Raw genomic sequence first — 57,515 nt, forward strand, 5'->3', positions numbered from 1 at the left:
CCGAGTTGGCGCCCGGCTTGTTCTCCACCACGAACGACTGCTTCAGCTTGTCCTGCAGCTTGATGGCGACCAACCGGGCGAGGATGTCGTTGGTGCCTCCCGGCGCGAACCCCACGACGATGCGGACCGGCCGCTCGGGGTAGGCCTGGGCCTGGGCCGACGCGGGGAACGCGAGGGACGCGCACGAAACGGCGGCGGATGCGGCGATCGCGTGCAGGAAGCGGCGGCGAAGGCCGGAAAGGGTGGCGGGCATGCTGAGCGTCTCCAAGAAATGACCATCGACTTGATCCGGTGCGTGTCCGCGCAACGGATTGCGAGTCCATTTTATGGACCGACCTTGATCGAAGTCAAATTTTTGAAACTACCTGTCCGCTATATGGACAAGCCTTGGCCCAGGCTCAGGCGCGCTGCTTGAGGGCGCTGTCGAACCCGAGCGCTTCGGACAGCCGGCCGCCCTCGTCCTTCAGCAGCTGGGCGGTCTCCTTCACGCGAGCGGGGTTCAGCCGCACCTGGGGCCCGAAGACGCCCAGCGAACCGGCCACCTGGCCTTCGCGGTCGAAGAAGGGAACGGCGACCGCCACTGCGCCGGAGATGAGCTCGCTGTGGCTGGTGGAATAGCCGCGCGCCCGGGTCGCGGCCAGTTCGGCCTCGAACTCCTTGGGATCGACGTCGGTCCCCTGCAGGTAGGCCCTCAACTGGTCGGGCGTGGAATTGGAGAAAGCCAGGATGGCCCGGCCGGTGGCCCCCCGGGCGATCCGCTCGGTGTAGCCCACGCCCCGCTTGAAGGCCAGCGGCTGCGGGCTGGCCAGCTCGGCGACGCACAGGCGCAGGTTGCCCTGGGGCACGAACAGCGCCACCGTCTCCTCGGTCGCCTCCCAGAGCCGGCGCAGGACGGGCTCGGCCAGGGTCTTCAGGTCCAGCGAGCCCTTCCACACATGCGCCAGCCGGGCCACGGACGGGCCCAGGCGAAAGCGCTGCGGATCGCCGACCGAGACCAGGAAGCCGTGCTCCTCCAGGGTGTAGAGCAGTCGGTACAGCGTCGGCCGGGACAGGTCGACCCGCTTGAGGAGTTCGCTCGCGGACAGGTCGGGGGCGTCCTCGCGGAAGGCCAGGAGGATCTCCAGGGCCCGCCCGACCGCCCGGACGTTGTCGCTTTTCTCTGCTGTCGTCATATCAGGAACCTCCACCGTGACGCCTCTATTGTCCACCATACGGACACGTTGACCGAAATCAAAGTCAGTCCGTATAATGGATCGCAAGTCCACTGCTCGGACACTGAACGAGGAAATCCGATGTCATCCCCCATTCCCGTGACCCTCCTTTTCGCCGACGGCGTCTCGCACCGGCTGTCCGTGCCTTGTGGCGGCAACCTGGTCGAATCGGCGAACGAAGCCGGCATCCACCTGCTGACCGACTGCTCCAACGGCCAGTGCGGCACCTGCACGGCACAACTGGTGTCGGGCAGCGTCGACCTGGACGACTACGACCGTGCGGTGCTGCCCGACGACGACCGCGCCTGCGGCACCGTGCTGCCCTGCGTCTGCCGCGTGAACAGCGCCTGCGCGATCGAGCTGCCCTACGACTCCAGCGAGGCGCTGAGCGAGGAGCCCGTTCCCATCGCCGCCGAAGTCACCGCCGTCGAACAGGTGGCCAGCGAGACGGTGCGGCTGGAGGTGAAGGTGCCGCAGGCGGTGGTGTTCGAGCCGGGCCAGTACGTGCGCATCACGCCGGCGGGCGCCGACTACCACCGCTCCTATTCGATGGCCAACGTTCCGGGCACCGACCGCCTGCAGTTCTTCATCCGGCTGGTGCCGGGCGGCGCGTTCTCGGAATGGCTGGCCGGTGCCAAGGCGGGTGATCCGGTCGAGCTCAGCTCGCCGCACGGCACCTTCTTCCTGCGCCACGAGGAGCGGCCACGCCTGTTCGTCGCGGGCGGCACCGGCGTGGCGCCCTTCCTGTCGATGCTGCGCGCGATGGCGGCCCACCCGCCCGCGCACCGCACCACCTTCCTGATCGGCGCGCGCACGCCCGGCCACCTGTTCGCCCTGGACGAACTCAAGCAACTGGGCGAACAGCTGGAAGGCGTGGACCTGCAGATCGCCGTCGAACAGGACGCGCAGCCCGGCTGCCACGCCGGCTACGCCACCGACCTGATCCCGCAGCTGGGCCTGGACCCTTCCACGCGCGTGTACCTGTGCGGCCCGCCGCCGATGGTGGAGGCCGGCCGCCGCGCCGCCGAAGCCGCCGGCCTCAAGCGCGCCGACGTCCTCTGCGAACGATTCGCCTGACCCCCTTCGAGAGAGAGCAAAGCATGATCCCCATCACCACCGAATCCCGCTACAACGCGATGGTCAAGCTCCGCGAGGGCAAGATCAGCCGCGAGATCTTCTCCGACAAGGAGATCTACGAGGAGGAGATCGAGAAGGTCTTCACCCGCGCCTGGCTGTTCGTCGGCCACGAGAGCCAGATCCCCAACCCGGGCGACTTCTTCACCTCGCGCATGGGCGCCGAGTCCGTGATCCTTGCGCGCGACAAGAAGAAGAAGGTCCACGTCTTCCTCAACTCCTGCCGCCACCGCGGCATGAAGGTCTGCCAGTACGACCACGGCAACACCACGCTCTTCACCTGCCCGTACCACAGCTGGAGCTACACCACCGACGGCAAGCTGTTCGGCGTGCCGCAGTTCAAGCAGCTTTACGAAGGCTGCATGGAAAAGGAGGAGTGGTCGCTGATCGAAGTGCCCAAGATGGAGGTCTACAAGGGCACCGTGTGGGCCAGCTGGGACAAGGACGCGCCCGACCTGCTCACCTACCTGGGCGACGCCAAGGTCCACCTCGACCTGGCGCTGGACTGCCGCGACGGCCGCGAGGGCGGCTCCGAGGTGCTGTTCGGCGTGCACAAGTGGATCATCCCGTGCAACTGGAAATTCGCGGCCGAGAACTTCCTGGGCGACACGTACCACAACGTGAGCCACCGCTCGGTCGACCTGATCGGCATCGGACCGAGCGCGGAAGCGGGCGTCAAGGGCCGGCGCGACAACGAGATGGACAAGGCGCAGCACGTCTGGGCCAACTTCCCCGCGGGCCACGGCGTGCACAGCGCGATCATGCCGGACGACTGGGAGTTCCTGAACACGTACCAGAACAACCCGATCGTGGCCGAGTACTTCCGCGAGGCGCATGCCAAACGCAAGGAGCGCCTGGGCGCCGAGAAGCACCGCCTGATCCCCTTCGTCGGCACGATCTACCCCAACGTCTCGTTCCACGGCAACCAGCCGCGCAACCTGTGCGTCTGGCACCCGCACGGCCCCGAGTCCACCGAAGCCTGGCGCTTCTTCTTGGTGGATGCGGACGCGCCGCAGGAAGTGAAGGACTTCCTTCGCACCTACTACATGCGCTACTCCGGCCCGGCGGGCATGACGGAGCAGGACGACATGGAGAACTGGAACTACGCCACCGCCGGCAGCCGCGGCGTGATCGCGCGGCGCTACCCGTTCAACTACCAGCAGTCGCTGGGCAAGGTGAGCACCGACGCCCCGGTGGCGGGCAACGTGAGCCTGCAGGTGAGCGAAGAGAACCCGCGGCAGTTCTACCGCCGCTGGCGCGACTACATGAACAGCGCCGACTGGGACACGCTGCTGGGCCGCAAGGACAAGGAGCCGGCGAGCTTCGCCGAGTGACGCCCATGTCCGTCGTCATCGTCACGGGCGGAACCTTCGGGCTGGGCCAGGCCATCACCGTCGAGCTCGCGCGCCGCGGCCACCAGGTGGTGGCGTTCGGGCTGGCGCAGGCCCAGGTCTCCAGCACCGCGCAGGGCATCGACTCCGTGCTGAAGGAACTCGAGCGCGCCGGCTGCAAGGCCGACGTGCTGGAGGCCGACGTCTCCAACGCGGCCGACGTGCAGCGCGTCGTCGACCACACCGTGTCGCGCTACGGCGCGATCCACGGCCTGGTCAACAACGCGGCCATCGGCCCGCTGGGCACGGTCCTCACGACCGAGGAGCCGGTCTTCCAGAAGATCCTCGACGTCAACGTCAAGGGCACGTACCTCATGAGCCGGGCCGCCCTGCCCCACATGGTGCGCGCGGGCGGCGGCGCCATCGTCAACATCGGCTCGGGCGCCGGCTACGGCAAGCCCAACATGGCCGCGTATGCCGCCAGCAAGGGCGCCATCGTGGCCCTGAGCATGGCGATGGCCTACGACCACTTCCACGACCGGGTGCGGGTGAACGTCGCCATCCCCGGCGGCGGCGGCATCGTCTCCGGCATGAGCGTCGGCCGCTTCGGCGGCAACGTCGACGCCTTCGTGCGCAAGCCCGCGCCAGGCACCGCCGCGGGGCGGCCCGCCACCGGCCGCGACCTCGCGAATGCCGTCGCCTTCCTCTTGTCGGACGAAGCGGCCGCGATCTCGGGCACCGTGATCGACGTCGGCTGCTTCGCGCACCAGGGCGGGCCGGTCCCGCCCAAGCCTTGAACACCCCTCCCAGGAGAAAGAACATGTCCGAAACCGCCGAAGCCACGGCCCCCGCCCCTGCCGCCGCAGCGCCCCGCCTGGCGCGCGATGCCCGCTACTACGACACCAGGCGCGAGATCGAGGAGTTCCTCTACGACGAGGCCAACCTGCTGGACGAGCGCCGCTTCACCGAATGGCTGGACACGCTCGCGGACGACCTGCGCTACTTCATGCCGATGGAATACAACGTGAAGTACGGCGAACACGCCAAGCACGAGTTCACCAGGCGGGAACAGCACATGAGCTGGTTCAACGAAGGCAAGTGGTCGATCGGCAAGCGCTGCGAGCAGATCCTCACCGGCGTGCACTGGGCCGAGGAGCCGCTGTCGCGCGTGTGCCGCCTGGTGAGCAACGTGCAGCTCAAGGCCATCGAGACCAGCGCCGCCGGCGAAGTGGAGGTGGACGTGTCCAGCCGCTTCCTGATCTACCAGAACCGCTGCGAGTACGAGGAGTACTTCTTCGTGGGCGACCGCTTCGACCGCATCCGCCGCACCGCCGACGGCTGGAAGCTCGCGCAGCGCGAGATTCGCATCCACCAGAACGTGCTGCTGGCCAAGAACCTCACCATCTTCTTCTAGGAGAGCATCCATGTTGAACCTGCTGGGCATCGAACCGGGCCAGGTGGTCCGGCTCAAGGACGGCACCTGCGCCGAGGTGCTGGAGAACATCGGCGACGGCATCTGGCTGAAGGCCCGCCTGTCGACCGGTGACGAGGACCTCGTGTTCTGCGAGGACGTCGCCGGGCTCGAGGAGAAGGCGGGAGCCTGAGATGGCCACGGGCGAACGCATGTCGGCACAGGTCCTCGTCGTGGGCGCGGGCCCGGTCGGGCTCACGCTCGCGATGGACCTGGCCCGGCGCGGCGTGCAGGTGCTGGTCGCCGAGCTGCGGCACCGCGGCGAGGCGCCGCCGGTCAAGTGCAACCACATCTCGGCGCGCTCGATGGAGGTGTTCCGCCAGCTCGGCGTGGCCTCCACGTTGCGCGACAGCGGGCTGCCGCCCGACTACCCGCACGACGTCGCATACCGCACGGCCTTCCGCGGCCAGGAGCTCTCGCGCATCCGCATCCCCTCGCGCGCCGAGCGGCTCGACTCCACCGTGGAAGGACCGGACACCTGGTGGCCGACCCCCGAGCCGCCGCACCGCATCAACCAGATCTACATCGAGCCCATCCTGTTCCGGCACGCCGAGGGCATGCCGAACCTGGAGATCCTCTGCCGCACGCGCGTGGTCTCGTTCACCCAGGACGAGACCGGCGTGACGGCGACGCTCGAAGACCTGGACTCGGGCGCGCAGTCCGAGGTGCGCAGCGACTACCTCATCGGCTGCGACGGCGGCCGCTCCATGGTGCGCAAGGCCATCGGCGCGAGCTTTACCGGCGTCGATGTCGTGGCCCGCGTGCAGTCGACGCTGATCGATGCGCCGGACCTGCTCTCGGCGCTTCCCAACCGCCCCGCCTGGGCCACGTTCTCGGTCAATCCGCGGCGCAGCGGCAACGTCTATGCGATCGACGGCCGGCGCCGCTGGCTGGTCCACAACTACCTGCGCTCGGACGAGCCCGACTTCGAGGCCGTGGACCGCGACTGGGCCCTGCGGCAGATCCTGGGCGTGGACCCGTCGTTCCGGTACGAGGTGGTGTCCAAGGAGGACTGGATCGGCCGGCGCCTGGTGGCCGAGCGCTTCCGCGACCGGCGCGCCTTCATCTGCGGCGACTCGGCGCACCTGTGGGTGCCGATGGCCGGCTACGGCATGAACGCCGGCATCGCCGACGCGATGAACCTGTCCTGGCAGCTGGCGGCGCGCCTGCAGGGCTGGGGCGGCGCAGGCGTGCTCGACGGCTACGAGGCCGAGCGCCAGCCCATCACCGAGCAGGTGTCGCAGTTCGCGATGAACCACTCGCTGGCCCTGCAGGCCAAGCGCGAGGCGATCCCGGCGGACATCGAGGCGCCGGGCGCGCAGGGCGATGCGGTGCGCGCGCGGTTCGGCCAGGAGCTCTACGACCTGAACGTGCAGCAGTACTGCTGCGCGGGGCTGAACTTCGGGTACTTCTACGCCGACTCGCCCCTCATCGCCTACGACGGCGTGGCCGCACCGGGCTACGGGATGGCTTCGTTCACGCCGTCCACCGTCCCCGGTTGCCGCACACCGCACGTCTGGCTGAAGGACGGCCGCTCGCTGTACGACGCGCTCGGCGACGGCTTCACGCTGCTGCGCACCGACCCGAAGAAGGACGTCGCGCCGCTGGTGCGGGCCGCAGCCGACCGGGGCGTGCCGCTGCAGGTGCTGGACCTGTCCGCCGACGAAGCCGGCGCGCTGTACGACCGCGACCTGGTGCTGTCGCGGCCGGACCGGCACGTCGCGTGGCGCGGCGACGAGCTGCCCGCCGATCCCCTTGCCCTGGTGGACCGCATCCGCGGCGCCGGTGGAGCCCGAACCCCATGACGATGACTTCCGAAGACCGATCGCGAGCCGACCTGGCCGCCTGCTACCGCCTGTTCGACTGGCTCGGATGGACCGAGCTGATCTTCAACCACATCACGGTGCGCCTGCCTTCGCCGCAGGGACGAAAGCCCGAGTACCTGATCAACCGCTTCGGCCTGCACTACTCGGAGGTCCGGCCCGAGAACCTGGTGCGCATCGACCTCGACGGCAACGGCCAGGACGGCAGCGACGCGCGCGTGAACCGGGCCGGCTTCGTGATCCACAGCGCGATCCATGCGGCGCGGGAGGATGCGCACTGCATCATGCACGTGCACACTACCGCCGGCTGCGCGGTCTCGTGCAAGGAAGAGGGCCTGCGCCACGACAACTTCTACAGCGCCATGCTGTACGGCGACGTGGCGTACCACGACTACGAGGGCGTGACCACCAACCTGGAGGAGCAGCCCCGGCTGGTCGCTTCGCTGGGCCGGCGCAACCACCTGGTCCTGCGCAACCACGGCCTGCTGGTGGTGGGCCCGGACATCCCCACCGCCTTCAACCGCCTGTGGACCCTGCAGCGGGCCTGCGAGATCCAGCTCGCGGCCGACGGCGGGCGGGGGCCCAACCGCGAGATCCCCGAAACGATCCTCAGGAACGTTCCGCAAACCCGCGTGGCGAGCAGCGGCGAGGTCCACCGCCTGATCTTCGACGCCATGCTCCGGCGCGCCGGCATCGCGTGAAAGGCCGTCTCCCGGCTGGGCTTGGCTGCAAGGTTCGTCTCGCTTAGCTGCAAGGTTCGTCTCGTTGTCCAGGGCGTCGGGTTGTCCAGGGTGATCGGCTGTCCAGGGAGAGGCCGCCGGTCCGGGTGGCCGTGCTCGCGCTCGCCCTCGCGATGAAGAGGCCATCGCCTTTTGAGCGACGCGGCTTCGAAGGACGCTCATACGGATCGGCTGAACNGGTCCGGGTGGCCGTGCTCGCGCTCGCCCTCGCGATGAAGAGGCCATCGCCTTTTGAGCGACGCGGCTTCGAAGGACGCTCATACGGATCGGCTGAACAGGGGGCGCGAATGGAGCCGATCCCGACCACCCGAACCGTCGACCTCAAAGGCGAAGTGCTTGATCAAGCGAGAACCCCCGCGCGGCCTGTGGGTCGGTGGTTCGGGTGCCCGATCGGAGGGACCATTCGCGGGCCCTGGACACTCCTGCGCGACGGAAGAACGTCCAAGCCAAGGCGCCCGAATGGCAACGGCCTCTTCATCGCGAGCGTGGCCCGGAGAACGGGTACCCGGGCCGCCGGCCCCGCCCTGGACAGCGGATCCCCTGGAGCCCTTTCCCCTTCTGGGCTTGCCTGCCACACGGTGTCTTGGTCCAGGGTGATCGGCTGTCCAGGGCGGGGCCGCCGGTCCGGGTGGCCGTGCTCGCGCTCGCCCTCGCGATGAAGAGGCCATCGCCTTTTGAGCGACGCGGCTTCGAAGGACGCTCATACGGATCGGCTGAACAGGGGGCGCGAATGGAGCCGATCCCGACCACCCGAACCGTCGACCTCAAAGGCGAAGTGCTTGATCAAGCGAGGAACCCCCGCGCTGCCTGTGGGTCGGTGGTTCGGGTGCCCGGTCGGAGGGACCATTCGCGGGCCCTCCAGGATGGCGTCGGCATCGGCGGTCTCGCTGATGAACANGGGCCGCCGGTCCGGGTGGCCGTGCTCGCGCTCGCCCTCGCGATGAAGAGGCCATCGCCTTTTGAGCGACGCGGCTTCGAAGGACGCTCATACGGATCGGCTGAACGGGGGGCGCGAATGGAGCCGATCCCGGCCACCCGAACCGTCGACCTCAAAGGCGAAGTGCTTGATCAAGCGAGAACCCCCGCGCTGCCTGTGGGTCGGTGGTTCGGGTGCCCGGACCGGCGGCCCACCTCGGACAGCCGATCGACCCGAATCAGCTGGCCGGCGCCGCGCGGCGGCGCAGCCACTCCTTCATCTGCGCCAGCTCGCGCTCCTGCTCCGCGATGATGTGCTCGGCCAGCTGATGGTTGGCAGGGTCCTTGCCGTACTGCAGCTGGATGCGCGCCATGTCCACCGCGCCCTGGTGGTGGGCGATCATGCCCTTGACGAAAGAGACATCGGCATCGCGGTCGTCGAGTGCGGCATCCATTCCCTTGTGCATCGCGGCCATGCTCGACGCGTAGGCGGCCCGGGCGCCGCCACCCGCAGCGGCAGGTTGTGCGGCGTGCGCATGGCCGCCCGTGGCTTGCGCCGTCGCCGGGCCATGGGGACGCTGCGGATCCGGCGAGTGCGTGCTGGGCTGCGAAATGCCGGTGCCCGGCTGTCCGGCCGGCCCGTACAGCAGGCCGTGCAGGCCCCAGTAGCTGCCCGCGAACAGGAGCATGAAGGCCACCAGCGACGTCGGGATGGTCCACAGCGGACGGCGGATCCGGAAGCGCACCTGGGGCGTGGGATCGGCCGCGATCGCCACGATCACCGCCATGATCAGCGCGTGGCCGACCAGGTCCAGGCGGCCGAACGGGTAGACCGCGGCGTTGAAGATCAGGAACAGCGTGATGGCGGAAAGACGCCGCACCAGGGCCGTCCAGAGCAGGCCGAAGCCCATGGTGAACTCCGCCACGCCGGCCATCGGGATGAAGACGTCGCGCGGCATGCCGAAGGTGAGGAACGGCTTTTCCTCGACCAGCGGATAGAACCACTCGGGATAGGCGAACTTCTCCAGGCTCGACCACATGAGGGCGATCGCGACGCCCCAGCGCAGCACCTCGAAGCGGTACTTGCGCCACTCGGGCCGGCTGGACGACTCCAGCACCAGGTAGGCCGCCACGGCCACGCCCAGCGCCAGGTAGTCCAGCAGGTGGAAGAACTGGTACTCGGTCAGGGCCAGCACCCACAGCAGGATGATGCCGGCCGCGGCCAGGGGCATCGTGCGGCGCGAGAAGACCAGGGCCGCGATGAGCAACTGCATCCACGACACCCACTCGTTGGGCGTCTTCAGGTCGGGCGTGAGGTACACGCCGCCGACGGCGAAGATCGCCACGAAGAAGGCGGCGATCACGAAGCGCAGGAAGTCGTCCAGGCGCCGCCACAGCGGATCGCTGACCTTGTCCATGCCGGCGAGGATGGCCTGCCCCACGCTCGTCTTCTCGATCCAGCGCGTCGCCAGGAAGAAGGCGACCACGAGCAGGATGCCCGTCCAGAACCAGGGGTCCGAGAGCGTCTGTCCGATCTTCTGCGGCGGCGCCTCCACGATGTAGGGCGCGAACCATTTCACGTGGGCCTGGGCCGGCAGCGCGAGGGTGCCGGCGGCCAGGGCGCCCCACGCGGCGCGCAGGGGCCTGCGCGGGCGGCGGGTGGGGTCCGGGGAGTGTTGTGGGTGGGTCATTCGTTGCGTCCGCGGGGCACGACCTGCGCCCCGCTCCTTGTGACCCTCACTGTTCCACGCGCGGCCCGCAGGCGACATCGGCGGGAGATGAAACCGGGCCTCGGCGGGCTCTGATCGGCGGGGTGCCGCACTCCGAGCCCGGCTAGGAATCGTCCGAGGCGGACGGGCGCCGCTTCAGGCGGCCGCAAGGTCTTCCAGCGGACCGAAGAACTCGTAGCGCAGCCGCTCGCGCGCCACGCCCAGCGCCAGCCCGCTGCGGTACACCGCCTGCATGAAGGGCTTGGGCCCCAGGAAGTAGACGTCCACGTCCCGGTCGGCCGGCAACTGCCGCGCCAGCAGCTCCTGGGTCAGCAGGCCGGTGGCGTGCGGCTGGTCCTGCGGCCGCGGCTGGTCGTACACGTACAGCACCTCCACGTTGCCGTGCTGGCGGGCCAGCGCGTCGACGCGGGCGCGGAAGGCGTGCACGCCGCCGTGCCGCGCCGCGTGGATGAAGCGGATCGGACGGCCGGTGGGCGCGGCGGCTTCCAGCATGCTCATGGCCGGAGTGATGCCCACGCCACCGGTCGCCAGCACCAGCGGACGCTGGCCGTCGTTGGCGGCCGCGTCCAGCCGGAACTCGCCGCAGGGCGCCTGCACGCGCAGCACGGTGCCGGGCTGCGCCTGCCCATGCAGCCAGCTGGACACCAGGCCACCGTCCTCGCGCTTGACGCTGATGCGGTACCAGGGCTTGCCCGGCGCGTCGGACAGCGAGTAGTTGCGGCGCACTTCCTCGCCCTCGATGTGCAGCACCAGCGTCAGGTACTGGCCCGGCACGAAGTCCAGCAGCGGGCGGCCGTCCACCGGCTCCAGGTAGAACGAGGTGATGAGGTCGCTCTCGGGCTGGCGGCGGGCGATGCGGAAGTCGCGCGTGCCGCGCCAGCCGCCCGTGCGCGCCGCGTTGGCGGCATACACCTCCTCTTCGGCGGCGATCAGCAGGTCGGCCAGCGCCTGGTAGGCCTCGCCCCAGGCCGCGATGATCTCGTCGGTGGCGGCCTCGCCCAGCACCTCGCGGATGGCGCGCAGCAGGCAGGCGCCGACGATGGGGTAGTGCTCGGGCAGCACGCCCAGCGCGGCGTGCTTCTGGATGATGCGCGGCAGCGCGCCGGCCAGCTCGTCGAGGCGGTCGATGTGGGCCGCGTAGGCCAGAACGGCGCCCGCCAGCGCGCGCGCCTGCGTGCCGCTCGCCTGGTGCGCTTCGTTGAAGAACGCCTTCACCTCGGGATGCTCGCGGAACATGAGCTGGTAGAAGTGCGTGGTGATGGCCTCGCCGTGCTGTTGCAGGACAGGCACCGTGGCCTGGATCAGGGAGATGGTCTTGGGTGTGAACATGCACAAGGCATCCCAAGATCCGTGCCAGCCGAAGGGCCCTCGCAAGTCCCTGTCGCTGCAAGGAATTTTTCGGCCGTGGTCCAATCGACCACGATGACCGTTGTCCCCGCGACCACCGGCGTGGTCGGAAGCACCACGCCCGCCCCCAGCCCCCTTCCTGCCCCCGATCGATACCGCGAGCTGCTCGCCGCCGCCCGCCAGCTCGTGGCCTGCGATGCCATGGCGCTGCTGCGCCTGGACGACGCCGTGCTCACGCCGCTGGCCGTCGACGGCCTGAGCGTGGAGGCGCTGGGCCGCCGCTTCGTGGTCGCCGCGCACCCTCGCCTGGCCCGCCTGGCCAAGAGTCCCGGCGTCCTGCGCTTCGCCCCCGACTGCGGGCTGCCCGATCCCTACGACGGCCTGGTCGCGGGCCAGCCCGACATCCTGCCGGTGCACGACTGCCTGGGCGCGCCGCTGCGCGTGGACGGCCGGCTCTGGGGACTGCTGACGCTGGACGCGCTGCGGCCCGGCGCCTTCGACGGCGTCGGCCCCGCGCAGCTGGAGGCGCTGGTGCGGCTGGTCGAGTCCGGCGTGGAGGCCATCGAGACGCTGCAGGCGGTGGCCCGGCGCACCCTGCGCGAAGAAGCGCTGGCGCGCGAATGGCACGCGGTGCACGCCCCGGCGCGCGAGCTGCTGGGCACCAGCCCGGCGATGCAGCGGCTGCGCAGCGAGATCGATTCGGTGGCGGCCTCGGACCTCACGGTGCTGGTGCTGGGCGAGACGGGCGTGGGCAAGGACCTGGTGGCGCAGCGCCTGCACGCCGCCTCGGCGCGCAGCGCGCGGCCGCTGGTGCAGGTCAACTGCGCGGCGCTGCCGGAGACGATCGCCGACAGCGAGCTGTTCGGCCACAAGCGCGGAGCCTTCACCGGCGCCGTGCAGGACCGCCTGGGCAAGTTCGAGCTGGCCGACGGCGGCACGCTGTTCCTGGACGAAGTGGGCGAGCTGCCGCTGGCGATCCAGGCCAAGCTGCTGCGCGTGCTGCAGAGCGGCGAGGTGCAGCGCCCCGGCAGCGACAGCGTGCAGAAGGTCGACGTGCGGGTGGTGGCGGCCACCAACCGCGACCTGCGCGCCATGATCGCCCAGGGGCGCTTCCGTGCCGACCTCTACCACCGACTCGCGGTCTATCCGCTGCTGGTGCCGCCGCTGCGCGAGCGCGGTCGCGACGTGCTTACCCTGGCCGGCAGCTTCCTGGAAGAGAACCAGCACCGGCTGGGCGCGCGCAACCTGCGCCTGAGCCCCGCGGCCAAGCACGCGCTGCTGGAGCACCGCTGGCCCGGCAACGTGCGCGAGCTGGAGCACGTGCTCAGCCGAGCGGCGCTGCGCGCCCTGCACGAGCAAGGCCGCGGCGGGCGCTGGGTCGCGATCGAACCCCGCCACGTGGCACTCGAGCCGTCCCTGCCTTCCGTGCCGCCCCCGCAGCCGCTGGCGGCGACCGCAACGGCCGCTGCCGCAGGCCAATCCCTGCGCGAAGCGACCGACGACTTCCAGCGGCGCTGGCTGGAGGCCTGCATCGCCCGCCATGGCGGCCACCTGAGCCGCGCGGCGGCCGAAGCCGGGATGGACCGCAGCAACTTCCACCGCCTGGTGCGCAGGCTGGGCGTGCCCAGGGTGGGCTGACCCGGCTCGCTGGCCCGGATCGCGCCGCGCCTTGCATTCGAGACCGTGCCGCCTAGGATGGACTTCGACCCGAAGGAGCCTTCCATGCCGACACGCTCGCTCGTCCGTCCGCTCGCCCTGCTGCTCATCGCGCTCGCGGCCGCACTGGCCGGTTGCCAGGCGACGACCGGGAGAACCGCGAACTCGGGCACCGCTCCAGGCACCACGGCCAACCCCGGAGGCGGGGGCGGCGGCGGCGCCTACTGAGCTGCGATCCCGCGCAGCTGCGGATCAAACCCGCTTCACGCCGACCGCGTCGCGCTCGCCGCGACGAGCGCGATCATGTTCAGGATGCGCCGCACGGTGGCCGACGGCGTGAGCACGTGGACGGGCGACTTGCCGCCCAGCAGCATCGGGCCGATGGTGATGCCCTGGCCGCCGCACATCTTCAGCACGTTGAACAGGATGTTGGCCGAGTCCAGCGTCGGGCAGATGAGCAGGTTGGCCTCGCCGGTCAGGCTGGTCTCCATCAGGCTGGCCTGCCGCAGGGTTTCGGACAGCGCCACGTCGCCCTGCATCTCGCCGTCGCACTCGATGTCGGGGGCGAGCTGGCGGAAGATGTTGCGCGCCTGGCGCATCTTGAGCGCGGACGGCCGGGTCGACGAACCGTAGTTGCTGTGCGAGAGGAAGGCCACCTTGGGCGGCAGGCCGAACCGCTGGATCTCGTGGGCCGCCATCAGCGCGGTGTGCGCCAGCAGCTCGGGCCCCGGGTCCTCGTTGACGTAGGTATCGGCGATGAACAGGGTCCGGTTGGGCAGCATCAGGCCGTTGAGCGTCGCGAAGCCCGGAGCGCCGGGCGATGCACCGATGACGTCCTGCACGTGCTCGAGGTGGTGGTCGAAGCGGCCCACCAGGCCGCAGAGCATGGCGTCCGCATCGCCCAGGTGGACCGCCAGGCAGCCGATCAGCGTGTTGGAGCGGCGCACGGCCGCCTTGGCTGCCTCGGGGGTGATGCCGTTGCGGCCCATCAGCCGGTGGTAGGTCTCCCAGTACTGGCGGAACCGCGTATCGCTCTCCGGATTGACGCTCTCCACGTCCGTGCCCAGGCGCATGCGCAGCCCGGCCTTGGCGATGCGCGCCTCGATCACGGCGGGCCGGCCGATCAGGATGGGCGCGGCGATCCCTTCCTCGATCGCCAGCTGCGCGGCCCGCAGCACGCGCTCGTCCTCGCCTTCGGCGAAGGCCACCCGGCACCTGGACGCCGTGCCCCGGGCCGCGACGAACACCGGCCGCATGATCATCCCGGTCTGGTAGACGAAGCGCGTGAGGCTCTGCTTGTAGACCTCGTAGTCGGCGATCGGCCGCGTGGCCACGCCCGAGGCCTCGGCCGCCTTGGCGACCGCGGGCGCGATGCGCAGGATCAGCCGCGAGTCGAAGGGCGTCGGGATGATGTACTCGGGCCCGAAGGCCAGTTCGCGGCCGCCATAGGCGGTGGACACCTCCTCGCTGATGTCGGCCTTGGCCAGCTCGGCGATCTCGCGCACGCAGGCCAGCTTCATCTCCTCGGTGATCTTGGTGGCGCCGCAATCGAGCGCGCCGCGGAAGATGTAGGGGAAGCACAGGACGTTGTTGACCTGGTTCGGATAGTCCGAGCGGCCGGTGGCCACGATGCAGTCCGGCCGCGCCTCGCGCGCCAGCTCGGGGCGGATCTCCGGCTCGGGGTTGGCCAGCGCCAGGATGATGGGCTTGTCCGCCATGGAGCGAACCATGTCCTGCGTGAGCACGCCGGCGGTGGAGCACCCCAGGAAGACGTCGGCGCCCTTGCAAACGTCGGCCAGCGTCCGCGCGCTCGTGTCCTGCGCATAGCGCGCCTTGGATTCGTCCATGCCGCCGGGCCGGCCCTGGTAGATCACGCCCTTGGAGTCGACGACGAAGATGTTCCGGGGCGCCACGCCCAGGTGGACCATCAGGTCCAGGCAGGCGATGGCCGCGGCGCCGGCGCCGGAAGACACCAGCTTGATGTCGCCGATGCGCTTGCCCACCAGCTCCAGGCCGTTGAGCAGCGCGGCGCTGGCGATGATGGCGGTGCCATGCTGGTCGTCATGGAACACCGGGATGTTGACCCGCTCGCGCACCTTCTTCTCGATGTAGAAGCACTCGGGGGCCTTGATGTCCTCGAGGTTGATGCCGCCCAGCGTGGGCTCCAGCGCCACGATGATGTCGACCAGCTTGTCGGGGTCGCGCTCCGCCAGCTCGATGTCGAACACATCCAGGCCGGCGAACTTCTTGAAGAGGCAGCCCTTGCCCTCCATCACCGGCTTGCCGGCCAGCGGGCCGATGTCGCCCAGGCCCAGCACGGCCGTACCGTTGGTCACCACGCCCACCAGGTTGGCGCGCGCCGTGTACTCGGCGGCCAGGGCGGGGTTCTCCTGGATGTCGAGGCAGGGGTAGGCCACCCCGGGCGAATAGGCCAGCGACAGGTCGAGCTGGTTGGACAGCGGCTTGGTCGGCGTGACCGAAATCTTGCCCTTGCCTCCCTGGCTGTGGTACTCCAGTGCGGCCCGGCGCAGCTCGGCCGTTGACATCTTGTCCTGCATGTTTGTCTCCTGGCGCTCGTTTTCGAAAGTGCGGCATGGCATTGCCCGCGGCCCAAGAGCCTCTTGCAGTCGTCCGTCGATGTCAACTGTCCGCCACGGTCGAGTCCGCGGTGCCTCATCCGTCAGGCCGTGACCGCTTCACGCTCCCTGGGCGCCGGCGGCGGTGCCGCGGCCGTGTCGATGCGGAAGGCGAAACGGTTCGGCGGATGGTCGGGCGGTCCCTGCTCGCGATCGAAGCGCACCTCCACCTCCCAGCCGGCGCGATCGGCCGAGATCGACAGCACCGCGAAGCCGTCGCCACGCTCGGGGCACCGGGTCTGGACGCTGCAGCTGTACTGCGCGCCCTCGTATGAGAACTCGAACACCTCGGTGCCCGCGAAGTCCTCCTCGATGCCGTTGGCGAACGGATAGGGCGCATACAGCGCCGAGCTGTGCACCGAATGCGCGACGACCACTCCGGGCTCGCCCACCTTGCGGATCTCGATGCGGGCGAGGTTGGAGACGTGCGCATCCCCCGAGAGGAAGACCACGTCGTCCAGCCCGCGCCGGTGCACCCGGGCCAGCAGGCGGTGCAGCGAGGCCGGGAACCCGTCCCACGCGTCCGACCGGAGGGCCGCGGCCGCACCGGCGCCGCGCGTCTGCAGGTGGCGCGGAAGCACCATCGGCGCGGAGACGAAGAAGCGCGGCCCGGGCGTGCCCTTGTCCGCCAGCCACTCGTCCAGCGCCTGGGTCTGCTCGCAGCCCAGCATGCTGGCGCTGCCCACCGTGCCCGCGGTGCGCGGCGTGCGCGCCGTCCTCGCGTCCGCCCAGAAGAACGGCAGGCCGGCGGCGGGCTTCGCGTGCCACAAGGGCGCCTCGGGGTTCGCATCCTTGTCGCACTGGTTGCGCTGGAATTCGCGGATGCCCCGCTCCTTCAGCCGCTCGGTCTCCTCCCTCCCATGGGCGCACGACGGGTCGGGCTCCCAGTTGTCGCCGATCTCGTGGTCGTCGGGCCGCATCACCGCCGGCAGCCGAGCCAGCACCGATCTCGGTCCGCGGGCGCCGAAGAAGGCTTCGTAGGAGATGCGATAGCGATCGTCCAGCCGCCGCGCATCGAACAGGCCCGCCGTGGCATCGGCGTAGATCTGGTCGCCGGCCAGCACCAGGAATTCGGGCACCGACAGCGGCGGCGCGCCCTGCTCCCGCGCGACGCGCCGGCCTTCGAGCAGGGCCAGCAGGCGCAGCCAGGACGCGTCGCTGGGACCGGCCGGCGACTCCCACGGCGTGCGGGGAGGCGTGCGGTCCAGGATGTCGCCGGGGTACTGGCAGCTCGCCAGCGCGAAGCTTCTCGTGGAGGAATCCGCCGCCGAGGCCTCGCGGCGAGGCGGATGCAGCAGGCCCAGCCGGAGCTCGACGCTGCTGGCGCTCTCCAGCGTGCGCCGCACGGCCTCGGCCATCGCCCGCGCGATGTTGCCGGCCAGGTCCTGCGAACCGTCGATGCCGGCCAGGGCCACCGCAACTTCAGGATCGGCCGCCATCCCGGCCAGGCCGGCCAGCCCCTTGCCGCCGCCGACGCCGGCCTTCCTGTCGACCCGCGACGCCAGTTCGGAGCTGGGGCGGTCGACTTCGGGCTGGAGCGCCGCCGACTGGTTGTACAGGACGAGGACCAGGACCCCGCTGGCACCGGCCGGCGCGGTGTAGTGGCCCAGCTCGAAGGTGTAGCGCGTCGCCAGTTCGTTCGGCGACACCGGCCGCAGCGTCCGCCAGTCCACCAGCTCGCGCAGGTAGCCGGGCGTGGGCTCCACCGGCTGCCCCTGGTCGTCGACCGGCCGATAGCCATCCTCGTGCTGCACCACCGGCATCAGCAGCGCGGCGACGGGTGCTCCGTTCGCGCCTTCGTCGCCGAGCGAACAGCGCACCTTGCCGGCGAAAGGCGGCGGCAGGCGCACGCCATGGGCGGGGACGCAGGCCGAGAAGGTGATCCGCACGCCCGCCGGCTCCTGCACGACCGGGTTGAACGGCGTCTCCAGGTAGGCGTTCATCTCCTTGAGCATGGCCGCCGCGGGCCGGCCGATCAGCAGGTCCTGGTGCCCCGCCGGATACTCCTTGTGCAGGAAGGCGCGGGTGCTCTCGAAGCGGGCATCGCAGTCCGTCAGCACCTCGCGGAAGTGCACCGGCGTGCGCCTGGAGGCCAGGCCGTTCTGCCGGCCGTGCACGTGCATGATCGGGAACCGCAGCTTCTCGCGCAGCCGGTCGGGCCGCACGAAGTCGTTGAACCCCTCCCGCGTCGTGATCGCCCGCAGGCGCGCGAAGTGGACCGCCTGCGACACCGTCTCGATGCTCAGCGGACCGAAGTGGTCGTCGATGTGGTCCAGCATCCGGTCCGACAGGTTGGTGACGTTGAAATCGCGGCCGTAGAGCGCGTCCATGCGGTGGCGCGTGCCCACCCAGGGCGTGCGGCGCCAGGGCGGCCAGAACGGGTTCTCGCGGTCGAACTCCTCCTCGGGATAGGGCAGCGTGGCCAGCAGCCGGTCCATCAGCCGGTCCTTGTGCGCATGCCGGCCGGACGGCCGGAACTCGTAGTCGTGCAGCGGCAGGAAATGCCGCAGGTACTGCATGGCGTAGGCGCGGAAGGTGTTGGCCGGCGTGAAGACCACGGCGGGCGCCACCTGCGACATCACCAGGCGCCGGATGCGGTTGGGCAGGTCCCGCCGCAGGTCCAGGAAGCGTTCGCGCGGCAGCTCCGATCCCAGCAGGGCCATGCCCAGCATCGCCGACCCCATGCAATGCGCGAACACGTCGATCTTCTCGGCGCCGGTCAGCGCGCAGACCTGGTGCACCGCCACGGGGATGTCCGACCGCCCGACCTTCTCGAAGGTCCACGGCTCCCTGGCGTGCGGCATGCCGGCGCTGGTGCGCAGGTCGGCGATCCAGACGTCGCGGCCGCGGTCCCAGAGGGTGCTGGCCACGTTGGGCCGCACCGAGTGGTGGGCGAACGTGGTGCCGCTCGCGCTGTAGCCATGGATGAGAAGGATGGGGGCCAGGACCGCCTCGAGCGCCGCGGGGTTCGCCCTCAGGGCGCGTGCCCGCCTCGTGGAGGAGTACGGGTAGTGCGTCAGCCGCACCATCACCGGCAGGCCGTTGCGCGGACGGCCGACGGGGAACTCGTGGATCTGCGGCGGCGCAAGCCCCGGCACGAACCCCGGAAGCCGCTGGATGTCGCGCGGCAGTGGCTCGTCCGGCAGCCTGAAGCTCCAGGCGTGGATGTGGAGCAGCATCCGGGTGAGGTACAGGCCCAGGCAGGCGACGTCGACCAGCCCCTTGACGTGGTCCTGCTGCTGCACGATCCGGAACAGCGGAACCCGCTGGCGCGCCAGGAACCCGGTGTCCAGCTCGAGCACGGCGCCCTTCCTGTGCGCACGCGGGAAAGCCGTCAGCGTCACCTCCGACAACTGCCGCCAGGGATTGGCGCGACGCGAATAGGTCAGCTCCTTGCGGCCCTGGATCGCGGCGCCGGCGAACGATGCGGCCACGTACGCCTTCGCCGTGGAGGCGAGCACCTTCTCGACCTCGAGGTCGTACTCGAGCAGGCGGGCCCCGCCCGCCCGTGAACTCAGGGCCCACAGGCTCCTGGCGCGGTCGAGCACCTCCCGCGGAAAGCTCTTGGCGTCCTCGGTTGCGGGCGCCTCGCCCTTCCATCGGTCGATGACCCAGAGCACGGAGTCGCGAAGGCCGCGGTTGCGCAGCCAGGCCCACAAGCCCTGCCAGCGGCGTGCCGCCACCGTCGTCGGCTTGTGGCTGAACGCGCGCAGCGTGCCCTTCACCGACGCGATCAGCAGGGCGTCCTTGTCCTGCGGCTCGATGTCCTCGGGCGGCGGCGCCGCGAAGATCCGCAGCCGCCCCTGGGCGGGCTGCACCCGCAGCGTGGCGGCGGCCGTTCCCGACGTCAGGTGCCTGATCGCGATCGGGTCGAAGCGCAAGGTCAGTTCGACGTGCGCTTGCGCCGGGCCGTGACCCTCGAAGCCGCGCAGGATGACCGGGCCGGACAGGCGTTCGACCACTTCGATCAGGGTGTCGCGCGGCGGTTCGATCCGCGCGGGCCGCTTGAAGTACGGGCGATCGCCGATGTCGTCCTTGCGCGTGGGATCCGCCGTGTAGCCCCACCCGGTGCGCAGCTGTCCCACCGCGCGCAGCGCCAGGCTGGCGATCGTCAGCGCCGGGTTGATGCCCAGCGAGGCGGGCACGATGGAGCCGTCGAGGACGACAAGCCCTTCGTGGACCGCACGCTTGTCGTCCGCCGCGGCGTCGAACACCCGCCCCCACTCGTCCACGACACCGGAATGAGCGTCGTCCCCCATCGGGCAGCCGCCCAGCGGGTGCACCGTCAGCAGCGGTCCGGTCTCGCCGCCCAGCAGGTCGTTGAGCTTGTCGGGCAGCAGCTGCCACATCGGGTTGGGCAACGCGCGGGCGCCCGAGGCCTTCAACAGCGCTTCGAACCGGCGGTGCCGCGCCAGCAGCGGCGGGTCGTTGCGCAGCGTCGGCCACTGCAGGGTCGCCGCGCCATCCCCGTTGTCCCACCCGGTGCCCGTATTGAGCTTCATCACGCCGTCCGCGCTGTCGTGGCCGATGATGGCCACCATCAGCGTGTGGCGGACCGCGCGGTCGTCGACGGCGCAGGCATCGCGCGTGCGCGGCCCGTGCTCCCGCTCGTCGGCTTCGCCCAGCAGGTGGATCGCGGCCGCCGTGGTGACGCTCTGCTCGAGCAGCACGCGCAGCGGTCCGGGCACGGACAGGTCCTGCAGGAGCATGTCGTCCTCCGTGCCCCGCAGGTCGACCATCCCCGTGATGGTCGGGCCCACCCGGTCTTCGGGCCGGACCGAGCCGGGCTCGCGGTCCTCGTCGCCGGCGCAATTGGCCTCCTCCCTGCCGCGGTAGGCGGCAGCAATCAGGTCGCCGTTGGACGATACCTGGTGGCCGAGCTTGTGGGACAGCCGCAGGCCTTCGCCCTGCGAGCGCAGCAGGATCTCGGTCGAGCCGAACGTTCCGGCCGCCAGCACGACGCGTCGCGCGCGCAGGATCGTCGGGGCGCCCTGCCGGCGGCGAAGCGGCTGGTCGGTGTGGACCACGTGCAGTTGCCAGACGGTCTGCTTGCGCGAGTCCAGCGCCTTGTCGATCTTCAGCACCGTCGCGCCGGTGAACAGCTGGGCACCACGCTGCCGCGCCTGCGCCAGCAGCGTCACGTCGAGCGAGACCTTGGCGTTGTGGTTGCAGCCGGTGGCGCAATCGCCGCAGCGCACGCACGCATCGATGCGCACACCCGCCGGCGTGAGGAAGTCCCTGGCGGGCGCCTTCGTCAGCGCCACCGTGATCGGCAGGGGCACCACATCCTTGCGCCCGAGGAAGCTGCCCAGCGCCTGGTACTTGCGGGGCTCCGGTCCCTCGGACACCACCGTCTGCGACGCGCCCAGGCGCTTGCGCAGGTCGCCCGCGAGCCCGAACAGCGCATCGACGGTCGCGCCCTGGCGGAAAGCCGCCGGCCAGCGCCCGGAGTCGAAGACCTCCTTCCTCGGCATCGCCATCACGCCGGCGTTGATCAGCGAGCCGCCGCCCAGTCCGTTGCCCACCACGGCGCACAGGTCCTCGCCGATGCGCAGGTCGAACAGGCCATCGCGGCGGCCGCGCGCATGGTGCTTGTCCTTGGTGGAGAAGCGCACGTGGCCCGGGAGTTCGGCCATGCGCGACGGGAACGATCCGGGCAGGTGCTCGTTGCCGCGCTCCAGCACGCAGATGCGCAGCTTCCCGCGCGTCCTGGCCAGCTCCGCGGCGGCCACGGCGCCGCCGTAGCCGGTGCCGACGATCACCACGTCGAAGTCGATGTCGTCCGCCGTTCGCTCGGCATCGCCCTCCAGCAAGGCCGCCAGCGTTTCGAACCCCTGCGAGAGCCAGCGGGTGGCCCGTTTTTCGGGCGTGCCCTCAGGGCTGGACGGTGATGCCTGGCTCATGGCGTGTGCTCCTTGCGTGGACTTCGTGCGTGATCGCCTGGTGCAATGCCTGCGGCGCCACGGGCTTGTGCAGCAGCGCGATGCCGCCGTCGTGCGCGTCCTTGATGCGGTCGGGCGCGGTGTCGCCGCTGATCAGGATGGCCGGCACGCCGGGGTGCAGGGCGCGCAGCCGTTCGATGGCCTCGATGCCGCTCTCCTGCCCCCTCAGCCTCAGGTCCACGAGCAGGATGTCAGGCGCCATGGACTCGCACTGCGCGACGGCTTCGGCGACGGAACCCGCCAGGCGCACCTGGCAGCCGTAGGCCTGCAGCAGGGTTTCCATGCCCTTGCGCACGGCCTCCTCGTCGTCCAGCACCAGGACCCGCGTTCCGGCCAGCGATTCGCCCCGGGGCGCTGCGTCCGGGGGCCCCCCCGCGCCCGGCGGGGCCGCGGGCGCCGGCCGGCCCCGGGGCACCCTCACGTCGAACCGCGTCCCGATGCCCGGGGCCGACCGCAGGTCGATGGTGAGGGCCAGCAGCTGGGCCAGCCGGCGCACGATCGACAGCCCCAGCCCCAGCCCGCGCGAGCGGTCGCGCTCCGGGTTGTGCAGCTGGTAGAACTCCTCGAACACGCGCTGGTGCTCGGCCTCGGGGATGCCGATCCCCGTGTCCTCCACGCTGACCTGCCAATGGGCGGCGTCGGCCGCCGAGACGCGGACCGCGACCTGGCCGCCCGGCGTGTACTTGATCGCGTTCTCCACCAGGTTGCGCAGGATGCGGGCGAGCAGGACTTCGTCGGTCTCGCACCGGGCGTCCGGCGGGCAGTCGACCTCGAGATGCAGGTGCTTGGCACGCGCCAGTTCGGCGTACTCGTCGTGCAGGCGCTCCAGGAAGCCGGACAGGGAGAAGGTGGTCGGGTTCACCGGCACCACCCCGGCGTCGAGCTTGGAAACGTCGAGCAGCGCGTCGATCTGCGCGCTGAGCGCCTGCAGGGCCGTGTCCATGTGGTTGGCGATCTGGCGAGTGGGCTCATCCAGCGGCCGCATGGTCAGGGCTGCGCCGAACAGCGACAGCGTGTGCATCGGCTGGCGCAGGTCGTGGCTGGCGGAAGCCAGGAAGCGCGTCTTGGCGCGGTTGGCGGCCTCAGCCTCGTCGAGCGCCGAGCGCAGCTGCCGGTTGAGCACCACCTGCTCCTGGCGGATGTCGAACGACGACTTCAGCAGGCGGAAGGTGTCCTGCGCGAGCTGGTACATCAGGCCACCGAAGACCAGCACCAGCGCGGCGATGAAGAACTCGACCCAGCGGTGCGCGGCGCCCGGCGCGCCCAGCGCCCACATGGCGCTCAGCAGCACCAGGGTCGGCCCGACGAACGCCACGAACACCGGCCGGTAGCCGCCGGTGGTGGCGACCGAGCCGGCGCACAGGGTCAGGAGCAGGATGGACTGCACTGCGCGCTCGGGCGTGTCCAGCGCCACCGCGAAACCGATCGAGGTCCCCTGCACCACCCCGTTGACGCCGCTCATGAGCACGGCGATGCGCAGCTTGACGTCCAGGCTGTGCGAAGCCTGGGGCAGGCCCCCCAGCACCTTCCAGCGCAGGGCCAGCACCAGCGTCGCCGCGGCCAGCCAGATCCAGGGGAGCGAGCCGCCGAGCTGGTTCCACGCCATGGCGGCCAGCAGCAGCGAGGACAGGAACACCGGGACGGGGACGCGCCGCGCCTCGCGGGCGAACAGCTCGATCAACTCCTGGGCGAGCTCCGGGCCGATGCGCTCGGATCCGATGCCCGCCGGGCGCTTGAGGTGCATCCCGGCCTCACGCGGGCACGCCGTCGAAGAGATGCAGCTCGTGGACCCGGTACATGGCCTGGGCCCGCGAGTTGACGCCCAGGGCCTGGTAGATGGCCCACAGATGGGCCTTGACCGTGCCCTCCGCGATGCTGAGCTCGCGCGCGATCACCTTGTTGGCCTTGCCCTGCAGCAGGCACTTGAGCACGGCCAGCTGGCGGCCGCTGAACTCGGGCGTGCCGCCCGCCTTCGAGGCGGGCGTCGCGGGAGCCGGCGCGCCCGCGGCCGTCAATGCGGCCCGCGGCAGGTAGATGCCATTGGCCAGCACCAGCCGCAAGGCCTGGATGGTGAGCGAGGCATCGGTGGTCTTGGGGATGTAGCCGGCGGCGCCCGCATCGACGGCGCTGCGAATCAGCAGCGGGTCCTCGTCGCCGGAGACCACCACCACCGAGGCGCCTTCGTGCGCGGCCTTGACCTGCCGCAACGCCTCGAGCCGGCTCGTGCCCGGCAGGTTCATGTCCAGCAGGATCAGGTCGGGTGCATCGGCGGCGGGCAGCGCGACGGCTTCGGACACGCTGCCGGCATCGGAGATCCGCACGCCCGGCTCCAGCGCCGTCAGGAGAGTCTTGAGCCCTTCCCGGAACAGCGGATGGTCGTCGACGATCAGTATGTGCATCGCGAACCTCGATGCCCGTCAGGGGCCCACCCACTATAGGCAGCGCACCCCGAATGAACAACTAAACGTTCGGCCCGACCAGCTGAACCGGTTTAGTCGACTCGCCTAAACCCGCAACCCGCTAAACCTTCACCGATACCGGCAGCCTTCCGGCTGGCCGTCGGTGGCATTGCGGATCGAGGGGCGACTTCCATACTTCGCCGCGTCTCACACGATCCCATGGTGATTCGCACCAGGGCGGACGGACGGGCGTTGAGCGGCCCGCCATCGTCCGGATCTCAACCCCCCGCTCAAAGGAGATCGACATGAACCGCAATCTCGCCTCTACGCTGATCGTCACGGGAACCGCCGCCGCCGCGCTGGCCCTCGCCGCGATGAGCACCGTGGCCCACGCCGACGACATCACGATTGACCCCAACCCCTTCGTGAGCACCAAGAGCCGCGCGCAAGTGCGGGCCGAGGTGATCGGCCGGGCCGAGGAAATCCGGATGGCGCATGCGGAAGCGCCGATGGAGATGAACCGGGCTCCGTTCAGGAGCACCCTCACCCGCGCCCAGGTGCGGGAAGAGTACATGGCCTCTCGCAACGAAGTGAAGGCCTTCACCAGCGAAGACAGCGGCTCGGCCTACCTCGCCTCGCGCCAGCCGCGCCGCAGCGATGTGATGATGGCCGGCACGGAGCGCTGAACGCATGACGCGTCCAGCCAAACTCCAGAAACGAGCTCCCGCGATGCCGGCGACCTGACGTCGTCTTGAAGTCCCGCCGCGCCTGCGTCCACCCGAGGGCACCCCACGTGCCACCGGGTCGGTCCAGGCGCGGTTTCTATGCGGCGGCCTGGTTCGCCGCTTGCGTCGGCAAGGGCACGCCGAACTTGCGGGCCCACGGCAGCAGGGCCGGCAGGATGCTCTCGTGCAGCAGCACGCCGGTGTTGGCCTGCGCGGCCGCCAGCTGGTAGCCCCGCTCGCCCGGCAGGCGCACGGGCCGGCGCGTGTCGACCGGCCGGGAGGCGCGGCACTGGCGCGCCACCTCGCCGACCTGGCGCTCGAAGGCCGCGAGGCCCGCGAAGGCGGCCGGGTCGATCACCTGCAGGAACACGGTGGCGCCCCAGCCCTCGCGGGCGTCGGCGCGGCCGTGGCCCGCCAGTCCGCCCGTCAGGGCCTCGACCAGCAGCGACAGCCCGTAGCCCTTGTGCCCGGAGTCCATGCCGCCGAGCGGCAGGATGGTGCCCTTGGGTTCGTCGAACAGCACCGCGGGATCGTTCGACGGTTGCCCCCTGCCGTCGATCAGCCACGCGGCCGGCAGCTTGCCGCCTTCCTGGTGCAGGCGGCCGGTCAGTCCGTTGGTGGTCGTGGACGTGGAGATGTCGACCGACGCGGGCGTGCCGCCGGTGGGAAAGCCGGCCGAGATGGGGTTCGGCGTGAACACCGCATCCAGGCCACCGAAGGGCGCGACGCTGGCGGCGTTCGGATCGGAGCAGGCCAGCAGCAGCAGCAGGCCCTGCTCCGCGGCCCGGCGGTGGTAGCTGGCCAGCGAAGCGATGTGGTGGCTGCGGCGGATCACGACCGTGCCGGTGCCCTGCGCCGCCGCCATCCGGGTCGCGTGATCCAGGGCGCGCAGCACCAGCCAGGGGCCGGGCAGCCGGCGGCCGTCCCACAGCTCGCCGGCGGGTCGCGAGGACAGCACCTCGGGATCGCCGTCGATCGTCATCGCACCCTTCTCGATCTCGGCGAGATAAGGCGCGAGCAGTTGCAGCCCGTGCGTGGTGTGGCCCATGAGGTCGCCGTCCACCAGTACGGTGGCGACGGCCTGGGCCTTGTCGGCCGGCATGCCGGCCTTGGTGAGCAGCGTGCGGGCGAAATCCGCGAGCCGCGCGGCCGGGATCGGGACGTTGCGGGGCGCATCGCCCCCCGCGGCGTCGGTCGGGTTCTTGAACATGGTCGGGAGCCTTGGAACTTGGGGGTCAGGTGATCGCGCCGAGCTGCCAGGGCACGAACTCGTTCTGGCCGTAGCCATGCAGCTCGCTCTTGGTCTTCTCGCCGGAGGCGATGCGCAGGATGTGGCGGAAGATCTGCTCGCCCAGCGCATCGATGGTCGCTTCGCCTTCGGCGATGGGGCCGCAGTTGATGTCCATGTCGGCCTGCTGCCGCTGCCACAGCGCGTTGTTGGTCGCGAGCTTGAGCGAGGGCGCGGGCGCGCAGCCATAGGCCGAGCCGCGGCCGGTGGTGAAGCAGATCAGGTTGGCGCCGCCCGCCACCTGGCCGGTGGCGCTCACCGGGTCGTAGCCCGGCGTGTCCATGAAGACCAGGCCGGCCTTGCGCACCGGCTGCGCGTACTCCAGCACGTCGACCAGGTTGCTGCTGCCGCCCTTGGCCACCGCGCCCAGCGACTTCTCCAGGATGGTGGTGAGCCCGCCCGCCTTGTTGCCGGCCGACGGGTTGTTGTTCATGTCGGCGCCCATGCGCTCGCAATACGCCTCCCACCAGCGGATGCGCTCCAGCAGCTTGCCGGCCACTTCGCGCGAAGCCGCGCGGCGGGTCAGCAGGTGCTCGGCGCCGTAGATCTCGGGCGTCTCCGACAGGATGGCGGTGCCGCCGTGGCGCACCAGACGGTCCATCGCGGCGCCCAGCGCCGGGTTGGCCGTCATGCCCGAGTAGCTGTCGGAGCCGCCGCACTGCAGGCCCACCACGAGGTGGCGCGCCGGCACCGGCACGCGCTCCACCCGGTTGACCTCGGGCAGCAGCGCCCGCACCGCGTCCACGCCCCGCTGCACGGCCAGCGCGGTGCCGCCCGCGTCCTGGATGTTGAAGGCCTGCAGGGCGGTGCCCGTGGCCAGGCCTTCGCTCTCGATCCAGCTGGAGATCTGGTTGGTTTCGCAGCCCAGGCCGATCACCAGCACGGCCGCGAAGTTGGCATGGCGCGCATAGCCCGCCAGCGTGCGGCGCAGCACGCGCAGGCCTTCGCCTTCGGCATCGACCGCGCAGCCGGCGCCGTGCGTGAGCGCGACCACGCCGTCGACGTTGGGGAAGTCCGCCAGCGCCTCGGGGCGGATGTCGCGGCGGAACTGGTCGGCGATCGCCCGCGCGACGGTGGCCGAGCAGTTCACCGAGGTGAGCACGCCGATGTAGTTGCGCGTCGCCACGCGTCCGTCGGCGCGCACGATGCCCATGAAGCTGGCTTCGCCCTCGGCCGGCTCGGTGGGCCGGGCATCCAGGCCGGCCACCGCGGCCGCATCGCGGTCGAAGCTGCCCATGGCCAGGTTGTGCACGTGCACGTGCTGGCCCGCGGAGATGGCCTGCGAGGCGAAGCCGATGATCTGGCCGTAGCGGCGCACCGGCTGGCCGGCCGCGAGGTCGCGCACGGCGAGCTTGTGGCCGGGCGGCACCAGGCCCAGGACCTTGACGTTCTCCTCGGCCAGCCAGGTGCCGCTGAGCAGCTGGCCGCGGGCGATGACGACGTCGTCCTGCGGGTGCAGGCGGATGGTGCGTGGCGCGGCCGCCGGGCGGGTCGTGGGGTGGGTGGCGGCGTCCATCAGAGTCCCTTGGCCAGCAGGCCGCGTTGCGCCAGGTTGGTCATGAACGCGCGCAGCCCGAAGGTCCAGGGCGCGGCCTTCTCGCTGTGGGTCACGCGGTTGCGCAACTCGCCCAGGCGGGCGCTGCGGATCGAGACGACGTCGCCCAGCTTGTGGGTGAAGCCGGCGCCCGGTGCATCGCGGTCCTGCGTGGGCGCGAACAGCGTGCCCAGGAACAGCATGAAGCCGTCCGGGTACTGGTGGGCGGCGGTCGCCTGGTCGACGATGTCCTGCGGCTCGCGGCTGATGAACTCCATGGAGTTCAGGCCTTCCATCACGAAGCCTTCCAGGCCGTCCACGCGCAGGTCGACCTTCTCGCGGCGCACGTCGGCCAGCCCGAAGCTCGCATCGAACAGCCGGATGAAGGGCCCGATGGCGCAGGAGGCGTTGTTGTCCTTGGCCTTGGACAGCAAGAGCGCGCTGCGCCCTTCCAGATCGCGCAGGTTGACGTCGTTGCCCAGCGCCGCGCCGACGATGGCGCCGCGGCTGTTGACGGCCAGCACCACCTCCGGCTCGGGGTTGTTCCAGCTGGAATCGGAGCGCACGCCGATGTCCGCGCCCGTGCCCACCGAGGAGAGCACCGGCGCCTTGCTGAACACCTCGGCATCGGGGCCTATGCCCACTTCCAGGTACTGCGACCACAGGCCCTGCTCCTGCAGCAGCTTCTTGAGCGCCATGGCCTCGGGGGACCCGGGCTTGAGCTTCGACAAATCGGTGCCGATGCGCGCCACCACGCTGGCGCGCACTTCCTGCGCCTTGGCCGGGTCGCCGTCGGCCTGTTCCTCGATCAGCCGCTCGACGAGGCTGCTGGCGAACGTCACGCCGGCCGCCTTCACCACCTGCAGGTCGCAGGGGGCGAGGAAGAAGGGCTTGCGCGGGTCGCGCAAGGCTTCTTCGCTGTGCGCGAGGATCTCCTCCACGCTGCCCAGGCGCTCGCCGGTCGCGCCGCGCGCGGCCCGGGCCGGATCGGGCTGCTCCAGCAGCGTGGACATGGTGGGGAACCCGGCGCTCAGGTCGAACACGCCGTGCTCGCGCAGGGCGACCACCGAGGGGCCCTGCACGTCCGGGCGCCACACGCGCGCCACCAGGGTGCCGGCGTAGCCGTCGTCAGGCAGGAAGCGCCGGGCGTCCAGGTTCAGTGCCATCACTGACCCTTCAGGCCGAGCTTCTGGATCAGGCCGCGGTAGAACGCGTGGTCCTTGGCCATCACGGCCGCGAACGCCGGGCCCTCGGCGTAGGCGTAGCCCATGTTCTGCTTTTCCAGGGCCTCGCGCAGGCTCTGCTCCTGCACCGTCTTGGCGGTGGCGGCGCGCAGCACGGCGACGATCTCGGGCGGCGTGTTCTTGGGCACGCCCAGGCCGCGCCAGGTGCCGATGGAGATGTCCAGGCCCTTCTCCTTGAGCGTGGGCACGTTCTCGAAGCCCTTGATGCGCTCGTCCGACATCACCGCCAGCAGCTTGAGCTTGCCGGCCGCCACGTGCGGATAGACCTCGGCGGCGCTGACCGTGATGGCCTCGATGTGGCCGCCCAGCAGCGACAGCGCCGCCGGGTTGGCGCCCGCGTAGGGGATGTGGTTGAACTTGGCGCCCGTCTTGTCCTCGATGGCGGCGGCCGCGAGGTGCCAGGTCGAGCCGTTGCCGCCGTTGCCGATGCGGAAGTCGCCCTTCTTGGCCGCCGCGATGAATTCCTCCACGTTCTTCCAGGGCGCGTCGGCGCGCACCGTGATGGCGGCCGGGTCGTAGTTGAGGCGGGCGATGGGCGTGAAGTCCTCGTGCGTGATCTTCGTCAGGCCCATGTTGGGCTGCGTCATGAGGTCGGTGGCCAGCACCGCGACCTTGTAGCCCGGCTCCTTGCCGTTGAGCACGTCGGCCCAGCCGATGGCACCGGCGGCGCCGGGCTTGTTCACCACGATCAGCGGCTGCGGCAGGTGCTTGACGGCCGCCAGCGCGAAGGCGCGGGCCAGCACGTCGGTGCCGCCGCCGGCCGGGTAGGGCACGATGAGTTCGACCGGCTTGGCCGGGTAGGCGGTCTGGGCGAGCGCGGCGGTCGGCACGGCCAGCGTGCACAGCAGGGTGGCCAGCAGGCCGCGGCGGGAAGTCTTGTTCATGGAAGGTCTCCTGTGGGGATGGGGATCAGGCCCAGGCCGGGCCGTGGGGGAACTCGAACTGCTTGAGCGATGGCGCCTGCATCTCGATGCTGTAGCCGGGCCGCTGGGGCGGCATGTAGCGCCCGTTGCGGATGACGACGGGATCGACGAAGTGCTCGTGCAGGTGGTCGACGTACTCCAGCACCCGCCCGTCGAGCGAGCCGGAGACGGCGATGTAGTCGAACAGGGACACGTGCTGCACGTACTCGCACAGGCCCACGCCGCCGGCGTGCGGGCAGACCGGCACGCCGAACTTGGCGGCCAGCAGCACCACCAGCAGCACCTCGTTCAGGCCGCCCAGCCGGGCGGCGTCGAGCTGGCAGTAGTCGATGGCCCCGGCCTGCAGCAGCTGCTTGAACATCACGCGGTTGTGGCAGTGCTCGCCGGTGGCCACGCCGATCGGCGCGATGCGCTCGCGGATCGTCGCGTGGCCCAGGATGTCGTCGGGGCTGGTGGGCTCCTCGATCCACATCGGGTCGAACGCGGCCAGCTTGCGCATGTTCTCCACCGCGGCGTCGACTTCCCAGACCTGGTTGGCGTCCATCATCAGCTGGCGGTCCCAGCCGATCTCCTCGCGCAGGATGGCGGCGCGGCGCATGTCCTCTTCCAGGTTGCCACCCACCTTCTGCTTGAAGTGGGTCCAGCCCTGGGCCACGCCCTCGCGCGCCAGGCGCCGCACCTTCTCCTCGGAGTAGCCCAGCCAGCCGGCCGAGGTGGTGTAGCCGGGGTAGCCCTGCTCCAGCATCTCGCGCTCGCGCGCCGCCTTGCCGGGCGCGGCGCGGCGCAGCATCGCCAGCGCCTCCTCGGGCGTGAGCGCGTCGGTGACGAAGCGGAAATCCAGGCAGCGCACCAGCGCCTCGGGGCTGAGGTCGGCCAGCAGCTTCCAGACGGGCTTGCCTTCGGACTTGGCCCACAGGTCCCACACCGCGTTGACGATCGCGGCGGTGGCCAGGTGGATCACGCCCTTGTCCGGGCCCAGCCAGCGCAGCTGGCTGTCACCGGTGATGGCGCGCCAGAAGCCGCCCATGTCGGCGGTGATGTCCTGCAGCGTGCGGCCGACGATGAAGGGCTCCAGCGACTTCACCGCCGCGACGCAGATCTCGTTGCCCCGGCCGATGGTGAAGGTCAGGCCGTGGCCCACGTGGCCGTCGCCGGCGTCGGTGTGCAGCGTGACGTAGGTCGCCGAATAGTCGGGCGCCGCGTTCATCGCGTCGGAACCGTCGAGCGAGCGGGAGGTGGGAAAGCGGATGTCGCGTACGGCGAGCTGGGTGATCGTGGTGGCCAACGGGGTCCTTGCTTTGGTCGGGGAGGCAGGGACGCAGCTTAGGGAGGGAAGCGATATGCATCCAATCGTCTTTTATGATGCAGCGATCCATATTCCGGGATCAGTCATGGACCGCGCGCCCGCCGCCCCGCCCGCCAACCTGTTCCGGCGGCTGCGCATCAAGAGCCGGCAGATCATGCTGCTGGACGCCCTGGACGAGCACCGCAACCTGCGCCGTGCCGCCGCCGCGATCCACACCACCCAGCCGGCCGCCACCGCCCTGCTCCAGCAGCTGGAGGAAGGCCTGGGCGTGCCGCTGTTCGAGCGCCACGCGCGCGGCATGGAGCCCACCCTGTATGGCGAAGTGATGATCCGCTACGCCCGCAGCGTGCTGCACGACTTCGAGCACGCCGGCGACGAGCTGACCGCCCTGGCCGCCGGGCAGGCGGGGCTGGTGCGCATCGGCACGGTGATGGGCGCCTTGCCGGTGATGCTCACCGGCGCGCTGGCCCGCTTCAAGGACGAGCACCCCAGGGTGCGGGTGACGCTGCAGGTGGACACCAGCGACCTGCTGATCCCCGCCCTGGTGCGCGGCGACCTCGACGTGGCGCTGGGGCGGCTGCCCGACCAGTTCCAGGGCGGCGACCTGGAGATCGAGTCGATGGAAGGCGAGCCCATGGCCGTGGTGGCGCGGCCGGGGCACCCGCTGCTGGACAAGGCCCGGCTGAAGGTCGCCGACCTGGTGAGCCAGACCTGGATCCTGCACCCCACCGGCAGCCCGATGCGCCGGCGCATCGAGCAGGCGCTGCAGGAGGCCAGCATGGCGCCGCCGCCCGACATCCTGGAGACCTCGTCCATCCTGGCCACCACCGCGCTGCTGGAGTCCACCGACATGGTCTCGGTGGTGCCGCTGGACGTGGCGCGGCACTACGCCAACTACGGCATGCTGGCCATCCTGCCGGTGGAGCTGCCCATCACCATGGCCCAGCTGGGCATCCTCACGCGCAGGCAGAAGGAGCTGTCGCCGGCGGTGCGGGCGTTCCTGGCGACGCTGCGGGAGGACATGCCCGCCGCTAGCGGGCTGCGGCGATCTTCCGGACCGCCTTGACCAGCGCCTCGGTGATCGGCGTGAGCGGCCGCCCCCGCAGCGTGATCAGCCCGACCGGCGGAAGCTCGACCGGCACCTTCATCTTCAGCAGCGCGACCAGGCCTTCGCCCTGGTAGTGCAGCGCGACCGATCGCGCCATGAAAGCGACGGCGCCCTGGCCGCGCACGAAGGACACCTGGCTCAGGAACGATGCCGTCTCCACGATGTCCGCCGGCGGCTGCAGCCCGACGCGAAAGCACTGCTGCTCGAGCTTGACCCGCAGCGACGCCCAGGGCGGCGGCACCACGCAGCGCAGCGCCACCAGGTCCTTCCAGGCCACGGTCTTCCTGCGCGCCAGCGGGTGGTCGGGGTGCGCGACCGCCACCATGGGCTCGTTGTAGAGCGGCTCGGGCAGCAGGTCCGGGGCCGCGTAGCCGGGCTCGATCCGGCCGACGAACAGGTCCAGCTCGCCCTGGCGCAGCTTGGGCAGCAGGTGGGTGAGGTCGCCCTCCTCCACCAGCACCGTGGCGCCCCGCGCCTCCTTCTTGAGCAGCTCCACGGCGGGCGCCAGCAGCGTGGGCAGGGCGACCACCATGGAGCCGACGCGGGTGCGCCCGGCGCCGCCGCGCTCCACCGCCGCGATCTCGTCGCGCGTGCGCTCGTACTCGGCGATCACCGACCGCGCGAAGCGCACCATGGAGCGCCCCGCCGGCGTGGGCTGCGTGCCGCGCGCGGAGCGCTCGAACAGCTGGATGGCCAGCATGGCCTCGACCTCGCCCAGCATCTTGGAGACCGCCGGCTGGGTGACGGCGAGGAACTCGGCGGTGCGCCCGACGTGGCGGAACTCGTCCAGCGCCACGATGAGCTGCAGGTGGCGCAGCTTGATGTTGGAGCGCAGCGCGCGATCGATGCCCGTCATGGCCGCATCATAAGTTCCGGGTCATGAAGCGATGCCAACTGTTGATTGGACGGTTATCGGCTGCGTGGCGATGATGCGGGCCCGCGCTCCCCATCGAGGAGCGGGCGTTCATCCACCACCGAGGAAGACAATGCAAGACTTTTCGCCGAACCGCCGCCGACTGCTGGGCGCCACCGCCGCCGGCGCAGCCGGACTCGCCCTGCCCCTGTGGGTTCGCGCCGCCGACGATTTTCCCAGCCGCCCGATCAACTTCATCTGCCCCTGGCCGGCCGGCGGGACGGCGGACGCCTCGATGCGCGCCATCTGCCAGGTGGCCGGCCGCGTGCTCAAGCAGCCCATCACGGTGGAGAACAAGGCGGGCGCGGCCGGGATGATCGGCTCGCAGGCGCTGGCCGCGGCCAAGGCCGACGGCTACACCATCGGCCAGATCCCGATCTCGGTGACGCGGTTCTCGCAGCTCGGTTCGCTCAAGGCCGACCCGCGCAAGGACTTCACCTACCTGGCCCGCACCTCGGGCCAGACGTTCGGCATCGCCGTGCTGCCGAACTCGCAGTTCAAGTCCCTCAAGGAGATGGTGGCCCACGCCAAGGCCAACCCCGGCAAGGTGAGCTACGCGCACGCCGGCGTCGGCGGCGCGACCCATGTCGGCATGGAGGAGTTCGCCCTGGCTGCCGGCATCAAGTTCAACGCCATCGCCTACAAGGGCGGCGCCCCGGCCCTGCAGGACACGCTGTCCGGCCAGGTCGACATGCTGGTGGACTCCAGCTCCTGGGCCCCGCACGTCGAGGCCGGCAAGCTGCGCCTGCTGGCCACCTGGGGCGAGCAGCGCACGCCGCGCTTCAAGGACACGCCGACGCTCAAGGAACTGGGCTTCAACGTGGTGGTGGACGCGCCCAACGGCATCGGCGCCCCGGCCGGCCTGCCCGCCGACGTCGAGAAGAAGCTGCGCGACGCCTTCCGCTTCGCCGTCAACAGCGACGAGTTCAAGGCCGTGGCCGCCAAGATCGACGCGCCCCTGATGTACCTCGACGGCCCCGACTACAGGAAGTACGTGCAGGCCACGTACGAGCGCGAGACCCAGCTGATCGAGCGCCTGAAGCTCAAGGACCTGATCGAGAAGGGCTGAGCGTGAGCACGAGCCCGCTGATCCGGCTGCACCCGGAAGACAACGTCCTGGTGGCCAAGGAACCCCTTGCGCTCGGCCAGGAACTGCGCGAGCTGTCGGTCCGGGCGCGCGCGCAGGTGCCGGCCGGCCACAAGATCGCGGCGCGCGCCATCGCCAAGGGCGAGCCGGTGCGCAAGTACAACGCCGTGATCGGCGTGGCCGCGCGCGACATCGAGGCGGGCGACTACGTGCACTCGCACAACGTGGCGCTGGTGGACTTCGACCGCGATCCCGGCTTCGGCCTGGACGTGCGGCCGGTGGCCTACGTCCCCGAGGGCGAGCGGGCCAGCTTCATGGGCTATGTCCGCGAGGACGGCCGCGTGGGCACGCGCAACTTCATCGGCCTGCTGTCGTCGGTCAACTGCTCGGCCACGGTGATCCGCCGCATCGCGGACCACTTCACCAAGGAGCGGCTGGCCGCCTTCCCCAACGTCGACGGCGTGGCGGCCTTCCCGCAGACCACGGGCTGCGGCATGTCCTCGCCCAGCCCGCACTTCGACCTGCTGCGCCGGACCCTGGCGGGCTACGCGCGGCACCCCAACATGGCCGGCGTGCTGATCGTCGGCCTGGGCTGCGAGCGCAACCAGGTCGCCGACCTGGTGGACTCGCAGGGCCTGGAGAAGGGCCGCCTGCTGCGGACCATGGTGATGCAGGAAGTCGGCGGCACGCAGGAGACCATCGAGGCGGGCATCCGCGCGGTCGAGGAGATGCTCCCCATCGCCAACAGCTACCGGCGCGAGCGCGTCCCGGCCAGCCACATCAAGGTGGGCCTGGAGTGCGGCGGCTCGGATGGCTTCTCCAGCATCACCGCCAACCCCGCGCTGGGCGCGGCGATGGACATCCTGGTGCGCCACGGCGGCACCGCCATCCTGTCGGAGACGCCCGAGATCCACGGCGTGGAGTACATGCTGACGCGCCGGGCCATCACGCCCGAGGTGGGCCAGAAGCTGCTGGACCGCCTGGCCTGGTGGGAGGAGTACACGCGCGGGCACAACGGCCAGTTCAACGGCGTGGTCGGCCCGGGCAACCAGGCCGGCGGCCTGGCCAACATCTTCGAGAAGTCGCTGGGCTCGGCGATGAAGGGCGGCACCACGCCGCTGCAGGGCGTGTACGAGTACGCGCAACCGATCGACAGCAGCGGCTTCGTCTTCATGGACTCGCCCGGCTACGACCCGGTGGCCGTCACCGGCCAGATCGCCAGCGGCGCCAACCTGATCTGCTTCACCACGGGCCGCGGCTCGATGTTCGGCTCCAAGCCGGCGCCCACCATCAAGCTGGCCACCAACAGCCCGATGTACCGCAAGCTGAGCAACGACATGGACATCAACTGCGGCGCCATCCTCGACGGCGAGGTCGACCTGCCCCAGATGGGCCAGCGCATCTTCGAAGCCATCCTGCGGCACGCCTCGGGCGAGCCGACCAAGAGCGAAGAGCTGGGGCTGGGGGACAACGAGTTCGTCCCCTGGCACCTGGGCATCGTCAGCTGAATCCCTCGCCGTCCCCGCGCCCTCGTCATCCGCGCAGGCGGGGATCCAGGGCTTCCGAATCTTGAATGCCCTGGATTCCCGCCTCCGCGGGAATGACGCAATTGCAAGGAGATCCCGTGCTGGACACCCTGAAGCGCAGCGAATTGCTGCGCACCCTGAACTTCATCGACGGGCGCTGGTGCCGCCCGGCCACCGGCCGTGAACTGGCGGTGCTGGACCCGGCCTCGCTCGAAGCCGTCGCGCACGTGGCCGACAGCGCTGCCGCCGACGCCCGGGCCGCCCTGGACGCGGCGCATGCCGCCTTCCCGGCCTGGCGCGAACGCACCGGCCGCGAGCGCGCCCAGCTGCTCAAGAAGTGGCACGCGCTCATCGTGGCGCACCAGGAGGACCTGGCCCGCATCGTCTCCGCCGAGCAGGGCAAGCCGCTGGCGGAAGCGCGCGGCGAGGTGCTGTACGGCGCGTCCTATGTCGAGTGGTTCGCCGAAGAGGCCACGCGCACCCACGGCGACCTGATCCCGGAGCCGGTGCGCGGCAAGAAGCTGATGGCGGTCAAGGAGCCGGTGGGCGTGGTCGCCGCCATCACGCCCTGGAACTTCCCGCTGGCCATGATCGCCCGCAAGCTGGCCCCGGCGCTGGCCGCCGGCTGCACCGTGGTGGCCAAGCCCGCCGAGGACACGCCGCTCACGGCCGCCGCGCTGGTGGCGCTGGCCGAGGAAGCGGGCTTTCCGGCCGGCAGCATCAACCTGGTGCTCGCCTCGCGCGAGCGCACGCCCGAGGTGGTGGACGTGTGGCTGGCCGATCCGCGCGTGCGCAAGATCACCTTCACCGGCTCGACCCCCGTCGGCAAGCACCTGGCGCGGGCCTCGGCCGACACGCTCAAGAAGCTGTCGCTGGAGCTGGGCGGCAACGCGCCCTTCATCGTGTTCGAGGACGCCGACATCGATGCCGCGGTCGAAGGGCTGATGGTCTCGAAGTTCCGCAACGGCGGCCAGACCTGCGTGTGCCCCAACCGCGTCTACGTGCACTCGGCCGTCCACGACCGCTTCGTGGACAAGCTGGCTTCGCGCGTGGGCGCGCTGAAGGTCGGGCCCGCCAGCGACCCGGCCTCGCAGATCGGCCCGATGATCAATGGCCGCGCCGTCGAGAAGATCGATCGCCACGTGCGCGACGCCGTCGCCCGCGGCGCCCGCGCGGTCACCGGCGGCCGCGTGCTGCGCGAGCCGGAAGTGGCCGGCCGCGGCCACTACTTCGCCCCCACCGTGCTGGTCGGCGCGACGCCGCAGATGGAGCTTTCGTGCGAGGAAACCTTCGGCCCGGTGGTGCCGGTGTTCCGCTTCGACGGCGAGGACGAGGTGGTGCGCCTGGCCAACGACACGCCGTTCGGGCTGGCGGCCTATTTCTACTCGCGCGACGCGGCCCGCATCTGGCGCGTGGCCGACCGGCTGGAGGCGGGCATCGTGGGCATCAACGAAGGCGCGCTCGCCGCCGAGGCCGCGCCATTCGGTGGCGTCAAGGAATCGGGCTACGGCCGCGAAGGCTCGCGCCACGGCCTGGACGACTACCAGCACGTCAAGTACCTGTGCCAGGGAGGACTGAAATGAAAACCGGAAACGCCTTCAAGGAAGCGCTGGCTCAGCGCCGCGCGCAGATCGGCCTGTGGCTGTCGATGGCCGACCCCTACCTGGCCGAAGTGAGCGCGACGGCGGGCTTCGACTGGCTGCTGGTCGACGGCGAGCACGCACCCAACGACGTGCGCAGCACGCTGGCGGCCCTGCAGGCGATCGCGCCCTACCGCTCGCAGCCGGTGGTGAGGGCCGTCTCGGGCGACGTCGCGCTGATCAAGCAGCTGCTGGACATCGGCGCGCAGAACCTGCTGGTGCCTATGGTGGACACCGCCGACCAGGCCCGCGCGCTGGTGTCGGCCACCCGCTACCCGCCCTCGGGCATCCGCGGCGTGGGCAGCGCGGTCGGCCGCGCGTCGCGCTGGAGCAGCCGCACCGACTACCTGGACGCGGCCGACGGCGAGGTCTGCCTGCTCGTGCAGGCCGAGTCCGTGACCGCGCTGCGCAACCTGGAGGCCATCTGCGAAGTCGACGGCGTGGACGGCGTCTTCATCGGCCCGGCCGACCTGGCCGCCTCCATGGGCCACCGCGGCAAGCCGGGCCACCCGGAAGTGCAGGCCGCCATCGAGCAGGCCATGCGCACCATCGTCGCGTCGGGCAAGGCCGCCGGCACGCTGACCTCGGACCCCGCGCTGGCGCGCCGCTACCTCGAGCTGGGCTGCACCTTCGTCGCGACCGGCGTGGACGTGCTGTTGTTTGCAACGGCGGCGCGGAAGCTGGCGGCGTCGTTCCTGGCGGCCACGCCGGCTATCGAAGAGGCGCCGCAGGCGGGTTACTGACGCCTGGAGCGTCTTCCCGCGCAAGGGAGCAACCCTTGTCGTGGCTGCTCCAGCGCCGCGCCGGCTGTTCCGGGCCCGGGTCGAGGGGCCCTCTGTTGCGCGAATGTCCCCCGCGCGCGGCTACGCCGCGCGCTCCTCCTTTATTTCGTGCAAGAGGGGGCCCCTCGCCCCGAGCCCTGCGCCGGTGCCAGATAACCAGCCGCAGTTCCTGTCACGCGCGCGGCAGGAGCAGGGTGGGGGTGGCTGATTTCGCGAAATAAAGGAGGAGCTCGCCGGCACAGCCGGCGAGCGGGGGACATTCGCGAAATCAGTCACCCCCGCCCTGCTCCGGCATGCAGGGCCGCCGCTCCGCCGGCAACTGGAAGCACTGGATTCCCGCCTTCGCGGGAATGACGGCGGACGAAGTTCGTGCGGGCAAGCCCCCGCCTGTCCACGGCCGTCGCGCCCCAGGACAATCCCCCCATGTCGAACACGCCCCTGCTGTCCCTCCTGCTCACCATCGTCGAGGCGACCGCCACGCTCGCCTTCGCCCTGTCGGGCCTGCTGGAGGCCGCGCGCAAGCGGCTGGACGCGGTGGGCGTCTGCCTGGTCGCGGGGCTGGCGGCCTTCGGGGGCGGCACGCTGCGGGACGTGCTGCTGGACCGTCGTCCGTTCTTCTGGGTGGCGCACTCGGAGTGGCTGTGGGCCCTGCTGGTGGGGTGCGCGGGGGCGATGGCGTTCCTGCGGGCCCGCCACTTCGCGCCCACCGAGAAGGCCATGCAGTGGCCGGACGCGCTGGGCCTGGGGCTGTTCAGCGCCAGTGGAACGCAGCTCGCGCTGGCGCAGGACCTGCCGGGCATCGTGGCCGTGTTCATGGGGGTGTCACCGCGACGTTCGGCGGCGTGCTGCGCGACATCGTCTGCAACGAGATCCCCACCGCTCTCCACGACCACCGGCCCTATGCGATCTGCGCCTTCATCGGCGGGTGGGTGCTGGTGTTCGCGCAGCACGCGGGCGTCCCGCACGGCCTGGCCCTCGTCCTGGCGGCCGCTTGCGCCACCGGCTTGCGCGTGGTGGCGCTCGTCACCGGCTACACCCTGCCCCGGTGGTCGTCCGGCAGCGACGCGGCGTGAACGCCGGGCGGACCGGCTGCGCTTGCTGAGGGCCCAGCTCGACCGGCCGCGATGGCCCCGTTCGTATGATGGCCATCATATTTCCGTACAGTCCCTCTCCAGGAACCGACCAAACGCCATGGAAGCCGCCCCCGCCAGCCGCAAGCAGCTGACCCACGACCGCATCCTCGACACCGCCGCGCGCGTGCTGCGCGAGGGCGGTTTCGCCGGGGTCGGGGTCGCGGACATCATGAAGCGCGCGGGCCTCACGCACGGGGGCTTCTACGCCCACTTCCCCTCGCGCGACGCCCTGCTGGCCGAGGCGCTGGACCGCGCCGGCCAGGACAGCCAGGCGCGGCTGCAGCGGTCGCTGGCCGCGAGCGACGCCGGCGACGGCGGGCGTTTCCGCGCGCTGGTGGAAAGCTACCTGGCCGACCGGCACCTGAAGTCGGCCGAGAGCGGCTGCCCCGTGGCCGCGCTGGCGTCCGAGCTTCCGCGGCAGTCGGAGGCGGTGCGCGCGACCGGGGCAGCCCGCATCGGATCGCTGACCGCAGCCGTCCAGGCCGCGCTGGCGACCGGGCACACCGCCGAGACGGCCGGCATCGTGGCGGCCCAGCTGGTGGGCTCGCTGCAGATCGCCCGCACCCTGGGCGACAACGCCCGCGGGCGCCGCCACCTGGCCGCGTCGCGGCGCTTCCTGCTGGAGCAGTTCGACCACCCCCCGCGGCGCGAAAAGAGCCGCTGAACCGACCCCGCGCCCCGCCGCCTTCTTCCTCGGCCGTTCATATGACGGTCATCATATCGACAGGAGCCCCCATGCAACTCACCAATGCCGTCGTCCTCATCACCGGTGCCAACCGCGGCATCGGGCTGGCCTTCGCCCGCGAATGCGGCGACGCGAACGTCCTCATCAACAACGGCGTGGCCGAGACCGGCGGGTTCCTGCAGGACGCGACGCTGCTGCGCGAGGCGCTGAACGGGCTGGAAGCCGGCGTCGATGAAGTCCTGGCCGACCTGGCCACGAGGCAGGTCAAGCAGTCCCTTTCCACGCCGGCGGCGGCGTACCTGGCGGCAGCATGAGCGCCACCCTCGCCGCCCCATCCGCGCCGCCCGCCCCGTCCGCGGCCACGCAGAGGATGCTGCGCGGGCCCGTGCTGCCCACGCTGCTGCGCCTGGCCACGCCCAACGTACTGGGCCTGTTCGCCAACACCATCGTGATCGGCTTCGACGGCTACATCGTCGGCCGGCTGGGCGCCGACGCGCTGGCCGGCGTGGCGGTGGTGCTGCCGCTGGCCATGCTGATGCTGCAGATGTCCGCCGGCGGGCTGGGCGGCAGCACCACCGCGCTGGTGGCGCGTGCGCTGGGCGCGGGCGACGCGCCGCAGGCCACGCGGCTGGCGCAGCACGCCCTGCTGGTGGGGCTGGCGGCGTCGCTGCTGTTCACCCTGGTCGCGTCGAGTCCGACGCTGTACCTGGCGATGGGCGCGCGCGACCGCGTGCTGGCGCAGGCGTCCAGCTACGCCGCCATCCTGTTCTCCGGCGCCGCGGCGATCTGGTCGGTGAATGTGCTGGCCGGCATCGCGCGCGGCGCCGGCCACATGGGCACGGCCGCGCTGGCGCTGGTCGGCACCACGGCGCTGCACCTGGTGCTGTGCCCGCTGCTGGTGTTCGGCGCCGGGCCGCTGCCGCCGCTGGGCGTGGCGGGCGCGGCCGCGAGCACCGTCACCTGCAACGCCCTGTCGGCGCTGGCGCTGCTCGCCTGGCTGTCCCGCCGCGGCCGGCCCGTGCGCCTGCTGGGACCGAAGTGGCAGCTGCAGCGCAGCGCCTTCGGCCGCATCCTCGGGCTGGCGCTGCCCTCCTCCGGCAGCTCGGTCCTGAGCAATGCGTCCATCGCCCTGGCGACCGTCTACGTGGGCAGCTTCGGCAGCGTGGCCGTGGCGGCCTACGGCATCGCGGCGCGCCTGGAGTACATCCTGGTGCCCATCGCCTTCGGCATCGGCAGCGCGCTCACCGCCATGGTGGCGACCAACCTCGGCGCGCACCAGGCCGGCCGCGCCAAGCGCGTGGCCTGGACCGGTGCCGGACTGGTGTGGGCGCTGACGGGCCTGATCGGCGTCGCCGCGGCCACCTGGCCGCAGGCGTGGATGGCGCTCTTCAGCACCGACCCCGAGGTCCAGGCCGCGGGCAGCGCCTACCTGCGCATCGTCGGCAGCTGCTACGGCTTCTTCGGGCTGGGGCTGGCGCTGTTCTTCGCGTCCCAGGGCGCGGGCCGGCTCGCGTGGCCGCTGCTGGCCAGCACCGCGCGGGTGCTCGTCGTGGGGATCGGCGGCTGGATCGCGGTCCACGTCGCCGGATCGCCGCAGGCCCTGTACGGCGTGATCGCGCTGAGCCTGCTGGTCATGGGCGTGGGCCTGGCGACCGCCACCTACCTGTCGAACTGGGCGGAACGCGGCGCGGCCTCGTAGCGGTCGTGGTGCCGCACCCATTCCATCTTGTGGGGCACGTCGCGTTCGCGGCGGCCCGTGGTGGTGTCGAACACGTAGTCGGTGGCGACACGCCGCCAGGGCAGCGCGCGGCGCTCCCGCGCCACCTGGTCGTGCAGGTGCGTCAGTTCCTTCTCGCGGGCGAGCAGCTTCCTGCGCGCTTCGAGCCACTGTTCGTCGGCCACCACGGGATGGCCGGAGATGCCGTTGGTTGCGGTGGATGAGGCCATGGCGTGCTCCCGCGTTCAGCCGCGTGCGCTCTTCGGGCGCCGCACGGCGCGCACCTTGCCGCTGTTGCCGCCCCCGCAGTAGAAGAGGTCGGCGCCGTCGGATTCCAGGCCGCTCACCCCGGTGCCGCTGGGCATCTCCAGCCGCGCGAGCACCTCGCCGCTTTGCGGATGGATGCGGCGCAGCTCGCTGCCCTCGTCCTCCCAGGTGCCGTGCCACAGCTCGCCGTCGACCCAGCTCACGCCGGTGACGAAGCGGTTGGACTCGATGGTGCGCCGGATCGCACCGGTGGCGGGGTCGACCTGGTGGATCTTGCGGCCGCGGTAGTTGCCCACCCACAGGCTGCCCTCGGCCCAGGCGAGGCCCGAGTCGCAGCCCTCGCCGGGCGCCGGGATCGAGGCCACCACCTCGCCGGTGGCCGGGTCGATCTTGTCGATGCGCGACTCGGCGATCTGGTACAGGTGCCTGCCGTCGAAGGCCGTGCCGGCGTCGCAGGCGCGGTCCAGCCGTCGCGTGACCTCGCCGCTGCCCGGGTCGATGGCGATCAGCTGCGCGCCGGTGGCGGCCCAGACGCGGCGGCCGTCGAAGCTGACGCCGTGCACCTGCGTCACGCCGTCGAAGGGGCCGTACTCGCGCACGATCTCGGCCGGCGCGGCCACTTGCTGTTCGCTGAGGGTGTCGAGCATTTGCGTTCTCCTTGCGGCGCCTCGAAGCGGCGCGTTGGAGACAACTCTAAGCACCCGGCAGCGAAGCGGGGAGTAACAAGATTGTCGTGAAATCCACCAGCGGCGGCGCCAGCCAGCGGCGCGCCCGCGCCTGGCCGATGGCCCGCACCTGGCCGGCGGCGTGCAGGTCCCCCAACGCGCGCTGCACGGTGCGCTGGCTCGCGTCCAGGGCCAGCGCCAGCGCGGAGGTCGACCACGCCGCGCCGTCGGAGAGCAGCGCCAGCAACGAGGCCTGCTCGCCGTCGATCGGTGGCAGCAGCACGACCACTTCGCGGCCGTTCCGAGGCGCCAGCACGAAGCCCCGGGCGGTCGCCTCGACGCCGGCCTGCGCCTTGACCAGCGCACGCAGGCGGCCGATCTCCACCCGCAGGCGCGCACGGTGCGTCTCGTCCGGGCGGCGGGTGCGAAAGGCGGTGGCGATCAGTGCATCGCGATCGACGTCGCCCGGCCAGGCCTGCGCCAGCGAGCGGCCCAGCGAGAACAGCACGGGCCTACGCGCCAGCGGCTGCCACGCGCCGGCCGTGGCGAGCCCGCGGCGGCAGGCATCGAGCACCAGCGCTTCGGAGGCGAGCAAGGCCTCGACCTCGTCCAGGTGCAGCGGACGTTCCACGCCCTGCGCCAGGCGCCGGGCCGCGGGACGGTCGAGCGCCGACCGCGCCTCGGCCACCTCGGCGATCAGCGCCGGGATGCCCGCGCGATAAGCCGCCTGGTGCGCCCGGGCCAGCGCCGCATTCGCGGGCGCGGACCTCAGCGAGCGCAGCGCCAGCTCCGCGGCCGTCAGCTCGGCCACCGCGGCCAGGGCCGGCGGCAGGCCATCGCGGTCGAGCGCATCCAGCATCGCCGCGGCCTCGGCGAGCCGGCCCAGCAGCAGCGACCGCCGGGCCGCGACCAGGCGCGCGTGCAGTGCATTGGCGCGGTCGCCGTGCCGCTCCAGCGTGGCCAGCGCGGCGTCCAGCCCGCGCGGCGAGCCGCCGAGGTCGCGCAGGGCCAGCGCGACCTCGGCCTCCGCCACGATGCAGCGGGCACGGCCGAGCGCTTCGTGCGCGCCGAAGGCACGTGCCGCACGCCGCAGCAAGTCGCGGGCCCGCGCGTGCTCGCCCAGCTGCGCCATGGCGATGCCGCGCAGTGCCAGGGCCGGCGCATCGTCGCGCAGCGCCACCCGCTGGAGCGCGCCGAGCGGGTCGCCGCCGGCGAGCGCGCGGGCGGACGCGGCGATCAGGGAATCCATCGCGAGAGACTAACTCGTCCATCGCGGAACGCGGCGCGACAAGGCTCTTCGAAAACCCGGCCGCGAGCGAGCGATCCTCGGTTGCCAACCCGCTGCTTCCGGGGCACGATGGTTGCCGCACTGCGGGCGTCGCCCATGTCCTACCTGTGGCCTGAGTTCCTCTGGTTGATGCTGGCGCTGCCCCTTCTGCCGGCGGCCTATGTCTGGCTGCTGCGGCGACGGCGCCAGGCCGCGGTGCGCTTCAGCAGCGTGCGAATCGTGCGCGCGGCGGCCGAGGGCCGCAGCTGGCGGCGCCACCTCCCGCCGGTGCTGCTGCTGCTGGCCTTCTCGGGGTTGCTGTTCGCGGCGGCGCGGCCGGTGGCGCGCGTGCCGCTGCCCTGGGCCCGCGCCTCGATCCTGCTGGCCATCGACGTGTCCCTGAGCATGCGCGTCACCGACGTCAAGCCGACGCGCATGGTGGCGGCGCAGGAGGCGGCCAAGACCTTCCTGCGCGACCTTCCGCGCGACATCGAAGTCGGGCTGGTCACCTTCGCCGGCAGCAGCCAGGTGGCCCAGCGGCCGACACTGGACCGCGATTCGCTGGTGCGGGCCATCGACGGCTTCCAGATGCAGATGGGCACGGCGGTGGGCAGCGCCATCGTGGTGTGCCTGGCCGAGCTGTTCCCCGACCACCACCTCGACATCGGCGAGATGACGTTCGGGAACCGGCCGCACGGGCGCAGCCTGGACGACAAGGACAAGCCGCCGCCCAAGGCCATCACCCCCGTCGCGCCGGGTTCGTACGAATCGGCCGCGATCATCCTGCTCAGCGACGGCCGCCGCACGACCGGCATCGAGACGCTGGACGCCGCGAAGATGGCCGCCGACCGCGGCGTGCGCATCCACGTGGTGGGCCTGGGCACGGTGGACGGCGCCGCCGCCACGCCCGAGGGCATGCCGGTCTACCTGCAGCTGGACGAACCCACGCTGCGCGAAGTGGCGCGGATGACCGGCGGCGAGTACCACCATGCCGGCACGGCGGAGATGCTGCGCAGCGTCTACGAGAAGCTGGGCGCGCGCGTGCAGGTGCAAGTGCGCGAGACCGAACTTACGGGCCTTCTGACGTTCGGATCGGCGCTGCTGGCGCTCGCGGCAGCGGGGCTGTCGGTGGTCTGGTTCGGCCGCATCGCGTGAAGGCGCGGCCTGCGCACAGATCAGTTGGCCGTCGTCGTCCAAAGGAGTTTCGACCCTTCCGTGCGTGCCCTAACGGTCACCGGGCGTAACAGCCCTGCCGGGTTTCGGGCGAGGCACCGAGCCGGCTCGCGGTCGATGGGTTGACGCGGTTCGCTACCAAATCGCACATCTCGCCCAAGGCTTGATGCCGAGCATCCGCCGGATGCAACATGCCTTCCCCAAGGTCGAGCTGTGCGGCATGGCCCTGGCCAGCGTCGGTTCAGACGAACTGCTCGATCACCTTTTCGCCAGTCTGGCACGCGGAAAGGGCTTGTGGGTGGTCACGGCCAACCTCGATTTCCTGCGCCGCTTCGTCCAGGACCCCGCCTCGCGCGACCTGTATTCGGATGCGGACCTGCGCGTGGCCGACGGCATGCCGCTGGTGTGGGCCAGCCACCTGCAGGGCACGCCGCTGCCCCAGCGGGTCGCGGGCTCGTCGCTGGTGAAGCCGCTGTGCCGCCGCGCGGCCGAGGGCGGCTGGCGCGTCTATCTCCTGGGCGGCGAGCCGGCCGCCACCCGCGCCGCGGCCGAGAAGCTGGTGGCGGAATTCCCGAAGCTGCAGATCGCCGGCATCAGTTCGCCCTGGCTGAGTGACATGCCCACCGATGCCGAAGTGGAAGCGGTGTCCGCCACGCTCGCGCAGGCGCGCCCCGACATGGTGCTGGTGGCCATGGGCTCGCCCAAGCAGGAACGCGTGATCCAGCGGCTGCACAACCGCCTGCCCCACGCGTGCTGGATGGGCGTGGGCATCAGCCTGAGCTTCATCGCCGGCCACAAGCGGCGCGCGCCGAAGCTGATGCAGAGGCTGGGCCTGGAGTGGGTGCACCGCCTCGCGCAGGAACCCGGCCGCCTGTTCCGCCGCTACGTGCTGGAGGACCTGCCGTTCGCGGCCGTGCTGTTCCGCCGCGCGGTCGTCGCGCGGCTGGACGCGCGGGCTCAACGCACGGGCGCCTGAGCCGCACGTCCCGGGCACCTCGGAAGCGTCTATCTGAGCGCGATCCCGTAGAGGGACTTGGGTTCACTGAAAACCCGCGTGCAGCTGGTCAGAAGCCCTTCGCTTGTCGCGGTGCAGCGCGTCAAGCCGGAATCCGGATCGGAATTGGTGATGTGGACCGTGGAGCCTCGGACCGCGACGTGCGTGGGCGAACTCAGACCCGTGGCGCCCGCATCCCTGCAATCGTTGAGGGCTCCAGATCCATCGGCGGCGATGACGCACCGGACGACGTTGTCCCCGGCGTAATTGGCAACGTAGAGATGGCTGCCATGGATGGTGAGACCTTCCGGATCACTGAGCCCTGGAACGCCCGCGTCCGCACAGCCGGACAAGGTTCCATCTGCGCCGACTTCGCACCTGGAAACCTTCGCGTCGTCGTAGTGCAGGACATAGGCCGTGGTACCCACGATCTGCAAGTTTTCCGCCGTACTCGCCAAGGCGTCAGGAAACAATGCGTCGGCACATGCATTCAATGAGCCGTCGGGCTCGATCACGCATTTTGTGATCCGCGGAGAGCCGGCATCGCTGATGTAGAGAGTCGACCCGTGGATGGTCAGTCCATACGGGCCGGCAAAGGAGCCCACCACCGCACACCCGGAGAGCTCCCCGCTCGCGCCGATGCTGCAGTGAATGACCTCGGGGGAACCCGCACCAGAGAAGTCGGAAAAGTAGGCGTCGGAGCCTGCCACCGCTATCGCAGCCATGTCCTGATGTCCCGCCAGCCCGCCAGCATCCACGCAGTTGATCAGCAGGTCGTCGCTGTCTATCTGGCAGACCTCGACCTTGTTCGGATGGAGCAGGTAGGCCAACGGCGCAGGTGCGGGGGCGGGTGCCGGTGGCGCAACGACCGGAGGGCCGGGAGGATCGACCGGTGCTGGTGCATCCCCGCCTCCCCCGCCGCAAGCGCTCAGGGCTCCGCACAACAACGCGGCACGAAAAAGGGCCGCCGATCTGAAAAGGGAAGTGGTACTCAAGAAGGTTCTCCAGGGTCTCGTTGATGACGGTCACCGCCGCGGGAGAAACCGGGCCGGCGACCGGGGCCGAGAGTGGATTCGGTAGGGCGCGGCCGGCAGTGTCGAAAGTCGCACGCAGCCGAGCGGGCGGCGTCACCAGGGGCCCGGCGCGCTGCGAATCGACGCGGCTACGGGCGCGGTCGGCCGGTCTTGCGCGGGGCCGCCGCTTCCGGCCGCGGGTAGGCCTTGGCGGCCGCCTTCACCAGGTTGACGAAGGTGAGCGTCGGGCCCACGCAGGCGTCCTCGCGGTACACCAGCGTGAGCGGCGCGGTGAGCTGCGCGCTGCGCTGCAGCGGCCGGTAGACGATCGCCTTGCCGTGCGTGCCCTGCATGGACGCGGGCACGACCGAGATGCCCACGCCCGCGGCCACCAGGTTGAGGTTGGTCATCATGCGGTCGACCTCGGCGGCCACGCGCACCTCCACGTTCTCGCGTGCGCAGGCGGCCAGCAGGTTGGCGTACAGGCCTGGAGCCCCCGGCCTGCGCGCCAGGACCAGGGTCTCGCCCTGCAGCTCGCGCAGCGCCACGGGGGTCCTGCGGCGTTCCGCGTCGCGCGCGAGCCGGTGGTCGCGCGGCACGGCCAGCACCGAGGGCTCTTCCAGCAGGGTGTCGAAGCGCAGGCCTTCGGGCTGCGCGACGGGCACGCGCAGGATGCCGCAGTGCAGCCGCTGCGCCGAGATCGCCTCGGTGATCTCGGCGGCGTTGTTCTCGCTCACCACCAGCTGGATGTCGGGATGGCGGCCGCGGCACATGCGCAGGGCATGCGGCGTGAAGGCGTGGGCGGCCGCCGAACTGGTGAACCCCACCGCCAGCGTGCCGCGGATGCCCTGCGAGAAGGCCCGCATGCGCTCCTGCATGCCGGCCAGGTCGCCGACCAGGCGTTCGGCCTCGGCCTGGAACAGGCGGCCCGCCTCCGTCAGCTCGACGCCCTTGGGATGGCGGCGCAGCAGCTGCACGCCGAGCTGCGCCTCCAGCGCCTTGATCTGCTGGCTGAGCGGCGGCTGCTGGATGCCCAGCGCCTCGGCGGCGCGCGTGATGTGGCCGCTGCGGGCCACGGCCAGGAAGTAGCGCAGGTGCCTCAGCTCGATCTGCATGCGTGCCCTTCCCTAGCGGCGCGGGGCCGCGACCAGCCGCCGGTTGGCCTCGGACTGGCGTTCGATCTCTCGCGCGAACTCCTCCTGCGTGCCGCCCGCGGCGATGTTGCCGGCCTGGGCCAGGAGGCGCGCGAACTCCGGCTCGTCCAGCACGCGCCGGCAGGCCTGGTTGAACCGCGCCACTTCCGCCGCCGGCATGGAGGGCGGCGCGAACAGCCCGAACAGGGACGTGAGGTTGGCCTGCGGCGCGCCGACCTCCGCGAAGGTGGGCACCGTGGGCAACAGCGGCGAACGCGACGGGCTGCCCAGCGCCAGCGGGACCAGCCGGCCCTGCCGCACGTAGTCGACCTGCTGCGGCGCCAGGTTGGTGGACAAGAGCTCGAAGCGGCCGGCCAGCGCGTCGCGCAGCTGCGGCCCGCCGCCCGCGTAGGGGACGTGCACGACCTCGATGCCGAAGGCCCGGCACACCTGCTCGAGCCCGAGGTGCCCGATGGTGCCCACGCCCGAAGTCGCCCAGCGCAGCTTCGACGCGGACGCCCGCGCCTGCCGCAGCATCCCCGCGAAGTCGTCCGCGTCCAGCGCCGGCGTGCCCACCAGCAGCAGGGGCGTGTGCATCACGCCCGTCACCGGCTGCACCGCCGGCGCGGCGGCACCGAGGTGCGGCGAAAGCGCCAGCGGGCTGATGGCGGAGAACGCGAGCACGCGGCCGCCGGCCGGGACCTGCGCCAGCGAGGCCAGCGCGACGCCACCGCCCGCACCCGGGCGGTTCTCCACCACCACGCTCATCCGCAGCTGCGGGCCCAGCCGCTGCGCCAGCACGCGCGCGATGCGGTCGCTCACGCCGCCGGGCGGGTAGGCCACGACGATGCGCAGCACCTGCGCCGCACGCGCGGGGAGCGCGGTGCACGCGGCCAGGGCCAGCACGCCACGTCGGTTCATCGTCATATTCTATGGATATCGAACCGGCACGTTGGCGCTATTTGACCTTATGACGACGCCTCCCTATCGTCCCTGCACCCCGGTGAAGCGCCCGCCGGGAAGGAGACGTAACTCATGCATTCGCCCTTGCCGCGCGCCGGCATCGCGACCGCGGCCACGCTGGCCCTGCTGCTGGCGGCTTGCGCCGGCCCCACCGCACGGCTGATCGACACGCCGGAAGCCGCGCCGCAACCGACGAGCTGCCCCGCCGCCGTGTCGGCGGACACGCGCTGCCTGGCCGGCACGGACTCCGCGGGCGCGCACTACCTGATCGCCCTGCCGGCGTCCTGGAACGGCACGCTGGTCCTGCACGCGCACGGCGGGCCCAACCTGGGCGCGCCGACGATGGCGCGCACCGTCGAGGACCTGGAGCGCTGGGCCATCGTGCCGAAGTCCGGCTATGCCTGGGCCGGCACCACCTACCGCCAGGGCGGCGTGGCGGTGCGCGCGGCCGCCGAGGACACCGAGCGCCTGCGGCGCCTTTTCGTGCGGCACGTCGCGGTGCCGAAGACGACGCTGCTGCATGGCCAGTCGTGGGGCGCGGGCGTGGCCGCCGCGGGCGCCTCGATGTTCACCGCCGATGCGCAGGGGCGCCGGCCCTACGACGGCGTGCTCCTGTCCAGCGGCATGCTGGCCGGCGGCTCGCGCGGCTACGACTTCCGGCTGGACCTGCGGGTGATCTATCAGGCGCTGTGCGGCAACCATCCCCGCGCCGACGAGCCCGCCTATCCCCTCTGGCAGGGACTGCCGGCCGATTCGAAGCTCACGCCCGCGGGCCTGCGCGATCGGGTGAACGCCTGCCTGGCGCTGGACCGCAAGCCGGCCGAGCGCACGCCGGAGCAGCAGCGCAAGGTGGAGACTCTCGTTCGCACGCTGAAGATCCCGGAGAGCTCCATCCCCTCGCACCTGGCCTGGGGCACCTTCCACTTCCAGGAGATCGCCCAGGTGCGCACGCAGGGGCGCAGCGTGTTCGGCAACGTGGGGGCGCAGTACCGCGGCTCGGACGACGACGCGCGGCTGAACGCGACCGTGGCTCGCTACGCGGCCGACCCCGAGGCGGTGGCGAAGTTCGCCGCCGACACCGACCCCGACGGCCGCATCCCGGTGCCCGTGCTCACGGTGCACGGCATCGGCGACCCCACGGCCTTCGTGGAGGTGGAGGACAGCTTCCGCCGGACCATGGAGGGCGCCCGCACCGACCGCCACCTGGTGCAGACCTTCACCTCGCACGCCACCCACAGCTACCTGGCCGATCCCGTGTACGTGACGCTCCTCGAAGCGCTGGGCCGCTGGGCCGGCGGCGGGGACAAGCCCACGCCGGCGGCCATCGCGGCGCGCTGCACGGCCTTGGAGCCGGCGACGGGCGCGCGCTGCGGTTTCCAGCCCGACTACGTTCCGCCATCGCTTTCGACGCGCATCACGCCGCGGCATTGATCCATCACCCCCAGGAGACACGCCCCATGTCCAAGAGACTGCTCGCCCTGTTCGCCTTCGCCTGCATCGCCGTGCCCTCGCTGGCGCAGCCGCAGAAGATCCTGTTCGTCGGCAACAGCTTCACCTACACCCGGCCGCCGGCGCTGAACTACAACACCGAAAACGTGGTGGACATGAACCTGGAGAACTCCATCACCAAGCCGCTGGGCAACGACCCGGCGCTGCCGCAGCCCTGGGGCGGCGTGCCGGGCGTGTTCAAGGCGCTGGCCGACCAGGCCGGCCTGGAGGTGGACGTGCGCCATTCGCTGCGCGGCGGCGCGACGCTGCGCGGCCACCTGCTCAACACCAACCCGGCCGGCTGGGACCTGCGCGCCAACATCGCCGCGGACCGCTGGGACGTGGTGGTCCTGCAGGGCAACAGCACCGAGGCCGTCAACCGCGCCGGCGGCGACTTCGGCCAGTTCAACGCCTACGTGGGCCTGCTCACGCGCTTCATCCAGGTGGGCGACGCGCGCACCTACCGCGAGTCGCAGCTGTACCCGGGCGGCAGCAACGCGCTGCGCACCCTGCCCGCCAACCCGAACGCCAACCCCACGGCATCGATCTACCTCTACCAGACCTGGGCCCGGCCCGACCTCACCTACCCGGCGGGTTCGCCCTATGCCGGCGAGCCGCTGGAGACGATGACGGCCGACCTGCAGTCGGCGTACGCGCAGGCCGCGACCACGCACTCGGGCATCGCTGGCGTGGTGCCGGTGGGCCAGGCGTTCATGCGTGCGGTGCAGGAGGGCGTGGCTTTCCGCGATCCCTACACCCCGGAGAAGAAGGGGTTCGACCTGTGGTGGCATGAGGACCAGTTCCATCCCAGCGGGCATGGCGCCTACCTGAGCGCGCTGGTGATGTTCGGTGCGATCACGCGCATCGACCCGGCTTCCTTTGGTGCTTCGGAGCGAGCTGCGCGTGCGCTGGGTATTCCGGCGCTGCATGCGCTGCAATTGCAGACGGTGGCTTCGAAGCAGTTGCGCGAGTCGGGCAGCGTGCTGGATCGGGTGCCGTGTCTGGCGGCGGGGCAGGCGGTGAGGGGTGTGCAGCAGTGTGGGCGTTGAGGGGCTGGGGTTCTGAGCAGCGCTGGGGGGATGTTTTGTTTGGCGTTCGGGGCGGCGGCAGGGGGTCCCCGGCGGGGGGCGATTTCTGTGAGCACGGAGAGGCACAGCATGAGCCCCCCCGCCGGGGACCCCCTGCCGCTGGAGACAGCGGTGGTTCGCGGGGCAGGGCCCGCATCGTCACTTCGGCTCCTCTTTTCGCTCCGCCGTTCCCGCTCGCCCTGTTCCGTCATTCCCGCGAAGGCGGGAATCCAGAGCGTCCGCCTTCAGCGGACTTCAAGGAAGCACTGGATCCCCGCCTCCGCGGGGATGACGGTGGCGAAGAACGAAGGCGGGAATCCAGAGCGTCCGCCTTCAGCGGACTTCAAGGAAGCACTGGATCCCCGCCTCCGCGGGGATGACGGTGGCGAAGAAAAGCGAATGGCGGGGACGAGGCGAGCAGCGGGGCGTTGAGGGTTTTTGCCCGCCCCCGCACCCTGCTCCCACGCGGCAAACAAGCATCAGTCGAACGCAAACGTGAAGATCAAATCCACCGCCGACTTCTCCCCCGCCTGCGCCCGAACCGTCAGCCGCTGCGACAGGTCGTAGAAGACGTACAAGGTCCCCACCGCCCCCGACAAACTGCGCTCGTACGACGCATACAGATTCCGCCCCAGCCGCTTGCCCAGCGTCACCGCCGGCCCGTCGGCACCGTCACGCCGGAACCCGAGTTCGTCGAGACCGAGCAGCGCCGCCGGTCCCTTCCCTCCCCCGCCGCCGGCGCGGCTTTGCAGCAGCGCCAGCGCCGCCGACTGCAGCAGGGCCGTCTCCGCGCCGCCCGACGCTGCCGGGCGGCCCAGCACCAGCCAGGCCAGCTTCTCGGCCTCGGGCAGGTCGGGCTCGGCGTAGAGCCGCACGAATGGCGCCTGCGCGGTGCCCGTCACCTGCACGCCCACGCGCTGCGTCAGCCGCGGGCGGATCGCCAGCACGTCGAGCGCGGGGTTGTCGATCGGACCGGTGAAGCGCAGCACGCCGCGCTCGATGTCCAGCCGCTGCCCGTACGCGCGGTACTCGCCACCCATCGTGCGGATCACGCCGGTCAGGCGCGGCTCGCCCACCGACTCGCCCGCCACCACCAGCGAGCCGGCCAGCCGCGTGTCGATGCCGCGGCCCTGCACGCGGAAGTCGTTGCCCAGGTCCAGGTTCACCGCCAGCAGCAACGGCCGTCCGCCCGAACCGCCGCCGTTTCGTCGCTCCGGCTCGCGCCCCAGCGAGACGCCCGGCGGCAGGTTGCGCACCACCACGTCGTCGCCCAGCTTGGGCGCCGCCTCGTCCGGCAGCAGGATGCGCGCCCGGTCGATGCGCAGGCCGCCGCGCACCTCCGCGCGCGACGCATCCATGCTGGCCACGAGCTGCCCCGACACGGTGAGCTGGCGATCGCTGCGCGTGCTGGCCCGCAGCCGGTCGATGGTGGTGGACACGCGCACCTGCGGCCCGTTGCCCACCCAGCTGCCCTCGCCCGAGCCCGCGATGCGCCCGCCGTCCGGTCCCGGCCCCTGCATCAGCAGTTCCTCCACTACCACGCGCCGCCCTTCGAGCCGCGCACGCAGGCGCCCGTCCTGGAGCGTCACGCCGTCGACCACGGAACGAAGCGCGAGGTCGTCGGCGCGCAGGCTTCCGGTGAGCAGCGGATCGCCGCGCGTGCCGGCCACCGCGACGTCGGCGCCCACCGAACCGCGCAGCCGCCAGCCCGGGGGCGCCAGCAGCGACCACACGCCCAGCCGCGGCAGCTGCGCCCGCACCGTGCCGCTCAAGGGCGCCGTCTCGGGCCACGACCAGCCACCGGCGTCCTGCGACAGCCGCGTGGCCAGCCTCGCATCGGCGGTGCCGGCGCGCTCCGAATCCCAGCGCAGCGACAGCGTCATCGCCTCGCCCTGCCCGTCCAGCACCAGCCGCGCCTCGCGCACGCCGGCCTGCACGCGGGCCGTGCCACCACCCACGGTTTCGGCCAGCACCGAGAGATCGCCGCTGCGCCGCTCCAGGGCGGCCTGCAGGCGGAAGGTGTCGCCCAGCACCGCGTCCCAGCGGCCGTCGAACACCAGGTCGCCGCCGAGGGTGGAGCCGGTCAGCTGCGGCCCGCCGAACAGCTCGATCCAGCCCATGGGCAGGCCGCTGAGGCGGCCCGCGGTGCGAAGCTGCCCGTCGCCCCAGCGCACCGGTTCCCACGAGAGCAGCGCCTGCGTGCTGGCCCCGCCCGCAGCCGGGGGCGGGGCCACCAGCGTGGCCTCCGACGCGCCGGCCTCGAAGCGGCCCGAGGCCCACTGCAGGTCCAGCGGACGCCGCAGCACCAGGCGCCAGGGCCCGGGGCCGACGCCAGGATCGCGAGCAACCGCCTGCAGTTGCCCCAGCTGGCCCTGCCAGGCGCCATTGGCCCGGCGCCCGCCGCGGCCGTCCAGGTCCAGGGCCAGCGTGCGCGCGCCTTGCTGCAGCTGGGCCTTCAGGTCGATGCGCGCATCGGCGAGGCGGCCGTCCACGCGCGCATTCGCATCGCGCACGGCCCAGGGCGCGGCCTGGTCCGCTTCGGCCACGGCCTGCAGCAGCGGCAGCGACAGCGTGCCCTGCACGGTGGGGTCGTCCCAGCCGCCCTGCCAGGCCAGCTGCAGGTCGCCGCGGCCGGCCAGCAGCGTCTCGCCGACCGCGGCCGGCAGGCCGGGCAGCTTCATCAGCCACTGCTGCGCCTTCGCGATGTCGGCGGCGATGACGCGTGCATTGCCGCCGCCCGTCGTCGGCCCGATCGACCCGACGGCCCGCACGCGCAGGCCGGGCGCTTCCAGGTCCGCGCGGCCGCGGCCGGACCGCGCGCCGGGGCGCAGGTCCAGCGCGGCATCCAGCTTCGCGTCGGCGGTGTTCACCACCAGCAGCGGCAGCGACAGCTCTTCGCCCGCCCAGCGCCCCTTGGCCTGCAGCTTGCGAAGCTCCAGCGCCACCACCGTGGCGGCAAGTTCGTTGTTGGGGCCGGCGCGCGGCGCGGGTGCGCGGGCGCCAGCCGCCTCCAGCTGCGTGTCGAACAGGTAGGCCGTGCCCTGCGCCCGCACCGTCGCCCGGCCGCTGAGCGGCAGCGGCGCCATCGCCGTGTGCACGGCCGCGGGGTTGACGCCGGTCAGCGTGCCTTCGACGCGCCAGGCGTCCTCGGCCTCCCACTGGCCGCGGGCCAGCACGCGGCCGCCGCCGACCTGGGCCTCGAGTTCGCGCACCAGGGCCCGTCCGGGCAGCCGCCAGTCGCCCTGCAGCCGCACGCGCTCGGCCGGCACGCGGTGGCGGTCCCAGGGGCCGGGCAGCGCGTTGCGCAGGTCGGCGTTGATCGTCCAGGTGGTCGTGCCCTGCGGCTGCACCGCCACCCGGCCCGACAGCGAGGTGTGCGGCGCCTTGGGCCACAGGGCGGCGGCGTCGAAGGCCTTGACGTCGGCGGTGGCGTCGGCGATCGGGACGGGCGCGAACGGCGTCACCCGCGCCGACAGGCTGGCCTGGGTGGCGCCGAAGGCGGCGCTGCCGGGCTCGCCCTGCACCTCGGCCTGCACGTCCAGGGCCGCCAGCTCGCCGTTGGCGGTGGCCTGGAACACCAGCGGCAGCGTCGCCGGAGCGCCGGGCACGGGCGCGTTGATGCGGCCCTGCAGCGAGGCGTCCAGCGGCAGCCCGGCCCCCGCGCCCAGCCGCAGCTGGCCGCGGTAGTGGCCGTCCCACACGCGCACGTTGCGCAGGTCCAGCCGGTGGGCCAGGCCGTCGAAGACGTACCCCGCCGAGAGGTCGCGCACTTCGATCGTGGCGCCCCCCACCCATTCGATGCGGTCGACCCGCAGGTCGTCCAGTTCCACGCGCACCGGCAGCGTCAGCGAGGGCGGCGGCTGCGGGCGCTCACCGGTGCTCGGCCGGCGGTCGGTCACCTTCACCTGCGCCGCATGCAGCCGCGAGAGTTCGACCGAGCGCTGCAGCAGGGCCAGCGGGCGCCAGGCCAGTTCCACCTCGCGCGCCTCGACCCCCAGGCCGTCCTGGCGCCAGGCCAGGCGGCCGGCCTTGAGCCCGTGCCGCAGCGATCCGGTGACGTTCTCGGCCACCAGCGGCTGGCGCTGCGCCACCTGCGCCAGCGCCCACTGCGCCGAGCCCTCGGTGCCGGCCCACCACCACGCCGCGGCCAGGGCGCACAGGGCCAGCAGCAGGACCGCCAGCACCACCCCGCCCAGGACCTTGAGGACTCGCATCGCCGCGCTCAGAACGTGGTGCCCAGGTTCACGTGCAGCCGCAATCGCTTCGGCTCGACGCCGTAGGCCAGGTCGACCTGCACCGGGCCCAGCGGGCTGCGCAACCGCACGCCGGTGCCGATGCCCACCGAAGGCTCCAGGTCCCGCACCCGGTCGGCCACCGCGCCGGCGTCCAGGAACACCACGCCCTCGAAATCCGTCTCCACGCCGTCGCGGCGGATCGGCTGCTGCCACTCGATGCTGCCCACCGCCAGGTAGCGGCCCGGGCCCACCACGCCGGACGGCTGGAGCACGCCGATGTCGCGATAGCCGTAGCCGCGCACCGTGGTGTCGCCGCCGGTGCGGAACAGCTGGGTGGACGGCACGCGCGCGGCACGCGACGCCAGCACGGCGCCGCCCTCGGCGCGCCACTGGAGGCGTCCCCGCGCCAGCGGCTGGATCTGCAGCCCGCGCAGCACGGTGCGCTGGAACGGGCTGCGGCTGCCCACCAGCGTGATGCCGGCGCCCACCTCGGCGCCGACGGCGAAGCCGCGCGAGGGGTAAGGCGTGCGGTCGAAGTAGCGCCCGGACCAGACGTAGTTGGCGCTCAGCGCCGTGCCGTCGCCGGTGTCGGCCGGCGGCGGCGCGCCCACGTCGGCGCGCACGTTGGACCGGTCGAACTGCACGTACACGTTGCGGTCGATGCGTTCCTCGCTGCGCGAGCGGCCCACGCGCAGCATCTGGCTGTGGGTGACCAGCTCGTCGTCGTCCACGCGCTCGATGCGGCCGGCCACGCCCCAGCGCCAGCCATCGGCGCCGGGCACGGCGGACAGCTCGGAGCTGATGAAGGGCGCCTTGCGGTCCAGCTGCATCTTGGTGACCGCGCGCCAGCCCAGTCCGGGCAGCCGGTTGTGCGTGTACTCCGCGCTGACGCGCGGGCCGGCGTCGGTGGACAGGCCCACGCCCAGCACCACCTTGTGCAGCGGCGACTCGCGCACGCTCACCTGCACCGGCGCCGCGTTGGGGTCCGAGCTGGGGTCGACGTAGATGAAGGCCGAGTCGAAGTAACCGCTGCCCACCAGCCGCAGCTGGGCGCGCTGGATGCGGTCCTGGTCGTAGATCGTCCCCGGCGGCAGGCGCGCCAGGCGCGGCACCAGCACCGGGTCGTAGCGCTCCATGCCGCCGACCTGCATCTCGCCCAACTTGAAGAGCGGGCCCGAGTCCAGCCGCAGCCCGAGGCTTGCGCGCTGGGTGGCGGCGTCGACGTCGGCCAGGCTGAACCCCACCTTGCCGGCCGGGTAGCGGCGCGCCACCAGCTCGCGCAGCGCCTGCGACTTGGCGTCGTC

General features: G+C 71.5%; 44 protein-coding genes and 2 pseudogenes (2 of these 46 only partly in view). 24 read left to right on the top strand and 22 right to left on the bottom strand.

The window, feature by feature from the left end; all coding sequences use genetic code 11:
• Positions 1–253: the start of a Bug family tripartite tricarboxylate transporter substrate binding protein gene (locus ASG30_RS10100; RefSeq protein WP_055895495.1), read on the bottom strand. 752 nt of this gene lie to the left of the window's left edge; the window shows 253 of its 1,005 coding nt (coding positions 1–253); the start codon lies at positions 251–253; its stop codon lies off the left edge, out of view.
• A gap of 145 nt (positions 254–398) precedes the next feature.
• Positions 399–1,172: an IclR family transcriptional regulator gene (locus ASG30_RS10105; RefSeq protein ID WP_055895497.1), complete on the bottom strand. Its 774-nt coding sequence runs from the start codon at positions 1,170–1,172 to the stop codon at positions 399–401.
• A gap of 138 nt (positions 1,173–1,310) precedes the next feature.
• Between ASG30_RS10105 and ASG30_RS10110 the strand changes: the two genes are divergently transcribed.
• Genes ASG30_RS10110 through ASG30_RS10140 form a run of 7 tightly spaced genes read left to right on the top strand, consistent with a single transcriptional unit; the run spans position 1,311 to position 7,671 of the window.
• Positions 1,311–2,288: a 2Fe-2S iron-sulfur cluster-binding protein gene (locus ASG30_RS10110; RefSeq protein ID WP_235579765.1), complete on the top strand. Its 978-nt coding sequence runs from the start codon at positions 1,311–1,313 to the stop codon at positions 2,286–2,288.
• A gap of 23 nt (positions 2,289–2,311) precedes the next feature.
• On the top strand, positions 2,312–3,679 hold the full coding sequence (locus ASG30_RS10115; RefSeq protein WP_055895502.1) for an aromatic ring-hydroxylating oxygenase subunit alpha: 1,368 nt from the start codon (positions 2,312–2,314) through the stop codon (positions 3,677–3,679).
• Between the two features lie 5 nt (positions 3,680–3,684).
• Positions 3,685–4,473, top strand: coding sequence for an SDR family NAD(P)-dependent oxidoreductase (locus ASG30_RS10120; RefSeq protein ID WP_055895503.1), 789 nt, complete (start codon positions 3,685–3,687; stop codon positions 4,471–4,473).
• 23 nt (positions 4,474–4,496) lie between these two features.
• The gene (locus tag ASG30_RS10125) at positions 4,497–5,090 is read left to right on the top strand and encodes a 3-phenylpropionate/cinnamic acid dioxygenase subunit beta (protein ID WP_055895505.1); all 594 of its coding nucleotides are present in this window, start codon (positions 4,497–4,499) and stop codon (positions 5,088–5,090) included.
• A 10-nt stretch (positions 5,091–5,100) separates the two neighbouring features.
• Entirely contained in the window at positions 5,101–5,280 is a 180-nt protein-coding gene (locus ASG30_RS10130) for a hypothetical protein (RefSeq protein WP_055895508.1), read from the top strand.
• A gap of 1 nt (position 5,281) precedes the next feature.
• Positions 5,282–6,952 carry an FAD-dependent oxidoreductase gene (locus ASG30_RS10135; RefSeq protein ID WP_327212920.1) on the top strand — a complete coding sequence of 557 codons (1,671 nt, stop codon included), beginning with the start codon at positions 5,282–5,284 and terminating at the stop codon, positions 6,950–6,952.
• Positions 6,949–7,671, top strand: coding sequence for a class II aldolase/adducin family protein (locus ASG30_RS10140; protein WP_055895510.1), 723 nt, complete (start codon positions 6,949–6,951; stop codon positions 7,669–7,671). Before ASG30_RS10135 ends, ASG30_RS10140 begins: the two co-directional genes overlap by 4 nt.
• Before the next feature lie 1,193 nt (positions 7,672–8,864).
• Here ASG30_RS10140 and copM read toward each other — a convergent pair.
• On the bottom strand, positions 8,865–10,316 hold the full coding sequence (gene copM / locus ASG30_RS10145; RefSeq protein ID WP_055895512.1) for a CopM family metallochaperone: 1,452 nt from the start codon (positions 10,314–10,316) through the stop codon (positions 8,865–8,867).
• A gap of 174 nt (positions 10,317–10,490) precedes the next feature.
• Complete coding sequence (gene hmpA / locus ASG30_RS10150; protein ID WP_055895514.1) at positions 10,491–11,684, bottom strand: NO-inducible flavohemoprotein; 1,194 nt, start codon at positions 11,682–11,684, stop codon at positions 10,491–10,493.
• A gap of 93 nt (positions 11,685–11,777) precedes the next feature.
• On the opposite strand from hmpA, the gene norR reads away from it, so the two are divergent.
• A complete protein-coding gene (norR, locus tag ASG30_RS10155; RefSeq protein WP_055895516.1) occupies positions 11,778–13,340 on the top strand; it encodes a nitric oxide reductase transcriptional regulator NorR in 1,563 nt (520 codons plus the stop codon).
• An 84-nt stretch (positions 13,341–13,424) separates the two neighbouring features.
• Positions 13,425–13,586, top strand: a complete 162-nt coding sequence (locus ASG30_RS22505; protein WP_156385481.1) for a hypothetical protein — start codon at positions 13,425–13,427, stop codon at positions 13,584–13,586.
• A gap of 35 nt (positions 13,587–13,621) precedes the next feature.
• Here the strand turns inward: ASG30_RS22505 and ASG30_RS10160 are convergent, their stop codons facing one another.
• From ASG30_RS10160 to ASG30_RS10175, 4 genes are all read right to left on the bottom strand, one after another.
• Positions 13,622–15,916 (bottom strand): NADP-dependent malic enzyme, encoded by a 2,295-nt coding sequence (locus tag ASG30_RS10160; RefSeq protein WP_055895518.1) that lies wholly within the window; start codon positions 15,914–15,916, stop codon positions 13,622–13,624.
• Positions 15,917–16,038: 122 nt separating this feature from the next.
• Complete coding sequence (locus ASG30_RS10165; RefSeq protein WP_055895520.1) at positions 16,039–21,897, bottom strand: alpha/beta fold hydrolase; 5,859 nt, start codon at positions 21,895–21,897, stop codon at positions 16,039–16,041.
• Positions 21,869–23,680 (bottom strand): ATP-binding response regulator, encoded by a 1,812-nt coding sequence (locus tag ASG30_RS10170; protein WP_055895525.1) that lies wholly within the window; start codon positions 23,678–23,680, stop codon positions 21,869–21,871. The genes ASG30_RS10165 and ASG30_RS10170 overlap by 29 nt, the downstream gene beginning before the upstream one ends.
• A 7-nt stretch (positions 23,681–23,687) precedes the next feature.
• On the bottom strand, positions 23,688–24,335 hold the full coding sequence (locus ASG30_RS10175) for a response regulator (protein ID WP_055895527.1): 648 nt from the start codon (positions 24,333–24,335) through the stop codon (positions 23,688–23,690).
• A gap of 305 nt (positions 24,336–24,640) precedes the next feature.
• Here ASG30_RS10175 and ASG30_RS10180 point away from each other — a divergent pair, with 305 nt between their 5' ends.
• Positions 24,641–25,021 (top strand): DUF4148 domain-containing protein, encoded by a 381-nt coding sequence (locus tag ASG30_RS10180; protein WP_055895529.1) that lies wholly within the window; start codon positions 24,641–24,643, stop codon positions 25,019–25,021.
• 136 nt (positions 25,022–25,157) lie between these two features.
• Here the strand turns inward: ASG30_RS10180 and ASG30_RS10185 are convergent, their stop codons facing one another.
• The 5 genes from ASG30_RS10185 to ASG30_RS10205 are packed head-to-tail and all read right to left on the bottom strand — an operon-like array spanning position 25,158 to position 31,334.
• Positions 25,158–26,270: an Ldh family oxidoreductase gene (locus ASG30_RS10185; RefSeq protein WP_082522015.1), complete on the bottom strand. Its 1,113-nt coding sequence runs from the start codon at positions 26,268–26,270 to the stop codon at positions 25,158–25,160.
• Positions 26,271–26,295: 25 nt separating this feature from the next.
• Entirely contained in the window at positions 26,296–27,864 is a 1,569-nt protein-coding gene (locus ASG30_RS10190) for a UxaA family hydrolase (RefSeq protein ID WP_055895531.1), read from the bottom strand.
• Positions 27,864–29,048, bottom strand: coding sequence for a fumarylacetoacetate hydrolase family protein (locus ASG30_RS10195; RefSeq protein ID WP_055895532.1), 1,185 nt, complete (start codon positions 29,046–29,048; stop codon positions 27,864–27,866). Before ASG30_RS10195 ends, ASG30_RS10190 begins: the two co-directional genes overlap by 1 nt.
• Positions 29,048–30,010, bottom strand: coding sequence for a tripartite tricarboxylate transporter substrate binding protein (locus ASG30_RS10200; RefSeq protein ID WP_055895535.1), 963 nt, complete (start codon positions 30,008–30,010; stop codon positions 29,048–29,050). Before ASG30_RS10200 ends, ASG30_RS10195 begins: the two co-directional genes overlap by 1 nt.
• 25 nt (positions 30,011–30,035) lie before the next feature.
• Positions 30,036–31,334, bottom strand: a complete 1,299-nt coding sequence (locus ASG30_RS10205) for an L-fuconate dehydratase (RefSeq protein WP_055895537.1) — start codon at positions 31,332–31,334, stop codon at positions 30,036–30,038.
• A 106-nt stretch (positions 31,335–31,440) separates the two neighbouring features.
• Between ASG30_RS10205 and ASG30_RS10210 the strand changes: the two genes are divergently transcribed.
• Entirely contained in the window at positions 31,441–32,421 is a 981-nt protein-coding gene (locus ASG30_RS10210) for a LysR family transcriptional regulator (RefSeq protein ID WP_055895539.1), read from the top strand.
• Here ASG30_RS10210 and ASG30_RS10215 read toward each other — a convergent pair.
• Positions 32,387–33,319, bottom strand: a complete 933-nt coding sequence (locus ASG30_RS10215; RefSeq protein ID WP_055895540.1) for a LysR substrate-binding domain-containing protein — start codon at positions 33,317–33,319, stop codon at positions 32,387–32,389. The two genes, ASG30_RS10210 and ASG30_RS10215, sit on opposite strands and share 35 nt — an antisense overlap.
• Positions 33,320–33,449: 130 nt before the next feature.
• On the opposite strand from ASG30_RS10215, the gene ASG30_RS10220 reads away from it, so the two are divergent.
• The 9 genes and pseudogenes from ASG30_RS10220 (at position 33,450) to ASG30_RS10255 (ending at position 41,928) form a co-directional block, all read left to right on the top strand.
• On the top strand, positions 33,450–34,445 hold the full coding sequence (locus ASG30_RS10220) for a tripartite tricarboxylate transporter substrate binding protein (RefSeq protein WP_055895542.1): 996 nt from the start codon (positions 33,450–33,452) through the stop codon (positions 34,443–34,445).
• The gene (locus ASG30_RS10225; RefSeq protein WP_055895907.1) at positions 34,442–35,971 is read left to right on the top strand and encodes a UxaA family hydrolase; all 1,530 of its coding nucleotides are present in this window, start codon (positions 34,442–34,444) and stop codon (positions 35,969–35,971) included. The genes ASG30_RS10220 and ASG30_RS10225 overlap by 4 nt, the downstream gene beginning before the upstream one ends.
• Positions 35,972–36,087: 116 nt before the next feature.
• The gene (locus tag ASG30_RS10230; protein ID WP_200947287.1) at positions 36,088–37,572 is read left to right on the top strand and encodes an NAD-dependent succinate-semialdehyde dehydrogenase; all 1,485 of its coding nucleotides are present in this window, start codon (positions 36,088–36,090) and stop codon (positions 37,570–37,572) included.
• Positions 37,569–38,372, top strand: a complete 804-nt coding sequence (gene hpaI, locus ASG30_RS10235) for a 4-hydroxy-2-oxoheptanedioate aldolase (protein WP_055895545.1) — start codon at positions 37,569–37,571, stop codon at positions 38,370–38,372. Before ASG30_RS10230 ends, hpaI begins: the two co-directional genes overlap by 4 nt.
• A gap of 462 nt (positions 38,373–38,834) precedes the next feature.
• A pseudogene (locus tag ASG30_RS23185) lies at positions 38,835–38,915 on the top strand (hypothetical protein); the annotation flags it as partial.
• Positions 38,916–39,253: 338 nt separating this feature from the next.
• Complete coding sequence (locus ASG30_RS23190; protein WP_442965686.1) at positions 39,254–39,484, top strand: TRIC cation channel family protein; 231 nt, start codon at positions 39,254–39,256, stop codon at positions 39,482–39,484.
• Between the two features lie 118 nt (positions 39,485–39,602).
• Positions 39,603–40,208 carry a TetR/AcrR family transcriptional regulator gene (locus tag ASG30_RS10245; RefSeq protein ID WP_055895548.1) on the top strand — a complete coding sequence of 202 codons (606 nt, stop codon included), beginning with the start codon at positions 39,603–39,605 and terminating at the stop codon, positions 40,206–40,208.
• 71 nt (positions 40,209–40,279) lie between these two features.
• A pseudogene (locus ASG30_RS23195) lies at positions 40,280–40,351 on the top strand (short-chain dehydrogenase); the annotation flags it as partial.
• Positions 40,352–40,539: 188 nt separating this feature from the next.
• Positions 40,540–41,928, top strand: coding sequence for an MATE family efflux transporter (locus tag ASG30_RS10255; protein ID WP_082522016.1), 1,389 nt, complete (start codon positions 40,540–40,542; stop codon positions 41,926–41,928).
• Here ASG30_RS10255 and ASG30_RS22965 read toward each other — a convergent pair.
• Genes ASG30_RS22965 through ASG30_RS10270 form a run of 3 tightly spaced genes read right to left on the bottom strand, consistent with a single transcriptional unit; the run spans position 41,889 to position 44,127 of the window.
• On the bottom strand, positions 41,889–42,176 hold the full coding sequence (locus tag ASG30_RS22965; RefSeq protein ID WP_055895553.1) for a DUF899 family protein: 288 nt from the start codon (positions 42,174–42,176) through the stop codon (positions 41,889–41,891). The genes ASG30_RS10255 and ASG30_RS22965 overlap by 40 nt on opposite strands.
• A gap of 15 nt (positions 42,177–42,191) precedes the next feature.
• Positions 42,192–42,860 (bottom strand): Vgb family protein, encoded by a 669-nt coding sequence (locus tag ASG30_RS10265; RefSeq protein ID WP_055895554.1) that lies wholly within the window; start codon positions 42,858–42,860, stop codon positions 42,192–42,194.
• Positions 42,861–42,906: 46 nt separating this feature from the next.
• A complete protein-coding gene (locus tag ASG30_RS10270) occupies positions 42,907–44,127 on the bottom strand; it encodes a hypothetical protein (RefSeq protein WP_055895556.1) in 1,221 nt (406 codons plus the stop codon).
• 135 nt (positions 44,128–44,262) lie between these two features.
• Here ASG30_RS10270 and ASG30_RS10275 point away from each other — a divergent pair, with 135 nt between their 5' ends.
• Both ASG30_RS10275 and ASG30_RS10280 read left to right on the top strand, forming a co-directional pair.
• Entirely contained in the window at positions 44,263–45,300 is a 1,038-nt protein-coding gene (locus ASG30_RS10275; RefSeq protein WP_055895557.1) for a VWA domain-containing protein, read from the top strand.
• Between the two features lie 202 nt (positions 45,301–45,502).
• Complete coding sequence (locus ASG30_RS10280) at positions 45,503–46,294, top strand: WecB/TagA/CpsF family glycosyltransferase (protein WP_055895559.1); 792 nt, start codon at positions 45,503–45,505, stop codon at positions 46,292–46,294.
• Between the two features lie 29 nt (positions 46,295–46,323).
• Here ASG30_RS10280 and ASG30_RS10285 read toward each other — a convergent pair whose 3' ends face one another.
• From ASG30_RS10285 to ASG30_RS10295, 3 genes are all read right to left on the bottom strand, one after another.
• Complete coding sequence (locus ASG30_RS10285; RefSeq protein ID WP_055895561.1) at positions 46,324–47,142, bottom strand: hypothetical protein; 819 nt, start codon at positions 47,140–47,142, stop codon at positions 46,324–46,326.
• 332 nt (positions 47,143–47,474) lie between these two features.
• The gene (locus tag ASG30_RS10290; protein WP_055895910.1) at positions 47,475–48,434 is read right to left on the bottom strand and encodes a LysR family transcriptional regulator; all 960 of its coding nucleotides are present in this window, start codon (positions 48,432–48,434) and stop codon (positions 47,475–47,477) included.
• Between the two features lie 18 nt (positions 48,435–48,452).
• Positions 48,453–49,379 (bottom strand): Bug family tripartite tricarboxylate transporter substrate binding protein, encoded by a 927-nt coding sequence (locus ASG30_RS10295; protein WP_162243725.1) that lies wholly within the window; start codon positions 49,377–49,379, stop codon positions 48,453–48,455.
• A 114-nt stretch (positions 49,380–49,493) separates the two neighbouring features.
• Between ASG30_RS10295 and ASG30_RS10300 the strand changes: the two genes are divergently transcribed.
• Entirely contained in the window at positions 49,494–50,852 is a 1,359-nt protein-coding gene (locus ASG30_RS10300) for a hypothetical protein (protein WP_055895565.1), read from the top strand.
• A 26-nt stretch (positions 50,853–50,878) separates the two neighbouring features.
• Positions 50,879–51,958 (top strand): hypothetical protein, encoded by a 1,080-nt coding sequence (locus ASG30_RS10305; RefSeq protein WP_055895566.1) that lies wholly within the window; start codon positions 50,879–50,881, stop codon positions 51,956–51,958.
• A gap of 497 nt (positions 51,959–52,455) precedes the next feature.
• On the opposite strand, the gene ASG30_RS10310 is transcribed toward ASG30_RS10305, so the two are convergent.
• Entirely contained in the window at positions 52,456–56,190 is a 3,735-nt protein-coding gene (locus tag ASG30_RS10310) for a translocation/assembly module TamB domain-containing protein (RefSeq protein ID WP_055895568.1), read from the bottom strand.
• An 8-nt stretch (positions 56,191–56,198) separates the two neighbouring features.
• Positions 56,199–57,515: the 3' portion of an autotransporter assembly complex protein TamA gene (locus tag ASG30_RS10315; protein WP_055895570.1), read on the bottom strand. Its footprint extends 483 nt past the window's final position; the window shows 1,317 of its 1,800 coding nt (coding positions 484–1,800); its start codon lies off the right edge, out of view; it ends in the stop codon at positions 56,199–56,201.

This window comes from Ramlibacter sp. Leaf400, from assembly GCF_001424545.1.
Taxonomy (GTDB): Bacteria; Pseudomonadota; Gammaproteobacteria; order Burkholderiales; family Burkholderiaceae_C; genus Ramlibacter.

What these genes read in the sequence shown, in the direction of transcription:
- ASG30_RS10295 (WP_162243725.1), bottom strand. Translation starts at nt 49,379, where the DNA reads ATGAACCGACGTGGCGTGCTGGCCCTGGCCGCGTGCACCGCGCTCCCC.
- ASG30_RS22505 (WP_156385481.1), top strand. Translation starts at nt 13,425, where the DNA reads ATGCCGACACGCTCGCTCGTCCGTCCGCTCGCCCTGCTGCTCATCGCG.
- ASG30_RS10300 (WP_055895565.1), top strand. Translation starts at nt 49,494, where the DNA reads ATGCATTCGCCCTTGCCGCGCGCCGGCATCGCGACCGCGGCCACGCTG.
- ASG30_RS10195 (WP_055895532.1), bottom strand. Translation starts at nt 29,048, where the DNA reads ATGGCACTGAACCTGGACGCCCGGCGCTTCCTGCCTGACGACGGCTAC.
- ASG30_RS10105 (WP_055895497.1), bottom strand. Translation starts at nt 1,172, where the DNA reads ATGACGACAGCAGAGAAAAGCGACAACGTCCGGGCGGTCGGGCGGGCC.
- ASG30_RS10210 (WP_055895539.1), top strand. Translation starts at nt 31,441, where the DNA reads ATGGACCGCGCGCCCGCCGCCCCGCCCGCCAACCTGTTCCGGCGGCTG.
- ASG30_RS10255 (WP_082522016.1), top strand. Translation starts at nt 40,540, where the DNA reads ATGAGCGCCACCCTCGCCGCCCCATCCGCGCCGCCCGCCCCGTCCGCG.
- hpaI (WP_055895545.1), top strand. Translation starts at nt 37,569, where the DNA reads ATGAAAACCGGAAACGCCTTCAAGGAAGCGCTGGCTCAGCGCCGCGCG.
- ASG30_RS10200 (WP_055895535.1), bottom strand. Translation starts at nt 30,010, where the DNA reads ATGAACAAGACTTCCCGCCGCGGCCTGCTGGCCACCCTGCTGTGCACG.
- ASG30_RS10305 (WP_055895566.1), top strand. Translation starts at nt 50,879, where the DNA reads ATGTCCAAGAGACTGCTCGCCCTGTTCGCCTTCGCCTGCATCGCCGTG.
- ASG30_RS10115 (WP_055895502.1), top strand. Translation starts at nt 2,312, where the DNA reads ATGATCCCCATCACCACCGAATCCCGCTACAACGCGATGGTCAAGCTC.
- norR (WP_055895516.1), top strand. Translation starts at nt 11,778, where the DNA reads ATGACCGTTGTCCCCGCGACCACCGGCGTGGTCGGAAGCACCACGCCC.
- ASG30_RS10160 (WP_055895518.1), bottom strand. Translation starts at nt 15,916, where the DNA reads ATGCAGGACAAGATGTCAACGGCCGAGCTGCGCCGGGCCGCACTGGAG.
- ASG30_RS10125 (WP_055895505.1), top strand. Translation starts at nt 4,497, where the DNA reads ATGTCCGAAACCGCCGAAGCCACGGCCCCCGCCCCTGCCGCCGCAGCG.
- ASG30_RS10245 (WP_055895548.1), top strand. Translation starts at nt 39,603, where the DNA reads ATGGAAGCCGCCCCCGCCAGCCGCAAGCAGCTGACCCACGACCGCATC.
- ASG30_RS10275 (WP_055895557.1), top strand. Translation starts at nt 44,263, where the DNA reads ATGTCCTACCTGTGGCCTGAGTTCCTCTGGTTGATGCTGGCGCTGCCC.
- ASG30_RS10185 (WP_082522015.1), bottom strand. Translation starts at nt 26,270, where the DNA reads ATGTTCAAGAACCCGACCGACGCCGCGGGGGGCGATGCGCCCCGCAAC.
- ASG30_RS10175 (WP_055895527.1), bottom strand. Translation starts at nt 24,335, where the DNA reads ATGCACATACTGATCGTCGACGACCATCCGCTGTTCCGGGAAGGGCTC.
- ASG30_RS10310 (WP_055895568.1), bottom strand. Translation starts at nt 56,190, where the DNA reads ATGCGAGTCCTCAAGGTCCTGGGCGGGGTGGTGCTGGCGGTCCTGCTG.
- ASG30_RS10220 (WP_055895542.1), top strand. Translation starts at nt 33,450, where the DNA reads ATGCAAGACTTTTCGCCGAACCGCCGCCGACTGCTGGGCGCCACCGCC.
- ASG30_RS10140 (WP_055895510.1), top strand. Translation starts at nt 6,949, where the DNA reads ATGACGATGACTTCCGAAGACCGATCGCGAGCCGACCTGGCCGCCTGC.
- ASG30_RS10120 (WP_055895503.1), top strand. Translation starts at nt 3,685, where the DNA reads ATGTCCGTCGTCATCGTCACGGGCGGAACCTTCGGGCTGGGCCAGGCC.
- ASG30_RS10215 (WP_055895540.1), bottom strand. Translation starts at nt 33,319, where the DNA reads ATGACGGGCATCGATCGCGCGCTGCGCTCCAACATCAAGCTGCGCCAC.
- ASG30_RS22965 (WP_055895553.1), bottom strand. Translation starts at nt 42,176, where the DNA reads ATGGCCTCATCCACCGCAACCAACGGCATCTCCGGCCATCCCGTGGTG.
- ASG30_RS10280 (WP_055895559.1), top strand. Translation starts at nt 45,503, where the DNA reads ATGCAACATGCCTTCCCCAAGGTCGAGCTGTGCGGCATGGCCCTGGCC.
- ASG30_RS10270 (WP_055895556.1), bottom strand. Translation starts at nt 44,127, where the DNA reads ATGGATTCCCTGATCGCCGCGTCCGCCCGCGCGCTCGCCGGCGGCGAC.
- ASG30_RS10190 (WP_055895531.1), bottom strand. Translation starts at nt 27,864, where the DNA reads ATGGACGCCGCCACCCACCCCACGACCCGCCCGGCGGCCGCGCCACGC.
- ASG30_RS10265 (WP_055895554.1), bottom strand. Translation starts at nt 42,860, where the DNA reads ATGCTCGACACCCTCAGCGAACAGCAAGTGGCCGCGCCGGCCGAGATC.
- ASG30_RS10135 (WP_327212920.1), top strand. Translation starts at nt 5,282, where the DNA reads ATGGCCACGGGCGAACGCATGTCGGCACAGGTCCTCGTCGTGGGCGCG.
- ASG30_RS10180 (WP_055895529.1), top strand. Translation starts at nt 24,641, where the DNA reads ATGAACCGCAATCTCGCCTCTACGCTGATCGTCACGGGAACCGCCGCC.
- hmpA (WP_055895514.1), bottom strand. Translation starts at nt 11,684, where the DNA reads ATGTTCACACCCAAGACCATCTCCCTGATCCAGGCCACGGTGCCTGTC.
- ASG30_RS10130 (WP_055895508.1), top strand. Translation starts at nt 5,101, where the DNA reads ATGTTGAACCTGCTGGGCATCGAACCGGGCCAGGTGGTCCGGCTCAAG.
- ASG30_RS10165 (WP_055895520.1), bottom strand. Translation starts at nt 21,897, where the DNA reads ATGAGCCAGGCATCACCGTCCAGCCCTGAGGGCACGCCCGAAAAACGG.
- copM (WP_055895512.1), bottom strand. Translation starts at nt 10,316, where the DNA reads ATGACCCACCCACAACACTCCCCGGACCCCACCCGCCGCCCGCGCAGG.
- ASG30_RS10170 (WP_055895525.1), bottom strand. Translation starts at nt 23,680, where the DNA reads ATGCACCTCAAGCGCCCGGCGGGCATCGGATCCGAGCGCATCGGCCCG.